The organism is Streptomyces sp. NPDC001056 (genome assembly GCF_053598955.1).
The window spans coordinates 1-48956 of the sequence record NZ_JBSFLI010000044.1 but is presented as its reverse complement, the minus strand read 5'-3'; the positions used below and the strand labels follow the sequence as shown (position 1 = coordinate 48956).

Here is a 48956-nt window from a genome sequence, read left to right as displayed (position 1 = left end):
CCTCGGTCAGCACGGCACCGGAACGCGCCGCGGCCCTGGCGGGGCGGGGCGGGGGCGGGGAGCCCGGCCTGGTCGCAGGCCGGCTGCCGGGTCAGGTCACCGGCGGGCATCCCTGAGGCCGCGGCCGGCCCTTCAGGTATCGGGTGCGTTCCTGGGGGGTGAGGTCGCGGTGGAGGGCGCGGCAGATCCCGTCGACCGCCTGGGGCGGCCGGGGGAGGTACAGGTGCCATCGCCGGATCGTGCCGTCGGTGGTGCCGGCGGCGAGTGTGGGCCGGCCGGGGCTGATGGCCAGCGCGGACACGGCCAGGCGCGGCCCCCGCAGGGTGGCGCGGACGGAGCGGGTGGCCAGGTCCCACAGCCGTACCGTGCCGTCGTCGTGGCCGGTGGCGAGGGTGCGGCCGTCGGGGCTCAGTGCCACCGACGACGCCGTGTCGCCGAGGACGGCGCGGCTCGCGCCGGTGGCCGTGTCCCACAGGCGTACCGTGCCGTCGGCGCCGGCGGAGACGACCGTGTGCGCGTCGCGGCTGAAGGCGAGGGCCGTCACGACGTCGGTGTGCCCGGTGAGGAGGATCCGTTTCCTGCCGGTGGCCGTGTCCCACAGCCGCACGGTCCCGCCGGTCCCGCCGGTGGCGAGGACACGTCCGCCGGGGCCGAGTGCCGTCGCGAGCAGGGTGTCGGGGCGGGGGCCCGGGTCCGTCACGGTGCGCGGCGCGCGGTCGTTCGCGTCGCGCAGGCGCACGGTACGGCCGTCCGCGCCGATCAGTGCGGCCCGCATCCGGCCGCCCGGCCCGGGGAGCAGTGAGGTCACCGCGCCGGTGCCGAGGGAACGGGCGCCGCGGGGCCGTGCGCCGGCCGCGTCCCACAGGCGGGCCGTTCCGTCGGCTTCACCGGTCGCCAGGGTGCGCCCGTCGGCGGTGAACGCCATGGACGACACGGTGGCGGGCCCGGCCCGGACGACGTCGGGTATCTCCTGGGCGACGTCCCACAGCCGGACGGTGCGGTCGCGGCTGCCGGTGGCCAGGGTGGTCCCGTCCGGGCTGAACGCCATCGCCGACACGCTGTCGGCGTGCCCGGTCAGGACGGCGCGGTTCTCGCCGGTGGCCGTGTCCCACAGGCGCGCCGTCCTGTCGTCGCCGCCGGTGGCCACCGTGCGCCCGTCCGGGCTGAACGTCACCGTGCGCACCGGCTCCGTGTGGCCGGTGAGCCGGGCGCGGAGCCGACCTGTGGCGGTGTCCACCAGTTCCGTCCGGCCCGAGAGGCCGCCGGCGGCCAGGAGGCGGCCGTCGGGGCTGAGGCTCATCGAGGTCAGGGGGCCGATCCCCGTGGGCCGGACGAGGCGGGTGGTGCCGCGGACGAGGTCGGCCACCCGGATCGTTCCGTCGGGTGCGGCGGCGGCGAGACGGCCGTCGGCGCCGTACGCGAGGCCGGTCACCGCTCCCCCGAAAGCCGGCAGGACGCGGCGGACCGTGCCCGTCCGCGTGTCCCGCAGCCGCAGCGCGCCGTGGGAGCCGCCCGTGAGGACGGCGTGGCCGTCGGGGCTCAGCGCGGCCGGCCCGCCTTCGGCCCGGCCGGTGGTGGTCCAGGTCCTCCCGTCCGCGGCGGCGGTCCTCAGCCGCAGGGTGGCGCCGGTCGCGCCGGCGGCCACGAGACGGCCGTCGGCGCCGTACGCGAGGCCGGTCACCGCTCCCCCGAAAGCCGGGAGCGCGCGGCGGGGCGTGCCCGTCCGGGTGTCCCACAGCCGCAGGGCGCCGTCGACGCCGCCCGCGGCCACCCGGCGGCCGTCGGGGCTGAAGGCCACGGCGCTGACGGGGGCGGTGGGTCCGCCGAGCCGGTGGCGCAGGGGCAGGGCCGCCGCGGCGTAGACGCTGGAGGCGGCCTCGGCCGTGGGGCGGGTGCGGTAGGCCTGGACGGCCAGGAGCGAGGCGAGGTCGGGGTCGTCGCCCAGGAGGGCCGCCGACTGGGCGGCCAGCTGGCGGGACAGGGCGGTCTTCTGTGCGGCGAGGGCCTGGCCGCGCCGGTGTTCGCTCGCCCGGTACTGGTGCCAGGCGATCAGGCTCGCGGTGAGGGCGCAGACGAGCAGGGCGGACAGGGTGCCGGTGAGGTGGCGCAGGCGGCGGGTCGTGCGGGCGGCCGCGCGGTGCTCACGGTCGCGGGCGGCCGCGCTGCTGGTGAGGAAGTCGCGTTCCAGGCGGTTCAGGTCGCCTGCGGTGCCGGCGAGCATCTCCTCGGCCGCGGCGAGGGGGGTGCCGCGGTACAGGGCGCCGGGGTCGCGGCCGAGGGCCTCCCAGGCGCGGGCGGCTTCGGTGACCCGGTGGCGGACCCGCAGGCGTTCCCGGGCCTCGTCGATCCACTTGCCCAGTCGCGGCCAGGCGGCGATCAGTGCTTCGTGGGCGAGGGTGACCGTGTGTCCGTCGAGCGTGACGAGGCGGGCTTTGACGAGGCGTTCGAGGACGTCGGCCGTGCCGGTCGGGGCGGCGGTGTCGAGTTCGTCGCGCGGGGCGGGGCGGCGGGTGTCCTGGGTGTCCTTTCCGGGGGTGACGAGCCGCAGCAGGATGCGCCGGGCGGCCTCGGCCTGCTGCGGGGTGAGCCGCGCGTACAGGTCCTCGGCGGTGCGGTTCAGGGCGCCGTGCACGCCGCCGGTCAGCTCGTAGGCGGCCAGCGTGAGCGTGCGGCCGCTGCGGCGGCGCCATGTCTCCAGCAGGGCGTGGGACATGAGCGGCAGTGCGCCGGGTTCGTCCCGGGTCTCCTCAAGAACGCGGGCCGTCAGGGCGCGCTCGACGACCAGGCCGGACTTCTGGGCGGGTCTGACGACGGCCTCGCGCAGTTCGTCGCGGCTCATCGGGCCGGCCAGCACGGTGGCGTCCTGCAGCGCGGCGGTCAGCCGGGGGTGTGCGGTGCAGCGGTCCAGGAAGTCGGCGCGGACCGCGAGGACGACGCGCAGCCGGCGGGCCGGTTCGGTGGCGGTCAGGAGGCGGTCGATGAACTGCTCGCGTTCGAGGGGGTCGGTGCACAGGGTGTAGAGCTCTTCGAACTGGTCCACGATCAGCCAGGTGTCGCCGTCTGCGGCGGCGGGTTCCAGGCGCTCGGCGTGGGTGCGGTGCGGGTGCTCGCCGGGGGTGAGGACCCGTATCGCGGCCGGGCGCGGTGCGGGGGTGTCCGGGCCGCGCAGGCGGGGGATCAGGCCGGCGCGCAGCAGGGAGGACTTGCCGCTGCCGGACGGGCCGAACACCGCCGTGAGGCGGTGGGACGCGGCGTGCCGCAAGAGGCGCTCGGTCAGCTCGTCGCGGCCGAAGAACATGGCGGCGTCGGCGGGTTCGAAACGGGCCAGGCCCCGGTAGGGGGGCTCGGTGTCCTCGTCGGTGCGGGGCCGGGCGGCTGTCTGCGCGGCCGCCTCGCGCCAGCGCCGCGTCCACTCCCCCGCCTCGCCGCCGCAGGCGCGGACGTAGGCGAGGACGACCGTCAGCGTGGGCAGGCGCTCCCCCGCGGCCGCCTGCGACAGGGTGCTCGCCCCCTGCCCCGTGCGCCGGGCCATCAGCCGGTAGGTGGGACTTCCCGCCCGGGCCCGCAGCGTGCGCAGCTCGGACGCGAACCGTTCGACAGGACCGGCACTCGGGTCCAGTGGGCTTTCCGGACGCCCCGCCATCGGCAGTTCTCCTGCGCGCCGCCGCTTCCCCCGTGGAGGCGGCGTGGTGGCGGCAGACGGTACGCGCGCCCGGGTGCGGGGGCAAACCATTGCGCGGGGGCCGGGCGTGTCCCGGCCACGGCCGCGGCTCCCGGCCGGGGGTGCGAAGACGCGTACGGGGGTGCCGGGTTCGCGGCTCGGGGTCGTGCCGGCGCCGCCCGCCGGGGTGTCTGCGCGGGCGCGGCGTGCGGTGCCGCTCCGCCCGCCCGCCGTACCCGGACGGTCGCGGTGCCGGGACGGGGTGCGCGGGCGAGGGTGGCGGGCCGGGGCGCCATGACCGGGAGGAGGGAGGGGGAGGGAGGGGGCGGGAGGGTGCGGGAGGGGCCGGGGAGGGTCTGTGGGCCGGTGGTGGGCGGGGTGGGCCGGCCGGCGGGTGGCGTGTGTGGTCGCTATGGCGGCTTTTGGGGTCTGACGGGTGGTCAGCGCTCTGGCGGAGGGCGTCTGACGTGCCGAGAGGTCCTCGTCACAGCACGGTGGCCGGCGTTGCCGTGTGTGTTCGTTCGTTGCTAGCTTCACTGCGCGAAGTGAGTTGGAAATACAAACTGAGATGGGACGAACATGAGCCTCCCTGACGGCCGGACCGCCGATACCCTCAGTCCCCCGCAGGCCCGACCGCGGCTCGGGGTGGTCTTTACGGTGATCGCCGCCGGTGTGGCCATGGCCAACCTGGACGTGTTCATCGTCAATGTGGCGCTGCCGGACATCGGGCACCAGTTCTCGGGGACGTCGCTGGCGTCCTTGTCGTGGGTGCTGAACGCGTACGCGGTGGTGTTCGCCGCGCTGCTGGTGCCGGCCGGCAATTTCGCGGACCGGGTCAATCCGCGGATCGCCTACCTGTCGGGCATCGTGCTGTTCACGCTCTCGTCGGTGCTGTGCGCGCTGGCGCCGGGGATCTGGTTCCTGGTCGGGGCGCGGGTGCTGCAGGCGGTCGGTGCGGCGATGCTGATCCCGTCGTCGCTGGGGCTGCTGCTGGCGACCGCGCCGCCCGAGAAGCGGCTCGCGTCGGTGCGCGGGTGGACGGCGATCAGCGGTGTGGCCAGCGCGCTCGGGCCGGTGCTGGGCGGGCTGCTGACGGACCTGAGCTGGCACTGGGTGTTCCTGGTGAACGTGCCGATCGGTGTGGCGGCGCTGCTGGGCGGTCTGCGGGTGCTGCCGCGGGTTCCCTCGCGGGACCTGCCGCGGGCGGACGTGCTGGGCGCGGGGGTGCTGACGGTCGCCATCGCCTCGGTCGCGCTGGGCCTGGTCAAGGGCGACGACTGGGGCTGGGCGTCGGCGAGGTTCATCGGCGCGCTCGTGCTCGGGGCGCTGCTGCTGGTCTGGTTCGTGGTGCGCTCGGCCCGCCACCGCTCGCCGGTGCTGCCGCTGCCGCTGTTCAAGTTCCGCGCGTTCAGCCCGGCTTCGTTCACCAACGTCCTGTTCGCCGTCGCGTTCGCGGCCATGCTGCTGTCGACCGTGCTGTGGTGCCAGGACGTGTGGCACTGGTCGGCGGTGAAGACCGGTCTGGCGATCTTCCCCGGCACGCTGCTGCCGCCCGCGCTGGCCATGAGCATCGGGCCGGTCATCCACCGCTTCGGTTCCGGCGTCGTCGCCTTCGCCGGGTGCGTCGTCTTCGGCGCGGGCATCGCCTGGTGGCTCACCCGGCTGGAGCCGGGCACCGGGTACGCGGCCGGGATGCTGCCCGGCATGCTGCTCACCGGCATCGGCGTGGGCCTGACCCTGCCCACGCTGATCAGTGCCGGTGTCTCCGGGCTGCCGCCGCAGAGCTTCTCCACCGGTTCCGGTGTCATCACCATGGCCCGGCAGGCCGGCACCGTGCTCGGCATCTCCCTGCTCGTGGCGACGATGGGCGCCTCCGGTGCGACGGCCCGTCAGGGCGCCGCCTTCGACCGGGGCTGGGAGATGACCCTGGGGGCCACCGCGGCCGCCGCGCTCGCCTGCTTCTTCCTCGGCAGCGTCGGGAAGACGCCGCGCCGGACCGAGGCGGGCGAAGAGGCGTGAGCGGCGCGCCGGTGACCGCGGGTGAGGCCGGCCGCCCGGCCGGGACCCCCGGGCGTCGCGGGCGCACGTGAGGCGGACACCGCCCGGCACGGTCCGACGGCCGGTCAGATCCAACGGATCTGACCGGCCGTCAGTTTTTTCCGGGGCCGCGTGCGGTGAATTCCGGTTTTGCGCGGCGCGTTCGGCGTGTGGACAAGTAGCGGATTCACAGCCGTCACCTCCGTTCGATACGTGGAGACATGACGCGTGCCAACCGGCTATTGCGGGGCCGGTCGCTGACAACGGTGTCTTTGCTTCCACGGAGGCGGACTGCCGTATTCCGTGCGGCCGTTCGCGTTTGGGCGGACCGGGTTCCCGCCGTCGATACACATTCCCGGCGGACACGACCTTACCGGCGCGTAACTCTTGCGTATCCGCTGATCGCAGGGATTGCCCGGGGGCGATGAAGATTGTTATTGTCGCTCGAACAATCGGGTTGGACATTCCAACTCGACCGCGTAGACCACGTACAGATGAGCCCCTTGAGTTCGGGCTCTGCACCATTGCACCGCGAACCGCGTGTCCGGCCGGGTTACGGCCCTGGACGGCGCGGATGTACCGCGCACGACCGGCAATTTCCGAACTCGCCCTGTACCGCCCGCAAGGACACACCCCCGTACCGCACGCACCGCATGCCCGGCTGCCGTCGAATACCCGGAGTGAGAGTGAGTCCCACCGAAACCCTGGCGGATCCCATCGACGTGATGGGCCGTCTGCTGTCCTTCGAGGGCAAGCAGAACCCGTACCCCCTGTATGAGCAGATGCGGGCCCACGGGCCGGTCGTCGACGTCGGCGGGGCCCACCTCTTCGTCACCGGCCACGCCGAGTGCGCGCGGGCGCTGCGCGAACCGGACCTGCTGTCGACCGACGCCTCCGTCCAGGACGTCAGGCTGCCCGGCTGGCGCGAGCACGCCTCCTGGGTCTGGCTGACCCGGAACATGCTCTTCGCCAACGACCCGGACCACGAGCGCTACCGGCGCTTCTTCGCCAGCGCGTTCTCCGCGCGCAGCGTGGAGAACTGGCGGCCCATGGTCGAACGCCGGGCCGCCGACACCGTCGAGCACGTCGCGCGGCTCGCCGCCGGGGGCGAACCGGTCGACCTGGTCGCGGAGTTCTCCTTCCGCATGGCCGTCGGTGTCATCGGGGAACTCCTCGGCATCCCCGACGAGGACCACGCCGGGTTCCGCTCCGGCGTCGGCGACATCACGCTGACCCTGGAGCCGATCCGCGACATGGGCCAGCTGACCGCGGGCGACGCCGCGATGGAGCGCTTCGCGGTCTACTTCCACGATCTGGTCGCCCGTCGCCGCGCGCACCCCGCGAGCGACCTGACCAGCGCCTTCGTCAAGGCCCGCGACGCCGCCGGCGAGCTCAGCGAGACCGAGCTGGTCGCCAACCTCATGCTGCTGCTGGTGGCCGCCACCGAGGCGCCGCAGGACCTGCTCAGCAACATGGTCCGCCTCGCCCTCGAACACCCCGGCGAGGGCGAGCGGCTGCGCGCCGACGAGAAGGCCGCGGCCGGCTTCGTCGACGAGACGCTGCGCTTCGAGCCGGCCGCGCAGATCCTGAACCGGGTCGCCGCCCGGGACCTGGAGTTCTTCGGCGTCAAGGTCGCCAAGGGCGTGCCGCTGACCCTGCTCATCGCCGCGGGCAACCGTGATCCGCGCCGGTTCACCGACCCCGGCGTCTTCGATCCCGCCCGGGCGGACAACAGCCCGCTCACCTTCAGCGGCGGCGCCCACTTCTGCCTGGGCGCGGCGCTGGCGCGGATGTCCGCCGAGACGGTCGTGCCGCTGCTGCTCAGGCGGCTGCCCGCCCTGCGGCTCGCCGGTCCGGCGACGTTCCGTGACCAGATCGTCCAGCGCGGGCACGGCCGGCTGCTCGTCACGGCCGGCTGACCCTCCGCGCCGCCCCCCGCAAGAGCCGTACGGCGGGCGGCCCCGCTGCCCGCACCACAGCAAGGGAGAGCACAGAAGATGGGCACGAACGTACCGTCGGACGAGGAACTCGCGGCATCGCTGGACGGTGATTTCACCAGCGAGTACGCCGACGTCAACGGGGTGAGGCTGCACTATGTGACCGGCGGGCAGGGCGATCCGCTGTTCCTGCTGCCGGGCTGGCCGGAGACGTGGTGGGAGTACCGCAAGGTGATGCCCCGGCTGGCGGAGCGTTTCCGGGTCGTCGCGGTCGACATCCGCGGCATGGGCGGCTCCAGCCGGCCGGATTCCGGTTACGAGAAGAAGAGCATGGCCGGCGACATCCGTGCCCTGGCCGAGCACCTCGGCTACGAGCGGATCAACATCGCCGGGCACGGCATCGGCGCGATGGTCGCCTTCGCCTACGCCGCGAACCACGAGGCGGCGACCGAGCGACTGGCGATCATCAACACCACGCACATCGACGACAGTTACCAGGAATTCCGGCTCATGCCCAAGCCCGAGGAGCCGGGCCCGCACCGCTGGTGGCTCGCCTTCAACATCGTGCCCGGCTTCCCCGAGAAGGCGCTCGCCGGCCGCTACCGCATCATGGTCGACTACATGCTCGGCCTGAGCCTGGTGAACCCCGACGCGGTCCTGCCCGAGGACCGGGAGGTGTACGCGCGGGCGTACGACTCGCCGGAGGCGATCCGGTCCAGCCAGGCCTGGTTCCAGGCCTACCAGCAGGACATCGACGACTTCCGCGGCTACGGCAAGCTGTCCGTGCCCGTACTGGGCCTGGCCTACGGCGGGTTCTTCGACTACATGCGGCGGGTGCTGCCGGCCTGCGGCAGCGACGTCCGCGTGGTCGAGGTCAAGGACACCCGCAACTACATGGTGGAAGAGCAGCCCGAGACCGTCGCGGCCGAGCTGACCAAGTTCTTCGGCTGACACCCTCCGGCCCGGGGCGGGCCCGTGTGCGCGGACCCGCCCCCGGCAGGCACCACGCGTGACACCCGGCGCGGTGGTCACGTGATGACCCTTTACCCCCACACCTGAACTGGACGCTGTCTTCGCATGCTGAACACTGACGGGGCGACACCGGGAGCCCTCCTGAGAAAACCGGTGAGCGGGTGGCTTGAGGCGGAGGATCATCTGCGCGGGTTCGGCGGGTTCCACGGCGGGCTCGCCCTCGCCCTGCTCACCTCCGCGATGCGGGCGCACGCCCCCGGGCTCGAACTGCAGAGCGTCACCGGCCGGTTCGACCGGCCCGTCGACCCGGGCTTCACCGTCGACAGCTCCCTCGTGCGCGCCGGGCGGACCCTCAGCGTGGTCCGCGCGCAGGCGCAGGGCGAGAAGGGGACGGCGATCGAGGCGTCCGCGGTGTTCGCCCGCCCCGGCGAGGGCTCCTGGCAGCCCGTCGCGCCCGAGGCGCCGAAGGCGCCGCGGCCGCAGGAGTGCGAGGTGTTCGCCATTCCGGCGGAGTTCGTGCCCATCGCCACCAGCATGGAGATCCGTCCCGTCGGCCCGGCGCGCCCGTACGCGGGCGGCCCGGTGCCCGAACTGATCGCCTGGGTACGGCTGGTGGAGGACGACGAGGCGCCGGACGTGCTGCGGTTCGTCCTGCTGATGGACGCGCTCGCCCCCTCCTACGCGGCGATCCTGTCCACGCTCGCCGTCGTGCCCACCGTCGAGCTGACCGTGCGCCCGGGCCCGGGGCTCGCCGGCGCCGCCTCCCCGTGGATCCTGCTGCGGGCCACCACGCGTGCCGCCGGGCCCGACGGCTGGGTGGACGAGCAGGTGGACGCCTGGTCCGTGGACGGGACGCACCTGGGCAGCGCCCACCAGCTGCGGGTGGTCCGCGCCGTCTGACGCACTCCGCGTTCTACCGGAGATCACGCACGTGTCCCGCACCGAGACCGACACGAAAGGCCGTATTCCCGTGAGACCGTTGCCACCGTCCGCCGGATCCTCGCTCGTGCACGTCCTCCAGCACCGCGCCGAAGAGACTCCCGACCGGCTCGCGTTCCGCTTCCTGCCGGACGGCACCAGCGACCACCTGATCGACTGGACCTACGGCGAACTCGCCGCCCGCGCCGGCGCCGTCGCCGCCCACCTGCACGAACGCGGCCTCGACGGCGGCCTGATCGTGCTGGCGCTGGACCCCGGACTCGACTACGTCGCCGGGCTGTTCGGCATCATGCAGGCCGGCTGCACCGCCGTACCGTGCTTCCCGCCGTTCGGGCGGCGCGCCACCGCGCGTTTCCTGTCCGTCCTCGACGACTGCGCGCCCCGCGCCGTGCTCACCGACCCCCGCTTCGCCGGCCAGGTCGAGCAGTTCCACGCGCAGCTCACGGCCGGCGGTGAGCGGCCGCAGTGGATCTTCCCCGAGCCGGACTTCTACCGGCTGGAGCCGGGCGGCGAGGTGCCGCTGCGCGCGGTCGAGCCGGCGCTGATCCAGTACAGCTCCGGTTCCACCGGGGACCCCAAGGGCATCGTGCTGACCCACGAGAACCTGCTGAGCAACTGCCGGGTCCTGGACGCCCACATGGGCTACGAGGAGGACCGCGTCGGCTGCTCGTGGCTGCCGCCGTACCACGACATGGGGCTGATGGGCACCATCATGCTGGCCGTGCACGGCGGCTGGCCGCTGGTCATGCTGTCGCCGATCCACTTCGTGCAGGACCCCTACCGGTGGCTGAAGGCGATCACCGACCACAAGGTGACCATCTCGGTCGGCCCGAACTTCGCGTTCGACCTGTGCGCGCAGAGCATCGGCGACGAGGAGGTGGCCACGCTCGACCTGAGCCGGCTGCGGCAGGTGTTCTGCGGCAGCGAGCCCGTCTCCAGCAACACCATGGACCGCTTCCGGGAGCGGTTCGCGCCGGTCGGGTTCGACGCGGGCAGTTTCATCCCGTGCTTCGGGCTGGCGGAGGCCACCTTGTTCGTCTCCGGCAAGCCCGAGGCCAGTGACCGCATCCGCACCGAGTGGCTGGACAAGGACGCGCTGGAGCACGGTCACGCGCGGCGCGCCGCGGACCCGGACGGCGCGGACGCGGTGGGCGTGGTCAGCTGCGGGGTGGTCGCCGAGAACCACGAGGTCCTCGTCGTCGACCCGCACACCCTCGCGACCCTGCCGGAGGGGGAGGTCGGGGAGATCTGGGTCGGCGGGGCGAACGTGGCCGCCGGCTACCTGGGGCGCCCCGAGCTGTCCGCGAGCACCTTCGGGGCCCGCCCCGCCAGCGCCGGCTCGGACGGCTCCTATCTGCGCACCGGCGATCTCGGGTTCTTCCTCGACGGGGAGCTCTTCGTCACCGGACGGCTCAAGGACCTCATCGTCATCAGCGGCCGCAACCTGCACCCCCAGGACATCGAGCACTCGGTGCTGCGCGCCGACGAGGACCTGCGCCGCATCGCCGCGTTCGCCGTGCGCAGCGAGGCGCGTGACGAGGAGGAGGTCGTCCTGGTCGCCGAGTTCCGCGGCACCGCGAAGGAGTTCGCGCTGAAGGAGAAGGAGCTTTTGGAGCGGGTGACCGCCGCGGTGACCGAGGAGCACGGGGTGCGGCCGGGCCGGGTGCACATCGGGCCGCCCGGGACGGTGCTGATGACCACGAGCGGCAAGGTGCGGCGCCGTGACACCCGCAAGGCGTACCTGGAGGGGACCCTCAAGGCGTTCGCGGGCGCCGCTGCGGCGGGCGTGTCATGAGCGGCGTCCGGACGGGAGTGGGCGAGGTGCCGGCGCGGTCCGGGGCCGCGGCGGGGGTGGACCGCGGGGCGCGCAGGCTGGCCTGGGTGACCGTGGGCGTGCCCACGCTGGGTACGGCGGCGGCGGTCGTGTTCGCGGTGCGGTACGGGTTCACGTGGGTGGACGGGCTGCTGCTGGTGGTGATGTACGCGATCACGTCGCTGGGTGTGGAGGGCGGTTTCCACCGGTTCTTCTCGCACCGCTCGTTCGCGGCCGGCCCGGTCGTCACCACGCTGTGGGGCATCGCGGGGAGCATGGCGGCGCAGGGGCCGGTGGTGTTCTGGGTGGCCATCCACCGCCAGCACCACGCCTTCACCGACCGCGACGGGGACCCGCACTCGCCGCGCGCGCTGGGGCCGGGCTGGTCCGGGCGGCTGCGCGGGTTCTGGCACGGGCATGTGGGCTGGCTGTTCACCGTGCAGCGCCAGGACTGGGCCAGGCGTGCGCCGGACATGGTCCGCGACCGGCTCGTCATGCGCCTGAACCAGTACTACTTCGTGTGGGTGCTGGCCGGTCTCGTGCTGCCGGCCCTGGCGGGGTGGCTGCTGTCGGGGGGCACGGTCCGCGGTGCGGTGGGCGGGCTGCTGTGGGGCGGGCTGGCCCGGATCTTCCTGCTGGACCACGTCACCTGGGCCGTGAACTCGATCGGCCACACGGTGGGCAGCCGGCCGTACCGCACCCGGGACACCAGCCGCAACGTCGCGCCGCTGGCGGCGATCTCGGTGGGCGGTTCCTGGCACAACAACCACCACGCGCGGCCGTCGCTGGCGCACAACCGGCACAACCTGCTGCAGATCGACCCGACGGGTGCGGTCATCCGGGTCCTGGACGCCGTCGGGCTGGTCCGCGACGCGCGTTACCCCGACCGTATGCGCCCCGAGCACGCCTCCGGGACCCGGTCCGTTTCGAACCGAGAGGAAGGGAGTTGAACGATGTCCGCCACCGCGGCCGCGAACGCTGTCGTCCGGCTTGACCCCGTCAGTCTGCGGATCAAGCGGTTCTCCGCTCTGACCACCATGACCCTGCCGCTGATCGGTACCGCGGCCGCCGGGTATCTGCTGTGGACAGGGCGGTACACCGCGACGGATCTGTGGCTGTTCGCCGCCATGTACTTCGTGCACATGTTCGGCATCACGGTGGGGTTCCACCGTTATCTCGCGCACAAGGCGTTCAAGACGTCGTCCGTCTTCGAGGCGGTCATGATGATCGCCGGGTCGATGGGTGCGCAGGGCCCGCTGATGTTCTGGGTCATCACCCACCGCCGCCATCACCGGTTCAGCGACCAGGAGGGCGACCCGCACTCCCCCAACCTGCACGGGTGGGCGTTCAAGGCGCGGATGCGCGGCCTGTGGTACGCGCACATGCCGTGGATGCTGAGCCCGGAGGCCAGCAAGGTCACCGTGTTCGGGCCGGACGTGCTGCGCAGCAGGCGGCTGATGTTCTTCAACCGGACCTATCCGCAGTGGGTGCTGCTCGGTCTGGCGATCCCGGCCGTGGTCGACTTCGCGGTCGTGCGCACTCCGATGTCCCTGCTGGGCGGTCTGGTGTTCGGCGGGCTCGCCCGGATCTTCGTCGCCAACCAGGCGGCCTGGTGCGTGGGTTCGATCTGTCACGCCTTCGGCGGGCGGCCTTTCGACAACGAGGACCGCAGTGCCAACAACTGGCCGGTCGCGGTGTTCACCTTCGGCGAGGGGCTGCAGAACAACCACCATGCCTTCCCCGGCTCGTTTAGGCACGGCGTCACCTGGTGGGAGCCCGATCTCAGCGGCTGGCTGCTGATGGGGCTCGGCCGGCTGCGCGTCGTATGGAGCCTGCGTGAGCCCGACAAGGAGACCATCGCGCGGCGCAGGCAGGAAGCGAAGACCGCGGCCTGATTCAGGGCCGTACCCGCATTGTGAGACGAGGAAGGGCACACCCATGTTCAACCGGAAGAAGATCCAGCGTCCTGAGGGGCCCCTGACCGAGCAGGGGCTGCGCCAGTGGCTCGTCGACTACCTGGTGGTCCACGTGGAGATCCCGCGCGAGGACATCGACACCGCCAAGACCTTCGAGGCCTACGGCCTGGACTCGCGGGTGGCCGTGCAGGTCTCCGGCGCCCTGGAGAAGGTCATCGAGCGCCGCCTGTCCCCCGGCCTGCTGTACGAGTACCAGTCCATCGACGCGCTCACCGAGTATCTCGCCGCGGAGCTCAAGCTCTAGCCGCCTGGAAGGAGAAGAGGACATGGGTGCTTTCGACTTCCCTTCGGCGCCGGAGGAGAGTTTCCGGGCCTTTCTGCGCCAGGCGGAGCAGCTGGAGGGGGAACGCCTGGCCGGGGCGATACCCAAGGAGTACTTCGAGCCGCGTGTGGGGCGGGGCCTGATCGGTTTCGCGGTCAGCTGGCTGCTGTACGCGGGAGCGATCGTGGGCGTGGCGTACGCGCCGAGCTGGCTGCTGTGGATCCCGCTGTGGATCGTGGCGGGGCTCGGCGGGTGGGGGCTGCACTGCATCGCGCACGACTGCGGGCACGGTTCCTTCTCGCGTTCGCGCCGGTTCAACTACGCGATCGGGCATGTGTCGCTGCTGCCGCTGGTCTATCCGTTCCACGCGTGGCGGCACGTGCACAACATGCATCACAGCAGCACCAACCACCTGGAGTTCGACACCGACTGGCGTCCGGTGCCGGCGGGCATGTTCGAGCGGATGTCCCTGTGGGACAAGACGGTCTACGTGTCCACCCGCACCTGGGCGTTCTGGGGCGGCACCATCAACTACTGGGCCGAGTCGGCGCTGCGTCCGGGGTTCTTCCCGAAGGCGAGCCAGCGGCGCGAGGTGCGGCGTTCGATGCTGTTCGTCGCCGCGGTGATCGTGCCGTACGCGGCGGTGCTGGTGTACTTCACCGGGTTCACCGGGCTGCTGATCTATTTCGTGGCGCCGTGGCTGGCGACGCACGCCTGGTTCAGCGCCACCACGCTCATGCACCACAGTGCCAGTGACATCCCGTACCTGACGGCCGAGTACTGGACCCGCAACGCGAGCCGGCTGCTGGTGACCACCGACTACGTGTACCCGCGGTGGCTGCTGTTCCTGACGCACAACATCTCGATCCACACCGCGCACCATGTGGCGCCGGTGGTGCCGTACTACAACCTGCCCAAGGCGCAGGAGACGCTGAAGGCCCGCTATCCGGGCATGGTGCGCGAACGGCGGTTCTCGTTCGGGCAGATGTGGGAGATCATCCGTCATCTCCACTTCTACGACACCGAGTCCGGGTTCTACGCGGACCTGGCGCGCAACAAGGTGGAGCCGAAGGTCGCCGTGTCCCGTGCCACCGAGGGCGCCCAGTGATCAGCAGGCGGCTGCGCAGGTACGCGCACACCGCGGTGGGCGCGGTGGCGCCCGCCGTGGCGGTGCGGTGGGCGACGGACGTGTTCAGCAGTACGCGGACCTACGGGTTGCGCCCGGACGACGTCCTGCCGCTGGGCGCGGCCCACTTCGCGGTCCGCGGCGACGAGGACGTCACCGACGGGTTCGCGTGGAACGAGGGCGGCAGCGAGGGCAGTGCGCTGCTGGTGCACGGGTGGGCGGCGAACAGCAGCAGCATGCACTCCCTCGTCCCGCCGCTGCGCGGCCTGGGGTTGCGGGTGGCGGCGTTCGACGGGCCCGCGCACGGGGTCCGCAAGGGCGATCAGGCCACGATGACCCAGTACACGCGGTCCGTCGGCGCGGTCCTGGACACGCTCGGGGACGTGCGGGTGGTGGTGGCGCACTCGCTGGGCGGGATCGCGGCGATCGGCGCGGTCGCCGCGCACACCGGCCGCAGGCCGCAGTGCGCGGTGCTGGTCGCGCCGCCGGCCTCGCTCGGAGACGTCCTGGAGCGCTGGGACGGCGGCGGGCTGCGGCTCACCCGGTCGCTGGTGGAGGGGATCTACGGGGAGCTGCACCGGCGTAACGGGGTGCCGGTCAGTCACTGGGACCTGGTCGCTCTGGGTGCCTCGCTGGATCTGCCGACGCTGGTGCTGCACGATCCGGGCGACGCCATGGTCCCCTACGGCGACGCCCAGAAGGTGGCGGCCGGGCTGAAGGACGCCCGTCTGGTCGACCAGACGGGCGGGCACATGGGCATCCTCATGTCCCGGGACGTCGCGTCCCTGGTGTCCCGGTTCGTCGCACAGCACCTGGCCGCCGGGGAGGGCCCGCACACGCACCTGCACCGTGAAGGAATCGTATGAGCGACACCCCTGGCAAGCGGGCCTGGATGTGCCTGCTGTGCGGCTGGGTCTACTACGAGGCCCTCGGCCTGCCGGAGGAGGGCATCGCGCCGGGCACCCGGTGGGAGGACATTCCCGACGACTGGGAGTGCCCGGCGTGCGGGGCGAGCAAGGAGGACTTCGTCATGGAGGAACTCTGAGGCACGCCCCGGTGGGTGGCGCCCGGGTCAGCGGGGGCGGGAGGCCAGGTCGAGGGCGATGTCGATGATCATGTCCTCCTGGCCGCCGACCAGGCGCCGCCGGCCGCATTCCATCAGGATGTCGCGGACGTCGACGTCGTGGCGCCGCGCGGCGATCTCCGCGTGGCGCAGGAAGCTGGAGTAGACGCCGGCGTAGCCCAGGGTGAGGGTCTCGCGGTCGACGCGGACGGGCCGGTCCTGCAGCGGGCGGACCAGGTCGTCCGCGGCATCCTGGAGCTTGAACAGGTCGCAGTGGTGGGTGAGGCCGGACAGGTCGGCGACCGCGATGAACGCCTCGATGGGGCAGTTGCCGGCGCCCGCGCCGTGTCCGGCGAGCGAGGCGTCGACGCGGTGGGCGCCGTGCTCGACCGCGGTCAGCGAGTTGGCGACGGACAGCGAGAGGTTCTCGTGGGCGTGGATGCCGATCTCGGTGGCCGGGTCCAGGACGTCGCGGTAGGCGCGTACGCGGGCGGCGACGTCGTTCATCGTCAGCCGGCCGCCGGAGTCGGTGACGTAGACGCAGTGGGCGCCGTAGGACTCCATCAGCTTGGCCTGGCGGGCGAGTTGTGCGGGGTCGGCCATGTGGGAGAGCATCAGGAAGCCGGAGACGTCCATGCCCAGGTCGCGGGCCGCGGCGATGTGCTGGGCGGAGATGTCGGCCTCGGTGCAGTGGGTGGCCACGCGTACCGAGCGGACGCCGAGGTCGTAGGCGTGCCGGAGTTCGTGGATGGTGCCGACGCCGGGCAGCAGGAGGGTGGTCAGGCGGGCCCGCTTCAGGACGGAGGCGGCGGCCTCGATCCATTCCCAGTCGGTGTGGGAGCCGGGGCCGTAGTTGAGGGAGCCGCCGGCGAGTCCGTCGCCGTGGGCGACTTCGATGGCGTCGACGCCGGCCTCCTCCAGGGCGACGACGATGCGGGTGACGTCGTCGGGGGTGATGCGGTGCCGGACGGCGTGCATGCCGTCGCGCAGGGTGACGTCCTGGACGAAGACCGGGGTGCTCACTTGGCGGCCTCCTTGGCGGCGGCGATCTTCTCGGCCATCCGCACCGCGGCCGAGGTCATGATGTCGAGGTTCCCTGCGTACGCCGGGAGGTACATGCCCGCGCCCTCGACCTCCAGGAACACCGACACCTGGTGGGTGGGGCGGGCGGCGGTGCCGTCGGCCAGCAGGGTGGCGACGGGCTGGTCGGCGGGGATCTCGCTGATCTGGACGTCCTGGACGAGCTGGTAGCCGGGGACGTAGGCGGCGACCTCGGCGGCCATCGCGCGGACGGACTCGGTGATCCGCGCCTTGGCGCTCTCGCCGTCCTCGCCGTCGGGCAGGGTCGCGAGCGCGAAGACGGTGTCGCGCATCATCAGCGGCGGTTCGGCGGGGTTGAGGATGATGATCGCCTTGCCGCGCTCGGCGCCGCCGACCTGCACGATCGCCGCGGAGGTGGTCTCGGTGAACTCGTCGATGTTGGCGCGGGTGCCGGGGCCGGCCGACCGGGAGGCGATCGAGGCGACGATCTCGGCGTAGGCGACGGGGACGACGCGGCTGATCGCGGCGACGACGGGGATCGTGGCCTGGCCGCCGCAGGTGACCATGTTGACGTTGGGGGCGTCGAGGTGTTCCCCGAGGTTGACCGCCGGGACGACGTAGGGGCCGATCGCGGCCGGGGTCAGGTCGATCATGCGGATGCCGAGGGGGCGCAGGGCGGCGTCGTTGCGGTGGTGGGCGCCGGCCGAGGTGGCGTCGAAGACGATGCCGATCTCGTCGATCTGCGGTGACTTCAGCAGTCCGTCGACGCCTTCGGCGGTGGTCTCGAAGCCGAGGCGGCGGGCGCGGGCGAGGCCGTCGGAGGCGGGGTCGATGCCGGCCATGGCCGCCATCTCAAGGTGCTCCGCGCCCCGCATGATCTTGATCATCAGGTCGGTGCCGATGTTGCCCGATCCGATGATGGCGACCTTGGTCCTGCTCATCGTGCTCCCTTGGCGGAGAAGGTGACCGACACCGTGCCGAGGCCGGTGACGGTGGCGTGTACGGCGGCGCCGGGCGTGACGGGGCGCATCGGGCCGAGGGCGCCGGAGAGGACGACCTGCCCGGCGCGCAGGGGGTCGCCGAGGTCGCGGGCCGTGCGGGCGAGCCAGGCGACGGCGGTGACGGGGTCGCCCAGGCAGGCGGCGCCGGTGCCGGTGGAGACGGTCTCGCCGTCCACGGTCATGGTCATCTCGGCGGTGACGGGGTCGAAGCCGGTGAGCGGCAGGCGGCGGGTGCCCAGGACGTAGGCGCCGGCCGAGGCGTTGTCGGCGACGGTGTCGGCGAAGCTGATGTCCCAGTCGGCGACGCGGCTGCCGCAGATCTCGATCGCGGCGACGGCGTGGTCGATGGCGTCGCGTACCTGGGCGTCGTCGAGCGGGCCCTCGGCGAGGTCGGCGCCGAGGACGAAGGCGATCTCGGCCTCGACGCGCGGCTGCAGGACGGTGCCGGCCGGCACGGACGCGCCGTCGGGGTAGGCCATGTCGTCGAAGAGGACGCCGAAGTCGGGCTGGTCGACGCCGAGTTGTTGCTGTACGGCGGTGGAGGTGAGGCCGATCTTGCGGCCGACGACCCGCGCACCGGCCGCGATCCGCTCGGCGGCCAGGTGCCGTTGCACGGCGTAGGCCGTTGCGACGTCGTCCCGGCCGATCAGGTCGCGCACGGGCGCGGCGGGGGTGTGGGTGGCGGCGGCTTCGCGCAGGCGGGCCGCCGCCGCAAAGACCGGATCGGTGCCGGTGGCAGGGCCGGTGCCGGGGGTGGGCTGGTTGGGGGGCATGGGCTCCAATCTGCGCCCTGATGCGGGGCGGGCTCCATGGCGGCGTTCCACTCAGCGGTACGCTCTTTCGTCATGGAGGACCGCGACACCGTCCTGGGCAAGGCGCTGATGATCCTGCGGGCGTTCGGCCCGGCCGACTCGGTGCTGCCGCTGGCCGAGCTGGTGCGGCGTACCGGTCTGGCCAAGGGCAGCGTGCACCGTGTCGCCGCGGACCTGGTGCGCCACCGGCTGCTCGACAAGGGCGAGCACGGCTACCGGCTTTCCGGCGGGCTGTTCGAGCTGGGTCTGCGGGCCTCGGCCGAGCGGACGCTGGTGGAGCTGGCGATGCCGTTTTTGCAGGACCTGTACGAGCGCACCCACGAGACGGTGCATCTGGGGGTGCGTGAGGGCCGGGAGGTCGTCTACCTGGCCAAGATCGGCGGGCACCGGCAGGCCAGGGCCCCCTCGCGTACCGGCGGGCGGATGCCGGTGCACTGCACCGCGATCGGCAAGGTGCTGCTCGCCCACGCCGCGCGGGAGGAGCGGGCCGCGGTGCTGACCGGGCCGCTGGAGCGGCGTACGCCCCGTACGGTGGTCGCGCCGGGCATGCTGCGCCGGCAGCTGTCGCGGGTGCTGGAGTCGGGTGTGGCGTTCGAGCGTGAGGAGTCGACGCCGGGTCTGCTGTGTGTGGCGGCGCCGGTGCTGGGGGGCGACGGGCAGACGGTGGTGGCCGCGGTCAGTGTGACCGGCCCGGTGGGGCGTTTCCGTCCCGAGTCGCACGCGACCGCGGTGCGTGCCGCGGCGGCGGCCCTGGGTTCCACGCTGGCGCGCCGGCGCGGCTGAGGAGCGTCGTCCCGGCGGCGGGCGGGGGCGGTGGCGGTGATCGTTCTAGGCTTCGTGTCATGGTGGATTCCTCTCGCGCCGCCGGCACCCAGACGCTGGCCCGTGGTCTGCGCGCCCTGCAACTGGTCAGCACGGCGGGTGACGGTCTGAGCATCCAGGAGGTCGCCGGTGCGCTGGACGTCCACCGGTCGATCGCCTCGCGGCTGCTGTCGACGCTCGCGGACTTCCACCTCGTCACGCGTGGCGGTGACGGCCGCTACCGCACGGGCACCGGGCTGGCCGCGCTCGCCGCGGGCATCCACGCGACGCTGCGGGCGGCCGCGGATCCGGTGCTGCACGAGCTGGCCGCCGGGCTCGGTGCGACGGTGTCGCTGCTGGTGGTCGAGGGCGGCCAGGCGGTGGCCCTGTCGGTGGTGGAGCCGCCGGGCGGGGCGTACCGGCTGAGTTTCCGTACGGGCAGCCGGCATCCGCTGGGGCGGGGGTCGGCGGGGGTGGCGCTGCTCGCGGCGCAGTCGCCCTCCCCCGGTGAGGCCGCGAACGTCACGGAGGCGCGGGAGCGCGGCTTCGCGGCGACGTTCGGCGAGGTGGAGCCGGGTGCGTACGGGGTGGCGGTGCCGGTGGCGGTGGAGGGGCTGCCGGCCGCCTGTCTGAATCTGATCACCTCGCGTGCCGAGATCGCCGGGCGGGCGGCGCCGGCGCTGGTGGCGGCGGCCGAGCGGCTGCGCGGCGACCTGGCCTGAGGCCGGCGCGGGGGCGGGCGGCTCTTGACTTTTGTTCCGTCCCGGGCGTTCCATGAGCCCGCTCGTGCACATACCGATTCCTCATGTGCATATAACGCACGGAGAGGCAGGCCATGTCCATCACCCAGGAGTCCGCGGCGCGCGAACTCACCCTCCCCTCGGGCCTGCGTATGCGGTACTACGAGGCCGGAGCGGCCGGTGCCCCGCCCGTCGTCCTGCTGCACGGCTCGGGCCCCGGCGCGACCGGCTGGTCGAACTTCTCGGGCAACATCGGCGAGCTCGCGGCCGCCGGATTCCGCGTCGTCGCGCCCGACATGCCGGGCTGGGGCGACTCGGACGCGCAGGCGGTGCGGGACATGGACCACGATGCGGCGCTGGTGGGGTTCCTCGACGCGCTCGGTCTCGCGCGGGCCGCCCTCGTCGGCAACTCGATGGGCGCGCACACCGCGATCCGCTTCGCGACGCTGCACCCCGGGCGCCTCACCCACCTGGTGACCATGGGTGCCTCGCTCGGCCGCGGCCCGGCCACCCTCTTCGGCGCGGGCGACGGCCCGAGCGAGGGGCTGAAGGTGCTCGTGCGGGCCTACCGGGACCCGAGTGTCGAGAACATGAAGGCGCTCGTCGAGATCATGACGTACGACAAGGAGCGCTTCGCGACGCCGGAGCTGGTCCGGGCCCGTTCGCAGGCCGCGCTCGCCCGCCCCGACCACCTGAGGAACTACGTCGAGGGCCTCCCCGACGGCGCGCCGATCCCCATCCGGGTCGACCGCGACAAGATCCCCGGCATCCGGGTGCCGACCCTGCTGATCCACGGCAAGGACGACCGGGTCCTGCCCTACGAGATCAGCCTGTGGCTGCTGGCGAACATCCCCGACTCGCGGCTGGTGCTGCTCAACCGCTGCGGCCACTGGGCGATGATCGAGCACGCCGCCGAGTTCAACCGCCTCGTCACCGGCTTCCTGTCGCACAACTGAACCCGATCGGACCGTACTTCCATGACCACCTACGACACCGACGTCGTTGTCGTCGGGGCCGGCCCGGTCGGCCTCACCCTCGCCAACCTCATCGGCGTGCGCGGCCACCGCGTCACCGTGCTTGAGGCCCGCCACGAGCTCATCGACTACCCGAGGGGCGTCGGACTCGACGACGAGTCCGTGCGCACCCTGTGCACGGCGGGCCTGTGGCAGCAGGTCCAGCCCTACACCGTCCCGCACCACGTGGTCCGGCTGGTCAACGGCGCGGGCCGGGTGCTGGCCACCAACGACCCGAGGACGCAGGAGTTCGGCCACCCGCGCAAGCACGGCTTCATCCAGCCGCTCGTCGACCGGGAACTGGCCGCCGGACTCGGCCGGTTCCCCGACGCCTGCCTGCGCTTCGGCCACCGGGTCGTGGACCTGCACGACCACGGCGACCACGTCACGGTCACCGCCGAGCGGCTCGACGCGGGCGGGGAGGCCGCCGGGACGGTCACCGTCACCGCCCGCTACGCCGTCGGCTGCGAGGGCGGCAGCTCCTTCACCCGCAAGTGGATGGGCGTCGGCTTCGAGGGCCGCTCGCCCTCCACCCGCTGGGTGGTCATCGACGTGGAGAACGACCCCGTCGGCACCCCCTCGGTCTACCTCGGCGCCGACCCGCGCCGCCCGTACGTGTCCATCGGCCTGCCGCAGGGCGTGCGCCGCTGGGAGTTCATGCTCCACGACGACGAGCCCACCGAACGCGTCGACGACCCCGCGTTCCTGCACGCCCTGCTCGCGCGGCACGTCCCCGACCCGGCCGCGCTCACGGTCATCAACCGGCGCACCTTCACCCACCACGGCCGCGTGGCCACCGACTTCCGCAAGGGCCGTGTCTTCCTGGCCGGCGACGCCGCCCACCTGATGCCGGTCTGGCTCGGCCAGGGCTGGAACTCCGGCATCCGCGACGCCACCAACCTCGCCTGGAAACTCACCGCCGTCCTCGGCGGCGACGCCGGCGACGCCCTCCTGGACACCTACACCCAGGAACGCCGCAAGCACGCCTGCGACATGATCGACGTGAACATGGCCGCCGGCACGGTCATGAAGATGGGCCGCTTCGCGGGCCGGCTGCGCGACGCGTGCGCCGCGGCACTCAACCTCGTGCCGAAGTGGAAGTCGTACTTCACCGAACTGCGCTTCAAGCCCATGCCCCGCTACGACACCGGCGTGGTCGCCGACCAGGCCACCCTCACCCCCGGCAGGGCGCGCCCCGGGTTCAAGCACGGCCGCCTGGCGCCGTTCACGGACTCGGCGGGCCGGCTGTCCCCCGTCGGACTGCAGTTCATCCAGCCGCGCGTCAACACCGCCGCCGCCACCGGCGTCCTGCTCGACGAGGTCACCGGACCCTGGTGGACCCTCGCCACCTGGGGCACCGACCCGACCGCGTTCCTCTCCCCCGCCGACCTCGCGCTCGTGCGCCGCCACCGCATCCGCCTGGTCTCCTTCATGCCGGAGACCCAGCGCGCCTGGGCCGAGAAGCGCTACGCCGCCTCCCCCGCGCCGGTCACCGTCGTCGGCGACCCGGACGGGGCCCTGAAGAACTGGTTCGACGCCCGCGCCTGCGGCCTGGTCATCCTGCGCCCCGACCGTTTCGTGGCCGCCGCCTGCCTCACCCAGCAGGCCCCGCGGGCCCTGGCCGCCGTCGCCCGGGCGGCATCGCTCACCGCCGAAGGAGACCGGGCATGAGCCTCGCCCTCGTCACCATGTCGCACAGCCCCCTGCTGGCCTACGCGAACCCGCCCGCCGAGGTCACCGAGGCCGTCCAGGGCGCCTTCGCCGCCGCCCGCGCCTTCGCCGAGGACTACGACCCCACCCTGGTCGTCTCCTTCGCCCCCGACCACTACAACGGCTTCTTCTACGACCTGATGCCGCCGTTCTGCATCGGCTACCAGGCCCTCGGAGTCGGCGACTACGGCACCGCGCGGGGCCCGCTGGACGTGCCCGCGGCGCGCGCCGAGGAACTGGCCCAGTGGGTCGCCGAACGCGACGTCGACGTGGCGATCTCCCGCCGCATGGAGGTCGACCACGGCGCGGTCCAGCCGCTGGAGATCCTCTTCGGCGCCCTCGACGCCGTGCCCACCGTCCCGGTCTTCGTCAACGGCGTGGCCCGGCCGTTCGTGAACATGCGCCGCATCCGCCGCCTCGGCGAGACGATCGGCTCCTACCTCGCCGCGCTCGGGGGCGAACGGGTGCTCGTCATCGGCTCCGGCGGCCTCTCCCACGACCCGCCGGTCCCGCAGTGGGCCACCGCCGACGAGGGTGCCCGCGCCCTGCTCCTGGACGGCAGGCACCCCACGGCCGCGGCCCGCGACGCCCGGCAGCAGCGGGTCATCGACACGGCGGCCGCCTTCGCCGCGGGCACGGCCGCCATCCGGGACCTCAACCCCGCCTGGGACCGGGCCCTGATGGCGACGCTCGCCTCCGGCGACCTCACCCCGCTCGACGCCATGACCCCCGAGCACATGGCCGAGGACGCCGGCAACTCCTCCCACGAGGTCCGCACCTGGATCGCCGCGTTCGCCGCCCTCGGCGCCGCGGGACCCTACGACGTCGCTTACGAGTTCTACCGGCCCATCCGGGAGTACATCGCCGGCTTCGGCGTCATGACGGCCCGCACCAGGCCCTGACCGAGAACGCCCCGGGCCGCCGCGCGGGACCGGCACCGCGTACCCGCCCGCGCGCGGTGTCCGCGAGGCCCGGGGCGGGGACGGGGACGGCCTCTTGAGCGCTGCCCGTCCCCCAGCACCAGCGCGGCAGCCCGCACCGGGCGGGACGGGAGACGGGCGCGCGCGCCCGGTCCGCACGCACGGAATGTCCCCGCACGCACCGGCCGGGACCGGCCGTGGACCGGCCGTTAGGGTCGGGGCATGACGTCACTCCTTGCCGGCAGTGCATTCGACTCGCTCCGCCTCGACGCCGTGCGCGACCCGGAGGCGCTGCGCCGGGCCTACGCACTGCCCGGCGCCGCGGCCGTGCGCAAGCAGATGAGCGAACTCACCGAGCAGACCCGGCGGTTGATCGGCTGCTCGTCGCTGGTCCTCATCGCCAGCGCGGACGCCGAGGGCCACTGCGACGTGTCCCCGCGCGGCGGTCCCGCCGGGTTCGTGTCCGTCCTGGACGCGCGGACGGTGGCGATACCGGACGCGACCGGCAACAAGCGCCTGGACACCCTGGAGAACGTCGTCGCCACCGGACGGGCCGGGCTGCTGTTCGTCGTCCCGGGACGCCCCACCACGCTCCGGGTGAACGGCCGAGCCTGCGTCTCCACCCGCCCCGAGCTGCTGTCGCGGCTGACCGCCGTGGGCAGGCCGCCGGCCAGCGCGCTGGTGCTGGGAATCGAGGAGGTCTACCCGCACTGCCCCAAGTCGCTCCTGCGCAGCGGGGCCTGGAAGCCGCAGCAGTGGCTGCCGGCCGGCGCCCAGCCGACCTCGGCCGAGGTGACACTGGCCCAGCTGCGGATGCCGGAGCTGACGATCGCCGACGTCGAGCAGGCGGAGGCGGATTCGCTGAAGTACCGGTACGAGTGACGGACAGTTCCTGCCCCGGCGGACGACGAGCGGGGCTCCGCCCGGTCCTCGCCGGGCCCTTGCCCCTCCCGACCCTCACCGCCGCGTACTCCTGCTGGACGGCCCCGCGCGTCCGCCCCTTCGGGCCGTGGACGACGACGCATGCACGGGCACCGTCCCTCGTGCGTCCTGGCCGCCGGGCGGCCGCCGCGGCGGCAAACGTGCGGGCGCTGCCCGGGCGGGGGCGGGGCCGGCTCTGCTGCTCGCGGCGGCCGACCGCGGTGCGCCGGGCGACGGGCGCGTGAGCCGGCCGCCGCACGCCCGCAGGGCCTGTCCCTCACGCTGGCGCGGTGCCGGCCGCACGGCGGTGCCCCGGCCCCGCGGAAAGCGGCCCGCCGGTCTCGACGCCCGTTCCTCAGCCGGCGACGACGCCCCGGCCGGAGGGCGAGTGGAGCTGTTCGCGGGCCGATCCGCCGCAGTGGGCGCAGACGACGGCGGCCTGGAAGCGGTGGCCGCAGGCGTGCTGCAGGCGCATCGGCGGGTCCTCGGCGTTCAGATGCCGGTCGCCCCAGGCCATGAGGGTGAGCAGGACGTCGTTGAGTTCCGCGCCCGCGTCGGTGAGGTGGTACTCGTAGCGCGGGGGATGCTCGCTGTAGGGCTCGCGGCGGACGATGCCCGTGGCCTCCAGCTTGCGCAGCCGGGCGGTGAGGATGTCGCGCGGCGCCCCGGTGTTACGGGCGATCCCCTCGAACCGCCGTACGCCGTGGCTGAGTTCGCGTACGACGAGGAGGCTCCAGCGCTCCCCCACGAGGTTCAGGGTGTCGGTGATGGAGCATTCCCGGGGCGGCATGGCGTCTTCTTCCCCACCTTGTCCCTCAGCGCGGCCGGTGTGTTCGGCTGCGAGGATATCTGGGGGGCGGTCTTCCGGCGCCGCGCGGGTGGCGCTGCCGTCGGGCCGCCCGCGGCCGCCGTGCTGCGCTGGACCGGCTGCCCGCGCGAGGCGCGCCGGTGGTGTTCCCGGACCGGCTTGCCGTGCGGGAAGTACGGGGAGACTCCTGCGGTGAGCGACGTGAACGAGCACAGCCGCGTGTTCTTGCTGCGCCGGGGCTTCGTGCTGGAGTACGTGACCTTGGGCTGGAACGTGGCCGGCATCGTCGTGCTGGCCGTGGCCGCGGTCGCGGCGAGGTCGGTGGCACTGGCCGGGTTCGGGCTGGACTCCCTGATCGAGATCGGCGCGTCGACGGTGGTGATCTGGGAGCTGTCCGGCACCGGCGGAAAGCGGCAGCGCCGTGCCCTGCGGCTGATCGGTGCCGGTTTCGCCCTGCTGGCGGTGTATCTGCTGGTGCAGTCGACGTGGGTCCTGGCCGGCGGGTGGCGTCCGCGTCACTCGCCGCTGGGGATCGGGTGGACGGCGGTGACCGCGGTGGTGATGTTCGCTCTGGCCTTCGGCAAGGCCCGTACCGGTGCCGCGCTGGACAATCCGGTGCTGAGGACGGAGGGCCGGGTCACCCTGATCGACGGGCTGCTGGCCGCCGCGGTGCTCCTCGGTCTGGTTCTCAACGCTCAAGCCGGTCTGTGGTGGGCGGACCCGGCCGCCGGCTATGTGCTGGTGTACTACGCGGTCCGCGAGGTCAAGGAGGTCTTCGGGGAAGATCCCGGGGCGCACCGCTGACGGGCACGGTCCCGTGCGGAACCCGCCACCCCGCGGACATGGGGGTCTTCCCGCGGGGCGGGGTGGCCGGAGAGAGTGAAGCATGCGCCCGGACGACTGGCACCTCACCGAAGACGCCGACGGCCTCCTCGCCCGCACCGGCACGTTCCTGCGTTCGCGGCCCGTGCGGCACATCGTGACGCTGGGCGTGTTCGAAGGGCTCCGGGCACGAAAGGCGGCCCCGGACGGCACGCGGGCCCCCACGCCCGGGGCACAGGCCCCCGTGTCCGGGGCACAGGCCCCCGTGTCCGGGGCACGGGGGCCCGGGGTGCGGGCTGCGGCTCCGGTGTTCGGGTGGCTGGAGCGGGCGGGTGAGGTCGGTGCGACGTTCTACCATCTGCCCTCCCGGGGCATCGGGCTCACTGCCCTGACCCCCGCCCAGGCCGACGGCCTGGCCGCCCGGCTGGCCGGCCTCGGGTACGCGTTCCCCTACGTCAGCGCGGACCAGGACACCGCCGCCGCGTTCGCGGCGGCGTGGCGGCGGCACGCGGGGGTGACGGCGGCACTCGGTGTGCGGCTGTGCCTGTACCGGCTCGGGGAGCTCGCGCCGCCGCGGCCGGCCCCGGCGGGGCGGGGGCGGCCCGTGGGCGAGGGCGACCGGGAACGGCTGATGAGATGGTGCCGTCGGTTCGCGGCGGATGTCGGGGAGGACGTGACCATCGACGCCACCACGTGGGCGGGGACGCGGTTCGCCGGGAAGCGGTACACGTTCTGGGAGCTGCCGGACGGCACGCCGGTCTCCATGGCGGGGAGGAAACCGCGGATCGCCGGGGTGGCCCAGGTGGATCCCGTCTACACCCCGGCCCGCTTCCGCGGGCGCGGCTTCGCGGGGGCGGTGACGGCCGAGGTGAGCCGGGCGGCGCTGGCCGCGGGCGCGGAGGAGGTGGTGCTGTTCGCGAACGCGGCCGACCCGACGAGCAACGCCCTCTACCAGCGCCTCGGATTCGTGCGGGTGACCGGCTGGGCGACGTACGACTTCGCGCGGGGCGCTTGCGGGCGCTCGCGTCCGTAGCCGGAGGGGCGGATACGGGGGGTGCCGCCGGCGTGGGCGGGGGTCCGGGTCCATGGCCGCGGGGGGCGGGCGGGGGCGGCGTGGGGTGCGGGCCGCTGCCCGGGGGTGGTCGCGGGGGTGGTGGGGCCGGTCAGGGGGTGGTGGGGTCGAGCCATTCGCCGGTGGCGGAGCCGAAGCGGCCGCTCGCGTGGTCGAAGATGATCTCGCCGCGGCGGACGGTGATCTCGGGGCGGCCGGTGAGGGTCCAGCCTTCGTAGGCCGACCAGCCGCATTTGGAGCGGATGGTGTCGGGGGTCGGGCACCAGGTGGCGTCGGTGTCGAGGACGACGAGGTCGGCGTCGTGGCCGGGGGCGATGCGGCCTTTGCGGGCGGCGAGGCCGAAGAGTTCGGCGGGGCGGGCGGCGCAGGCGGCGGCGATGAGGGTGAGGAGGTCGTCGAGGGGGTGGTCGGGCAGGCGGCGGCGCAGGCCGGTGAGGACGACGGGCAGCAGTTCCTGGACGCCGGGCAGGCCGGGGGGTGCGTCGGCGGGCGGGCGGGTCTTCTCCTCGATGGTGTGGGGGGCGTGGTCGGAGCCGATGGTGGCCAGTTCGCCGGTGGTCAGGGCGTGCCAGAGGCGGTCCTGGTCGGCCTGGGTGCGGATGGCGGGGCTGATGCGGGTGCGGGCGCCGGTGCGCCGGGTGTCGTGGTGGGTGAAGGAGAGGTGGTGGGGGGTGGTTTCGAAGGTGACGGGCAGGCCGGCGTGGCGGGCGGCGGCGAGCAGGTCGCATTCCTCGGCGGAGGAGACGTGCAGGATGTGGGCGCGGGTGCCGTGGGCGCGTACGAGGTCGAGGACGCGGGCGACGGCGATGAGGGCGCCGCTGCGGGGGCGGTGCGTTTCGTAGTCGCGGTAGGTGCGGGGGGTGCCGAGGTAGTCGTCGAGGAGGCGGAAGACGGTGTTGTCCTCGGCGTGCAGGACCACGCGCAGGTCGCGGTCGGCGGCCGTGGCGAAGATCCGGTCGAGGGTGGCGGGGTCGTGGATGACGTCGGGGGCGGTGTGGTGGCCGGCCATGAACACCTTGACGGAGGTGGCGACGCGCGGGTCGAGGTCGGCGAGTTCGCCGAGGGTGTGGGGGGCGACGCCCATGTGGAAGCGGTAGTCGACGAGGGAGGTGCCCTTGATGAGGTCGGCCTTGGCGTGGGCGGCCTGGGTGCTGTGCAGGGGCGGGCGGGTGTTGGGCATGTCGATGACGGTGGTCACGCCGCCGGCCGCGGCGGCTCTGCTGCCGTGGGCCCAGTCCTCCTTGTGGGTCAGGCCGGGGGTGCGGAAGTGGACGTGGGAGTCGATGAGTCCGGGCAGGACGTGGCGGCCGGCGGCCTGGATGCGGGTGGCGGCCCGGGTGGGGGTGTGGGGTGGGAGGAGGGCGGCGATGCGGCCGGCGTGGACGGCGAGGGTCGCGGCGCGGACGCCGTCGGGGGTGACGAGGCGGCCGCCTTCGATGACGAGGTCGTAGGGCCGCGGGTGCGCGGTGGTCAGTTCCATGGGGTGGTCACCAGCTCTCGGCACAGGTCGTTGGTGGGGCCCATCAGGGCGACGGCGCGGGCGTCGCGGCTGATCCGGTTGACGGGGTGGCCGCGCAGGAAGGCGGCGCTGCCGATGAGGCGCTGGGCTTCCAGGCAGGCTTCTTCGGCGAGGGCGGAGGCGGCGAGTTTGCTGTGCAGGGTGAGGGTTCCGGGGTCGGGGGTGTCGCGGCGGCCGGCGCTGTCGACGATGGCCCGGGCCTGGGCGACGCGGGCGGCGAGGTCGGCGAGGCGGTGGCGTACGGCCTCCCGGGTGGGTGCGCCGTGTCGTCGGGTGTGGTCGCGGGCGAGCCGGTAGGCGGATTCGGCGATGCCGGCGGCGACCGCGCCGAGGCTCGCGCCGGTCTCGCGGACGCCGCGGATGATGTCGGCGGCCTTGCCCTCGGGGCCGAGGACGGCGTCGTCGGGGACGGTGCAGGCGCGTAGTTCGACGGTGCCGGTGGCGGAGGCGCGCATGCCGACGAGGTCCATGCTCGCGTGGGCGGTGAGGCCGGGGCGGTCGGCTTCGACGAGGAAGAAGGTCTGGCCGTCGCTGCCGTAGGCGGTGTCGGTGCGGGAGGGGGGTGCGCTCTGGGCGAGGACGAGGTAGAGGTCGGCCAGTCCGGCGCCGGTGGTGAACGCCTTGGTGCCGTCCAGGCGCCAGCCGCCGGGGACGCGGACGGCCGTGGTGCGGATGGTGCGTTTGTCGGCGCCGGCGCCCTGTTCGCTCCAGGCGGAGGCGGCGAGCCAGCGGCCGTCGGCGAGGCGGGGCAGGCAGCGTTCGCGCTGTGTGGCTGTCGCCCATTCGGTGATGCGGGTGCTGACGGCCCAGTGCTGGAACAGGATGATCGCCACCGAGGGGTCGGCCTCGGCGATCAGTTCGGTCAGGCGGTTCACCAGGGGGGCGCCGCCGTCGTGGCCGCCGTGTTCGCGGGGGATCGCGGTGGCCAGGATGCCGCTGGTGCGCAGGGCGTCCAGGACGGGGGCGGGCAGGCGTGCGTGGTGGTCGGCTTCGGCGGCGTGGGTGTTCAGGGTGGTGAGCAGGTCGGCGTAGTGGTCGGCGAGGTGGGTGCGTGAGGCGAGGGGGTTCAGGTCCGTGGCGGCAGGCACAGGTCGGCCTCCTTGCGTGTCTCGTGGAGGGCGGTGGGGATGTGGAGCGGGCCGGTGAGGATGCGGGCGCGTTTGCCGTGCACGCTGGTGCGGGTGAGGGCGGGGCCGGCCGGGGTGTCGGTGGTGGTCACGGTGACGGTCCGGGGGCCTCCGGGTGAGTGCAGTTCGATACGGCGTCCGCGCCGGTCCGCAGCGGTGTGGTGGGGGGTGAGCCGGGCGGGGAGGGTGCCGGTGAGGGTGACGGCGACGGCCAGGCAGACGGCGCCGGTCAGGGCGAGGGTGGGGTGCCAGGCGGGTACCGACAGGGCCCGTACGGCGAGGGGGCCGGGCCCGTAGGCGCCGATGGCGGCGATCTTGGGGAAGGCGCCGGTGGGGGGCCGGCCGAGGAGTTCGGCCGCTGCGGCGCGCAGGGCGCGCAGTTCTTGCAGGACGGTGTCGCCGGCGGTGAAGAGGGCTTGGCGGTCGGGCAGGTCCAGGTCCCGGGCGTCGACGAAGACGTAGGGGTTGCCTGCCGTGACGAGGGAGGCGGGCAGGGTGCGGGGGCCGGCGGTGAGTTCGTCCACCGGGTTGCCGGTCGGCAGGAGGCTGCCGAGGAGCGGGGCGGGGGTGTGGACGAAGTGGAGGCTCAGTTCGGACTCGTGGTGCAGGGTCCGGTCGGTCTCGCAGACGACGTGGGCGTCGTTGTTGGTGACGTGTACCCGGACCGGTTCGCCCGGCGGGAGGGGGGTGAGGCCCTGTTTCCTGGCGACGAGGGTGGCGCAGGCGAGGGAGTGGCCGCAGTTGCCGGCGGTGTCGAAGCCGTCGCCGGGCAGGCACTGCACGAAGCGGAACTCCAGGTCGGCCAGCGGGTGGCGGGAGGGGGCCACGAAGGCGATCTTCATGACCTGGGTGCGGCCGGTGCGGGTCAGCCAGTCCCGTGCGGCCGTGAGTGCGGCGCCGAGGGCGGGCCCGTCGTCGAGGGGGGTGCCGGTGGGCAGGACGAGGGTGGGGCAGGGGGCGCCTTCGGTGTGTGCGAGGTATCCGATCACCCGGTGGTCTCCTGGTCGGCTGTCCTGCCCGCCCCCGCCCCCGCCGCCGCCACCACGCTCCCGCCCGCGCCCGTGTCCGTGCTCGTGTCCGTGCTCGTGTCCGTGCTCGGGTCAGTGCTCGGGTCCGTGCTCGGGTCCGTGCTCGGGCCCGTGCTCGGGTCGGTGCTGGGGGCGGTGCTGGGGGTGGTGCTGGGGGTGGTGAGGAAGCGGTCGAGCCACAGCTGGTGGACCAGCAGGGCCCAGATCGCCAGGGCCGTCCGGTCGCAGGGCTGTTCGGTCTGCTCGGTGAACAGCCGCTGGACGCGGGCGGGTTCGAGCCGGCCGTCCTGGCGCAGGCGGGTGGTGGACAGGATGTCGCGGGCGTGGGCGAACAGGGGTGTGCCGGGGCGGAGCATGGCGGTCACGGGCAGGGTGAAGGGCTGTTTGGGGCGGTCGAGGACCGCGCGGGGCAGCAGGCCGCCGGCGGCGGTGTGCAGGACGTGTTTGCCGCGCTGTGCGGTGACTTTCAGGGCGGCGGGCAGGGCGCGGGCGTACTGCTGGACGGCGGGCTGGCAGTAGGGCAGGCGTACTTCGACGGCGGCGGCCATGGACATGTGGTCGACGCGCCGCAGGTGGTAGGCGGGCATGCGGGTGCCTGTCTCGAATTCCGTGAGGGTGTGCAGGCGTTCGCCGCCGGCGGTGGCCAGGCGGCGGGCCAGGCGCTGGGTGGCGGGGCCGCGGTCGCGGACGAAGGCCCGGTAGTCGGCGCGGTACAGCTCCTCGCGCAGGGTCTGGGGGACGGCGGCCAGGGCGTCGGCGTATCCGGCGGCCCAGGGGTGGTGCGCGGGTGTGCGCAGGGCGTGTGTGACGCGGTCGTAGCCGGCGAGGAGTTCGTCGGCGGCGTCCCCGGTGAGGGCGACGGTGAAGCCGGCGTCGCGGATGTGGCGGAACAGGGCGAGGGAGGAGAGGGTGATCGGGTCGGCGTTGGGCTGTCCGAGGTGGTGGACGACGTCGGGCAGCAGGTCGGGGAAGGCGGCGGGGTCGATGTCGACCTCGTGGTGGTGGGCGCCGATGCGGTGGGCGACCTTGCGGGCGAAGTGGCGTTCGTCGCCGGGCCAGGGGCCGCCCTGGTAGCCGATGGTGAAGGTGTGCAGGGCGGGGTGGGCTTCGGCGGCGAGGGCGGCGATCAGGCTGGAGTCCAGGCCGCCGCTGACGACGGCGGCGACGGGGACGTCGGCGCGCAGCAGGCGGTGTACCTGGTGGCGCAGCCGGGTCAGCAGGTCGTCGGCGGCGGTGTGCAGCGGCACGTCGACGGGGTCGGGGGTGGTGGTGCGGCGGATGAGGCGGGGGCGCCTGGTGGGGGTGGCGATGAGGGTGCTCGCCGGGGGCATGACGTGGATGTCCTCGAACATGGTCTGCTCGCCGAAGGGGGTCTTGGTGGCGAGGTACTCCTCCAGGCCCGGTTCCCACACTCGTGCGGTGACCTGGTCGAAGGCGAGCAGGGCGGGCAGTTCGGAGGCGAAGGTGATCCGTCCCGTGCGGGGGTCGTGCTGGTAGTAGAGGGGTTTCATGCCCATGTCGTCGACGGCGAGGACGAGGGTGGGCTCGTGGCGGGTGTCGACGACGGCGATGGCGTACATGCCGTCGAGGTGGTCGGTGAAGGCGGTTCCGTACTCGGCGTAGAGGGCGGGCAGGACGGAGCCGTCGCAGTGGCCGGGGATGTGGTGGCCGCGGGCGCGCAGGCGGGTGCGCAGGTCGGTGTGGTTGTAGATCTCGCCGTTGAAGACGACGGTGATGTGGGGGCCGAGCCGGTAGGGCTGGGTGCCGCCGTGGGGGTCCATGACGGCGAGCCGGTTGCTGCCCAGCGCCCAGGCGGGTCCCGTCGCCGTCGTCTGGGCGTCGGGGCCGCCGTGGTGCTGGGCGGCGGAGGCGGCCGTCAGCTCGTGCGGGCGGGTGGGGGTGTTGAACTGTCCGTGGATGCGGCACATGGGCCGGTCACCGGACTTCGCCGGACACGCGGGCCCGGGCGTAGAGGACGGGGTCGAAGGGGGTGGGTCCGCCGCAGGTGACGAACCGGTCGGCGGGGTGGGTGTCGGGCAGGCGGGTGCCGTGCGGGACGCCGGGCCGGGCGAAGAGGATGTCGCCCGCGGCCGCGTCGATCCAGCGGTCGTGGAGGTAGAGCTGGCCGCTGCCTTCGAAGGCGATGAACGCCTCTTCGCTGTGGGGGTGGACGTGGACGTTGAAGTACTCGCCGGGGCGCATCATGCCGCAGTGCAGGCACAGTTGGGGGGTGCCGGTGCCGGGCCAGAACACGAAGTTCATGGTGGCGGTGCGTTCGCTGGCCGCGCTGTGGCCGGTGCCGGTGAACCCGGTCAGCTGTGTCTCGTCGTTGTCGAGGCTGCTGAATCTGCGGGGTGCGGTGCCGTGGCGGCGGCCGGGCAGCAGGCGTGAGCTCCAGAGGTAGGCGACGAGTTCCCCGTCGTCGGACGCGGTCAGCGCGCACGGATCGCCGGTGGGGGCGTAGAGGGCGCCGCCCCGGGCGAGGGGGGCGTGCCGGGTGCCGGAGCGGCCGTGGCCGTGGCCGGCGAAGACGACGGCCACGTTCTCCTCCCCTGCTGTGTGGGGTGGCTGCCAGGTGGCGCCCGCGGGGATGCGGGCGACGTCGAGGCGGACCGTTTCGGCGCCGAGGTGCGGTCCGACGGCCTCGGCGACCTGGCAGGGTCCGACGGGGCGGAAGAGCAGGTCCTGGGCTTTGAGGACGGCTCCGTGGGCGGGGTGCCCGGCGGTCGGCCGGGTGGCGGGGCTAGTCATGGTCGGCGAGACGGCCGCCGGTGGCCCAGTGGGAGCGTTCGACGTCGCGGACGATGACGGTGACGGCCTGCACGGGGCAGTTCGCGATCCGTGCGACCGTCTGCGACACCTCCTCGACCAGTTCCTCGCGGGCGTCGTCTTGCTGACCCGCCCACCAGTCGACGGTGACCACAGGCATGAGGACTCTCCTTGTCGTGAACGGTCGTGAACGGTCGTGAACGGTTACGGGTGCGGGTGGTGGTCGGTGCGGTCCGGGGTCGTGGTGCGGGGGTCAGACGACGTCGGCGGACAGGCCGGCCGAGCGGTACAGGGTGGGGTCGTAGGGCACGGGTCCGCCGACCGAGATGAAGCGGGCGTGTTCGTTTGGGCCGTCGGGGTGGCGGGTGCCGTGCAGGACTCCGGGGCGGGCGAAGACGCCGTCGCCGGGGCTCATGTCGAACCACTGGTCGCCGAGGAAGAACTGGCCCTGGCCGTGCAGGGCGAACAGGGCGTCCTCCGCGCCGGGGTGGCCGTGGATGTTGAACGTGTGGCCGGGGGCGGCGACGCCGGTGTTCACGCACAGGTAGGCGCAGCCGTTGCCGGGCCAGTGGGGGAAGTTCATGTAGGCGCGCTGTTCGCTGCCGACGGGGGTGATCTCGCCGGTCCCGGCGAAGTCCCTGATGCCGGCGGAGGTGTCGTGGACCGTGTTGAACAGGGCGGGTGCCGTGCCGCGGGGGGCGCCGTCGGGGAGGTCGCCGCGCCAGAAGTAGACGGTCAGTTCCTCGCCGTCGGCGGTGAAGGAGACGGGCTGCCCGGTGGGTGCGTAGGCGGTGGAGCCCTTCTCCACGGTGTGGGTCCGGGTGCCGATGCGGGCGGTGCCCTTTCCGGTGAAGACGACCGCGGTCACTTCCTGGCCGGTGTAGTCGGCGGGTTCCCAGCGGGTGCCGGCGGGGATGCGGACGATGTCGACGCTGACGAATTCGGCGCCGGTGTGGGGGCCGACGGGGCGGCTGACCAGGACTGCGTCGGCTGTGTCGAATTCCAGTTCGCTGCTGCGGATGAGGATGCCGTAGTCCTTGTAGGCGCTCATGTGTTTCTCCTTCACGGGGGCTGGTGGGGTGGGACGCCGGGCGGGAAAGGGGGGGGTGCCGGGGTGCGGGGGGGGGGGCGGGGGTGGGTTCAGGGGGCGACGGGTTCGGCGAGGCGGCGGGTGAGGACGTCGGCGTGGGCGTGGGGGGCGGCGGTGAGCATGCGGTCGAGGGCGGGCAGCAGCCGTTCGCCGTGGGTGGCGAGGTAGAGGGGGAAGGAGGGGCGGCCGCCCGCTTCGCGCAGCTGGGCGAGGAGGGGGCCGGGCAGGGGGGCGACGGTGTCGAGGTTCACCGCGGACATGCCGAGGAACTGCGGGAAGGGTTCCCTCTCGCCGATGCGGTCGAGGAAGGGGGCGAGGACGTCGGCCATGGCGGCTTCGTAGCCGGCCATCCGTTCGGTGCCGATGGTGGCGGTGAGTCCGAGCCGGTAGGAGTGCCACAGGTTGAGGTAGTTGGGGCAGATCAGGGTGGTGCGCACGTCGTGCGGGTCGGGGGCGGGCAGCCGGGCGGCCTCGGCGCGGTCGGCTTCGCGCAGTTCCAGGTCGTCGCCGATCACGCGGAGGGTGAGCTGGTGGTCGTACATCGCCTCCCGCCACAGCGGCAGTGATGCCGCGGTCAGGGAGTGGGCGTTCATCAGGTCGAGGGGGATCTCCACGGTGGCGTCGGGGAGGTGGAGGCCGGCCCGGCGTTCCAGGGCGAGGCGGTAGAGCATGGCGAAGTAGGCGTAGTTGGTGGCGTGTTTCGCCAGGTTCAGGGCCTCGCTGTCCGCGGCTGTCATGCCGTCTTCGCGGGGGTCGATGCGGGGGACGGGCTGGGCGAGGAGGATCTGGTGCTTGAAGCGGGGCTGTTTGCTGAAGAGGGGGACGCGGACCAGGCGGCCCCGGTCGTCGCAGCGCCACCACACGTGGGGTTTCCAGCGGTTGTCGCTGAGGTTGTTGTGGGTCAGCAGGGTGCGCAGGTGGCTGGCGCCCGCGGCGTCGGTGCCGGTTTGTCCGCGGGTCATCAGGCGCAGGCAGAACCAGGGGAAGGTGAGCATCGGCGCGAACGCGTTCATCGCGACGTGGGTGGAACTGTGCACGACCATGGGTGAGGTGACGAACCGGTGGAGGGAGGCGTCGTCCCAGCCCAGCAGCTGTCTCATCCGCTCGCGTTCGGCCAGGGGTGCGTGGTGGACGCGGTCCTCGCAGGAGCGGACGAAGTCCGCCAGGTGCTGGCGGCGCCGGCGTACCTCGCTGCCGGGTGCGCCCGCCGGGCGGAAGGCGGCCAGGGTGTCGCGGAGGGTGGGAGGCATGCGGGAACCCTTCGGGTGTGGTGGTACCGGAGGTTCACGGGCGGCCCTGGGCAAGGCGGTGTCAGCGGGGGGCGGGCCCGCGGGTGAAGGGGCGGGTGCGCTGGGCGTGGGCGGCCACGGCGGGGGCGGCGGCGCCGGTGGCGGCGAGGGCCAGTGCCAGGAGCAGCCAGCCGGCGCGGCCGTAGCCGAGGATGACGAAGGTCGTCACCGCGGGGGTGAGTGCTGTGCCCAGTTGGGAGGTGAGGCCGAACATGCCCTGGTACTGGCCGTGTGCGTGTTCGGGCGCGAGTTCGTAGGACAGGGCCCAGGAGCCGGCGCTGTAGAGGAGTTCGCCCGCGGTCTGGGCGGCGACTCCGGCGGTGAGCAGGGCGGCGGCGAGCCAGAGGTGTGGGGTGGCGGCGGCGGCGAAGGCCGTGCAGCAGGCGGCGAGCCACAGGCCGCAGCGGCGCAGGGCCCGCGCGCCGGTGGGTACGTCGCTCACGCCGCGGCTGGCGGGGATCTGGCAGCACACGACGAGGGCGGTGTTGACCAGGAGCAGCGCGGAGAAGGCGGCGGAGGGTACGTGGGTGTGCCCGGTCATCCAGATGGGCAGGGCGATGTTGAGGATGCCCGCGTTCATGATCAGTACGGCGTTGAGCAGGCCGACGCTCATGTAGCCGCGGTCGCGGAGCACGAGCCATCGCGGGGCGTCCTGGGGGGCGGGCTGGGGCGGGGGGTCGGGGATGGGGAGCAGGAGGAGGCCGGAGGCGAGGAAGAGGGCGCCGCCGGTGGGGAGGGCTGCGGTGTAGGCGGCGGGGGTGTGGGAGGCGATGACGAATCCGCCGGCCAGGGCGCCCGCGGAGAATCCGGCGTTGGTGACGGCCCGCAGGTAGGCGCGGGTGCGGATGCGCTGGTCGCGGGGGACGGCGGTGGCGACGAGGGCGCCGCGGGCGGCGGTGGAGGCGGAGTCGGTGACCGCGGCCGCGGCCGCCACCAGGAGGAACCCGGTCCAGGTGTGGACGGTGGCGTAGGCGGCGATGGCCAGGCCTTGCAGCAGCAGGGCGGCGACGGCGACGCGGCGGGTGCCCAGGGTGTCGGCGAGGCGTCCGGCGGGGACGCTGGCGGCCATCGCGGCCAGCGCGGCGAGGGTCAGGGCGAGTCCGACTCTTCCTGCGGGCAGGTTCTGGCGGCGGGTGAAGTACAGGACGACGACGGTGACGACCATGCCGTTGCCGATGCTGCGGGCGAGGGTGCTCGCGGCCAGCGCGCGCCCGGCGCCGGGGGCGGGCAGCAGGGAGCGCGGGCGGCGGGCGGTCGTGGGGGGTGCGTTCACCGGGCGGCCCTGGGTGCGGGGGCGGCCGGCGGGTGCGGTTCGCACACGGTGTGGGTGGAAAACCAGTGTGCCAGGTCTTTCACCCGGGTCTCGGTCTGGGTTTCGGTGGTGCCGCGGACGACGGCGAGGCCGGCGCGCAGGTGGGAGGCGACGGTGATGTCCGGCATGAGGTCGCCGGGGGCCACCTCGATGCCGGCGTGGACGACTCCCGGCCGGGCCAGGGTCTGCTCGTGGGAGGGGATGCGGCGGACGGTGCCGGGGGGTGCGGGCAGGTTCATCCCGGCGAACACGGCGTCGGGGGCGTGGGCGGGTTCCTCGGTGAGGGTGCTGGGGCGGCCGAGGACGGTGCGGGCCCATTCCTCGCGCAGGTCGACGCCGAAGGCGAGGCGGACGACGTCGTCGGTGCGGCCGCCGCCGACGCGGGCGGCGCACTCGCCGAAGACCAGGCGCTCGCCGTCCTGGAACATCTCCAGGTGGAAGGGCCCGTCGGAGTATGCGAGGGCTTTGAGGGCGGCCGAGGTCAGGGCGCGGGTCGCCGTGTAGAGGGCGGTGTGGCGGGCGGGGGGCAGCACGATGTGGGCGACCACTGCCCCGTCGTGGACCTCGATGAGGTTCTGCACGTAGCGGGAGACGGACAGGACGCGCAGGTGTCCGTCGCGGACGATGCCGTCGACCTGGAACTCGGTGCCGGGGATGTACTCCTCCAGCAGCCAGGGTCCCGCTCCGTCCGCGCGCAGGGCGGTGACGGCGGCGTCGAGGCTTTGCCGGCCGGTGATCAGGAAGGTGTTCCTGGCTCCGCCGCCGTCGAGGGGTTTGAGGACGGTGCGCGGTCCGGCGGGGGGTGTCCGGATGGTCTCGGGGTGTTCGGTGACGGTGCAGTCGGCGACGGGCAGGCCGGCCCGGCGTACGAGGGTCTTCTGCAGGGCCTTGTCGCGCATCGCGAGCATCTGCGGTGCGCGTGGCTGCCCGCCCGTACCAGCAGGGTCGCCGGGGTTGCGGGGGGTGGCGCGGCGCAGGTCGTCGAGGATCTGGGCCGGGACGATGCAGTATTCCAGGACGCTGCAGATGGCGGTGAAGGCTTCCAGTGGCAGGCCGTCGCGGGCCAGACCGGCCAGCACGTGCTGTGCGCTGACCGGGTCGGGCACCACGACGGTTCGTGACACGGCGTCGCTGCCGCGGGCGGCGGCGGCGTCGCGGGGGGCGACCGCGCAGGTGACGTCGGCGCCGGCGCGGGCCAGGGCGGCGACGGCTCTGGGCATCCAGCCGACGTGGAGGACCGGGGGGCGGTCGGTCATCAGTCGATACCCCGCACGATGTGCGCGTCGTCCGGGTCGTCGGGGTATCCGGCGAGGTGGAGGGGGCGGGGAGCGATCCACAGTCCGCGTGCGCACACCTCGCCGAGCCCGGAGGGCGCCGTCACCGTGGGGGTGTCCGGGTGGTGGGGGGCGGGGTGTGGCTGGTCGCCGGGCGGCTCGGTGGCGAGGGCCGGTGCGGTGCTGTCCAGGGTGGTCATCGCTCGTTCCTCCTCAGTTGAGTGCCTGTGCCTGTGCCGGGCTGTGGGTGCGGGTGGTGGGCCGGGCGGCGAGGATCACGGCGCCGGCGACGGCGACGACGGCGGCCGAGCCCCACATGACGGCGGGTGCGTGGCCCGCGCCCAGGCCGAGACCGCCCAGGACGAGGACCAGGGTGTTGGCGCTTCCGGTGAGTTGTTCCATGCGGACGGTGACCTTGCCGCGGGTGGGGCCGTCCAGGGCGGACAGGCCGTCCTGGGTGAGGGGGCGGGCGGCTCCCGCGCCGAGGCCCAGCAGGGCGATGGCGAGGATGACGGGCACCAGGTGGGATGTCGTGGCGAGCAGGACGAGGGAGGCGGCGACGCAGGCGAGGGTGGCGGCCAGCAGGAGTGCGGCCGAGGTGGTGCGCAGCAGGCGGGCCGTCCAGCGGGCGACGAGCAGGGCCGCGACGTTGAACACGGCGAGCAGGATGCCGAACAGGGCGAGGGAGACCTTGGTGCGCACGAACAGCAGGTAGGGGATGAAGCCGACGAAGGCGGCCAGGGCGACGCCGCGCAGGCACACGTAGTAGGCGATCCACAGTCCCGCGCCGCCGGTCCAGCTGCCCTTCGGCGCAGCAGCAGCGGTGGCGGTGGTGGTGGTGGGTTTGGGTGCGGTCGCGAGGCGGACGGGGCCGATGCCGGTGGCGGCGGTGGCGGCGGTGGCGCAGGCGAGCGCGGACAGGAGGAACACGGTGAGCCGGGTGTGCTGGAAGATCACGGCGCCGGCGATGCCGGAGACCATGACCACGGCGAAGATCCAGCTCTGGGTGCGGGCCTGGATCTTCGAGGCGCGTTCGCGGTCCGGTTCCAGGACGCCGACCAGGGGAGACTCGACGCTCGCGGTCAGTGCGTAGCCGAAGCCGCTGAGGATCTGTCCGGCGACGAGGCCGGGGGTGCCGCCGGCGACGGTGCCGATCAGCAGCAGGCCCGCGGCTTTGACGCTCTCTCCGGCGACGAGGAGGGTGCGGGGGCCGAAAGCGGTGGTGAGGCGGCCGGTGAACGTTCCGGAGACCATCACGGTGAACCCGTACAGCGCGAGCAGGGTCTGCGCGAGGGCGGTGCCGAGGTGGTGCAGGTAGAGGAAGGCGAACAGGACGGGCAGGTGGAAGTAGGCGCGGGAGATCAGCCGGTAGACGAACAGGGCGCGCAGGGCGCGGGGCCGGGACGTGTCGCCGGCCCCGCCCGGGGCGTGGTCGGGCCCGGGCGGGGTGGCGGGGGTGGGGGTGCTCATCACTCCATGGCCCCGGAGGAAGCGAAGTAGTTCTTGTCGGCGCCGCTTTGGGTGGTGAACACCGAGGAGGAGTCCTTCGCGCCGGGCAGCGGCAGGTGGACCGGGACGGGGGCGAGGCGGACCTGGCGGTCCTGGCCGCGGACGAGGAGGTCCTGGTAGGCGTCCCAGTCGCCGCCCGCGCACAGGTGGCGGTCGCCGGGGGCGCCGCAGCCCACCAGCGGCCAGGCGTCGGCGGCCGCGTAGTTCTGGAAGATGATGCGGCGCGCGCCGGTGGACCGGTTGGGGCCGCTGGCGTGGACGGCGCGGACGTGGTGCAGGGTGATCGACCCGGCCGGCGCGGTCAGCTGGACGGCGTTGTCGAGCATGTCCTTGATCTGGGTGTGGTCCAGGGCGCCGGCGAAACGGCCGCCCTGGTTGTGGGAGTAGACCTCGCCCAGGTGGGATCCGGGGACGACGAGGAGCGGGCCGTTCTCCTCGGTCATGTCGTCCAGGAGGACACCGACGGCGACGAGGGAGTCGTTGGTGTGCGGGTAGAAGCCCCAGTCCTGGTGCCACTGGATGGCGTCCCCGGTGCCGGAGGGCAGCTTCAGGTTGATCTTGCTGCCGTACAGGCGCAGGTCGTCGCCGAGGAGGTCGGCGACGATGTCGAGGATGCGGGGGTGGCGCACCGTGGCGTCGTAGACCGGGTGGTGGCGGTGGGGCGACTTGACGCGCCGTACGTAGGGGCTGCCGTTGTGTTCGCCGATGTCGAGGATGCGGCGGTCGGCGTCCGCGTCGCCGGCCTGGGCGGCGAAGCTGTCGGTGACCTCGCGCAGTTCCTGGAGTTCGGAGGCGCTGAGGACGTTCTCCACCACGAGGTAGCCCTTGGCGGCGTAGTGGTCGAGCTGGCTTGCGTCGAGCGTGTGCATGTCTCACCTCTGTGTCGGGAAAGGAGCCGCGGGCCGGGAGCGGGTGCTCCGGCCGTGCGAGCGGGCCGTGGGCCACGGGCTGTGGGCTGTGTGGGCCGTGGGCTGTGGGCCGTGGGCTGTGGGCTGTGGGCCGTGGGCCACGGGCCGTGGGCTGTGGGCTGTGTGGGCCGTGGGCTGTGGGCCACGGGCTGTGTGGGCCGTGGGCTGTGGGCTGTGGGCTGTGGGCTGTGGGCCGGGTCGTAGGGCGGGCCTCGGAGCGGGCTTTGGGGCGGGCTTTGGGACGGGCTTTGGGGCGGGCCCGGTCCGGGACAGGAGGGCCCGGGGTCCGGTGCGGGTCCTGCGGGTCCTGCGGGTCCTGGCCGTCGGATGGGGTCGGGATCGGGGCGGTAGTGGTGCGGGCCCGGGGGCGGGCCCGGGGTGACCCGCCACTGGGGGCGGGCCGGGACGGACCCGGGGTGACCCGCCACTGGGGGCGGGCCGGGACGGGCCCGGCACGGACCCCGCCCACCCGGGTGGACCGGGCCCGGCCGAAGGGTGGCCCGCCCACCCGGGTGGGGGCGGGCCCGGCCGAAGTGGCCCGCTGCCCCGGGGGGAGGCCGGCTCCGGGGCGGCCTGCCTGCCCGGGGTGGGCAAGGGCCGCGCGCCGGAGGCCGGTCCCCCGGCCGGGGACGGGCCGGCCGCCACCGGGGACGGTCCGCCATCAAAGACGGCCTGTCACCCGGGGGCGGTCCGTCACCCGAGGGGACGGGCCGTCCCCGGTGGAGGCCGGGCTGGTCCGGGTCGGACCCGTCCGCTGAGGGCGGGTCAGGACCGGTCCGGGGGCGTCCCGTTGCCGGGACGGGGCCGGGTCGGGACCGGCCCCCCGAGGGAGGGCCGGGCCGGGCCCGGCCCTCCACCCGGGGGGCGGACCCACCCGGGGGCAGGGCGGACCACCGGCCGGGAACCGGCCCCCCCCTTTTTGCCGGGGTGGTGGACCGGACCGGGGCCCGGCCCGCCACCCGGGGGCGGAGCGGACCGGCCGTCCCGGGCGGCGGCCCGGCCCGGCCCGCCGTCCGGGACGGGTCGTGCCGCTGCCCGGAGGTCGCTTCCCCTCCCCCGGCCCCGAGGCGGATCAGTCCGCCGGGTGGGTCGGGCCGCCGCCGGAAGGCCGGCCCGCCCGGGGTGGTCCGGGCCGCCGCGGGACCGTCCCACCGCCCCGCGGGGGTCGGCTGGTCCGGGTCGGGTCCGTCCGCCGAGGGCGGCACGGTCCGGGACCGGTCCGGCACCCGGGCCGGCCTGGACCGGCGGCGGGTGGGTCGGCCTGGGCCGCCAGCGGGTGGGTCGGACCGGTACGGGGACCGGTCCGGCATCCGGGTGGTCAGGCGCCCCTGGGGCGGCCCGTTCCCGGGCCGGTCCGTCCACCTGGCCGGTCCGCCGGGTCCGGGCCGGTCCGTCCGCCGGGCCGGCCCGCCGGGTCGGGTCCGTCGGGTCGGGTCCGTCGGGTCCGGGTCGGGTCCGTCGGGTCCGTCGGGTCCGGGTGGGGTCCGTCGGGGTCAGGCGGTCGCGGGGACGGTCAGTTGTTCGGTGAGGAAGGTCAGGGTGCGCTTCCAGGCGAGCTGGGCCTGGGTCTCGTCGTAGGTGCCGAGGAGGTTCTCGTCGTTGTGGAAGGCGTGGCCGGCCGGGTAGAACTGCAGCTCGACGGGGGCGCCGGACTGGCCGCGGATCTGCCGGGCGAGGTCCTGGGCGCGCTCCGGCGGGGCGTAGGCGTCCTTCTCCCCGAAGTGGCCGAGGACAGCGGCCTTCATGCCGGAGAAGTCGGGGTCCTCGCCGGCGAAGACGCCGTAGAAGGGGACCGCCGCGGCGATCTTCTCCCCGGCGGCCGCGGCGAGCGCGAGGACGAAGCCGCCGCCCATGCAGAACCCGACGGTGCCCAGGGCGTCGCCCTTGACGGCCTCGTGTTCGAGGAGCCAGTCCACGGCGCCGACGAGGTCCTCGACGCCCTGTTCGAGGGGGAGGTCGCTCATCATCTTCCCGGCCTCGTCGGAGTCGTGGGTGGTACGGCCGCCGAACAGGTCGGGCGCCAGGGCGACGAAGCCCGCCTCGGCCAGCCGGTCGGCCACATCGGCGATGTGGTCGGTCAGCCCCCACCACTCCTGGATGAGGATCACGCCAGGTCCACGGCCGGACTCGGGGAGCGCGAGGTAGGCGTGGATCTCTTTGCCGTTGCGGACGAAGTGGGTGTTCTGCCGTGCCTGGGGGGCGCTCATCTTCTGTGGTTCTCCTTGGGACGGTTCCGGTGGCCTGGGCGGCTTTCGGGGGTGTGAGAAGGCGGGGCGGGTCCCCGCCGGGGCGGGGGCGGGTCAGCGGCTGGGCTCAAGGGCGCGCTGCACGAGCAGCGCGGTCAGCCGTCGTACGGAGTCGAGGGCGGGCAGGTCGCGGACCATCTCGTGGATGAGGCCGGCCTGTTCGCCGTCCAGGGCGTCGGAGGTGATGCGGGAGAACTTGTCCCAGACCTCGTCACCGGTCATGGGGTTCTGGGGGGTTCCGGTGGCGTAGCGCACGCGGCGCTGCCAGGTGTGGCCGGTGGTGGTGGTGAGGGTGACGGTGCCGCCCCAGTTCTCCGGGTACTCGGCCTCCGCGACGGGGTCGGTCACGACCTTGACGCGGTCGGCGAAGGCGTGGAAACGGGGGTCGGCGAGCTGTTCGTCGCTGTAGCTGTCCAGGCCGGGCAGTTCGCCGTAGGCGGCCATGCCGAGGGTGAACTGGACGCTGAACTGGCCGCCGAGGGGGTCGACCGGGTGCACGATCGTGCCGACGTGGACGGCGCCGTGCGCGGACAGCCCCACGGTGACCTCGGCGATGTCCTCGGGGGCGAGGCCCTTTTGCCGCATGAGGAACTGGAAGGCCTCAAGCGGGGCGTGGATGAAGTAGCAGCAGTTGTAGGCCTTCAGGCCCACCTTCTCGATGATGTAGCGCGTGCCGAGGTCGTCGGTCAGGCGTTCGACGCTGCCCTTGTCGGCGAAGACGTTCACGAATCCCTTGGCGCCGTCCAGGACGGTCAGGGGTCCGGTCATGCCGCGCCGGGCCAGGGCGACCGCGCGGATCCCGGCGGTGGTGGGGATCGCGGTGTGGATGCGTTTGACCGATCCGCCGGACTGTGTGTACTCGATCAGTCCGCCGGAGAAACTGCCCGCGATCGCCAGCGACTGCGCCAGTTCCGCGGGGGACTGGCCGTGCAGCAGGCCCGCGGCGATCGCGGCGCCGAACGGGCCCGCGGCCGGCGGCGTGTGATGGCCCCGGCGCAGGCAGTCCGGTGAGACGGCGTGCGCGGCACGCAGCATGACCTCCAGGCCGGCCGCGGTGGCCCGCAGCAGCTGCTCGCCGGTGGCGTTGACCTCCTCCGCCACCGCCAGAGCGACCGGGATGATGACAGCACCCGCGTGGGTCTGCACCATCTGGCACGTGTCGTCGAAATCCTGTCCGTGCCCGAACGTCGCGTTGGCGAACGCCGCGTGCTCGGGATGCGTGCGCAGGCCGTGGAACAGGACCGTCGACGATCCCGTGGCACGGAACTCGCGCACGTAATCGTAGGAGGCCCGGCTCCACGGAAGACGCGCGCACGCCAGCTGGAGACCCAGCTGATCGATGATCAGCTTCGTCACGTATTCCTGGACGGATGCCGGGATACCGTCACGGTAGATGCGGTGCGCGAACTCTGCGAGCGTTTCCGCCGCAGCGGCGCTGGATACCTTCTCCGAAGGCTCTTTCCGCTGCTCCGGAATGAACACTGTCACCCTTTTTCCCTCCCCCTGGGGGATCGACTACACCCTGATCCCGTAAAGCCCGCAAGCTTGTGAGATCTCGAAGGCGCTCGACTGCGATGTTCGCCGCAGAGAAAGAATCAGGTCAAGGTTGATCACCGAATCACTGTCGGAAAAAGTTGATGCATACACGGATGCATGTGTGTGCCGTACCGGAACGAGGGCTGCGGTGGAAAACATCACGGAACACCATGGAAAAAGACATGAAACAAGGCCGGGGAACGGGAGGAGGGACACGGGTACGGGGGTAGGGGCGGGAAACACGGGCGGAAACAGGGACGGGAGCAGAGCGGAATATCGTGAACCGGAACGGAACGGGCCGGGACGACACGGCAACCGGAACGGAACGGGCCGGAACAACAACGGCGCGGGCCGGGAACAGCGCGGGCCGCGCGACACGGGAACGAAGCGAAGCGGAGAAGAAGCGGTACCGCACGGGCCGGCGGAAGCGGTACCGCACGGGCCGGCCCGAACCGGGACGGACCAGGACCCGAGGCAGAGCAGGGCAGGGCAGGACGGGGCGGGACCGGGTGGGGCGGGACCGGGAGGGGCGGGGTGGCGGGAGCAGCAGGCCGGGCCGGGGACGCAGTCCCCTGGGCGGCGCGGAACTGACAGACAGAACGGACCGGGACGGACCGGAACGGATATCGGACCGGGACAGGGCGGGGCGGGGCGGGGCGAAGAGGGGCGGGGCGGGGCGGGGCGGCGGGGACAGCACGAGTGACGGCTCGCTCGGTGACTCGGGTGAATCGGTGGCTCGGGTGGCTTGGTGGCTCGGGTGGCTCGGGGCCGGCCGTGTCGGGCCGGGGCCGCGGCGGGAGACCGGCGCGGCACGAAGCGGCATGGAACGGACCGGACGCGAGGCGGTACCGCACCGGCCGGGCGAGACGGTCCCGGTACCGCCGCCCGCACACCAGGACCGGTGAAGCCGGACGGCCCGACGCGGGACAGGCCGACGCGGGACAGGCCCGCGAGGCGGGGTGGTACGGGCCCGGCCTGGACGGCGCGGGTGGCACAGGTGGCACGGTCTTGCGGTACCGGCCAGGCGAGACGGCCCCGGTACCGCCGCCCGCACACCAGGACCGGTGAAGCCGGACGGCCCGACGCCGGACGGCCCGACGCGGGACAGGCCCGCGAGGCGGGGTGGTACGGGCCCGGCTCGGACGGCGCGGGTGGCACAGGTGGCACGGTCTTGCGGTACCGGCCGGGCGAGACGGCCCCGGTACCGCCGCCCGCACACCAGGACCGGTGAAGCCGGACGGCCCGACGCGGGACAGGCCGACGCGGGACAGGCCCGCGAGGCGGGGTGGTACGGGCCCGGCTCGGACGGCGCGGGTGGCACGGGTGGCACGGTCTTGCGGTACCGGCCGGGCGAGACGGCCCCGGTACCACCGCCCGCACACCAGGACCGGTGAAGCCGGACGGCCCGACGCGGGACAGGCCGACGCGGGACAGGCCCGCGGGGCGGGGTGGTACGGGCCCGGCCTGGACGGCGCGGGTAGCACGGGTGGCGCGGTCTTGCGGTACCGGCCAGGCGAGACGGTCCCGGTACCGCCGCCCGCACACCAGGACCGGTGAAGCCGGACGGCCCGACGCGGGACAGGCCGACGCGGGACAGGCCCGCGAGGCGGGGTGGTACGGGCCCGGCCTGGACGGCGCGGGTGGCACGGATGGTCTTGCGGCACCGGCCGGGACAGGACGGTCCCGGTACCGCCGCCCGCACCGGGACCGGTGAAGCGGGACGGGCCGGCGCGGGGCGGGCCCGGTGGGGCGGGGTGGTGCGGGCCCGGCCTGGGCGGGGTGGCTGCCCGTGCCGGGGCCGGTGGGAGAGCGGGGCTGCGCGCGCTTCTGTGAGGGAGAGGCACGCGCAGCCGTACAGGGGCCCCTGCCCGGCCGGGGCGAAGGGGGCGGGGTGGGGTCAGAACTGCAGGTCGCGGGTCACGGGCCCGGTGTACAGCTGGGCGGGCCGGCCGATGCGGCGTTCGGGAGCGGTGACCGCTTCCGTCCAGTGCGCGATCCAGCCGGGGACACGGCCGACGGCGAACAGCGCGGTGAACATCTCGACGGGGAAGCCCATGGCCCGGTAGATGAGGCCGGAGTAGAAGTCGACGTTCGGGTAGAGCTTGCGTTCGAGGAAGAACTCGTCGGCCCGGGCGATCTCCTCAAGTTCCAGGGCCATGTCGAGCAGCGGGTCGTGGGCGGCCTTCCCGCACACCTCGCGGGCCACCTCGCGGATCACACGGGCGCGGGCGTCGAAGGTGCGGTACACGCGGTGGCCGAAACCCATGAGACGGAAGGGATCGTTGCGGTCCTTGGCCCGGGCGACGTACTTGCCCAGATCACCGCCGTCGTCCCGGATGGCCTGGAGCATCTCGATCACGGCCTGGTTCGCGCCGCCGTGCAGGGGCCCCCACAGCGCGGACAGGGCCGCGCTGACGGAGGAGAAGAACCCGGCGTTGCTGGAGGAGACCAGGCGCAGGGTGGCGGTGGAGCAGTTCTGCTCGTGGTCGGCGTGCAGGACCAGCAGCGCTTCGAGAGCGCGGACCATGGCGGGATCGGTGGCCACGGGGCTGTCACCGAAGCACATGTGGAGGAAGTTCTCGACATAGCCGGCCGACGGGTCGTAGGGACGGCGGGGCCGGTCCTCGAACCGGGCGAACGCATGGGCGGCCAGGACCGGCATCGTCGCCAGCACGTCGAAACCGGCCTGCCGCGCCGAGGACGCGCCGTCCGCACCCAGAGCGGTCATCACCGAGGTCGCCGCGGCGAGCATCGCCATCGGATGCGTACCCGCGGGCATCGCGTCGAACAGGGGACCCCAGGCAGGACTGCCGGGCAGCCGGCTGGCGGCGATCTCGCCGGCCCACCGCTCCTCCTCGGCGCCGGTGGGCAGTTCACCGGTGACCAGGAGATGAGCCGTCTGCAGGAACGTGCACTTCTCCGCGACCTGCTGGGCGGGATAGCCGCGGTAGAGGAGGATACCCGCGTCACCGTCGATGTAGGTGATCGCGGAACGGCATATCGCGGTATTGGCCAGGCCCGGGTCGTAGACCAGCCGGCCCTCGCGTGCCAGGTCCGCCGCCGCGACGGCCGGCCGGCCCATCACCGGCGTCGTCACCGGCAGTTCCGCTTGTACGACACCCGGCCCGGCCGCGGTCCGCTGCTCGGGCACCCCGGGCGTCTCGTGCACTGTCCTGCTCATCCAGGTCGTCCCCTAGTTCGTGTGTCCGTCGGCTGTACGGCTCACAGAGCCACGCTCAAACGTTTCGCCAGCGCAGCCTTGTAGGCATCGGTGTCGAGCACCAGGTCCGGGATGACAGGCAGCAGCAGCGACGGCGGGTAGGCGCCGTCCCGCACCAGGTAGGGCCGCTCGAAAGTGAAATCCACGATCGTGTTCGAGGGATTGACCCCCTCGGCCTCGACATCGACACACTCATCGTCACGGTCGTTCACCAGGACCGCGTCGACCGCGCCCCCCACGTCATCGATCGCCTTCTGGCGGGTGACGACGAAGTTACCCTGCCCCGACAGGTTCGCCGAGGTCAGAGCGACCGGCCGGCCGAACACCTCCAGAAGCCGGTTCAGCGCACACGAACGCTGGTACATCACCGCGACCGTGTTCGCACCCATCGTCATCCGCGGCGAGAACGGATACGTCAGATCGAAGATGAACGAGACCTCCGCCGGCCAGATCCGCCGCAACTCGGCCATCGCGAATCCCCCCGGGAAACGCACATACCTCTCCGTGTCCTCGATCCTCGGGACCGCGAGAGTCAACGGACCGAATTTCGTGCGTTTCTTCGCCTCGAAAACACGCGAGACAGCCCCCTCGTTCTCCGCGTCACAGATCAGCACATAATTCGTCCGGCTCGGGACAACGACGACACCACCGTCACCCAGAACACCCGCCACCTCGGCCAGAG

The 48956-nt window shown here is 73.4% G+C and carries 41 protein-coding genes; 19 read left to right on the top strand and 22 right to left on the bottom strand.

From position 1 onward, the window contains the following. Positions 1-91 precede the first annotated feature (91 nt). Positions 92-3643 (bottom strand): nSTAND1 domain-containing NTPase, encoded by a 3552-nt coding sequence (locus ACWDD7_RS33760; protein WP_450460190.1) that lies wholly within the window; start codon positions 3641-3643, stop codon positions 92-94. Positions 3644-4240: 597 nt separating this feature from the next. On the opposite strand from ACWDD7_RS33760, the gene ACWDD7_RS33755 reads away from it, so the two are divergent. The 11 genes from ACWDD7_RS33755 (at position 4241) to ACWDD7_RS33705 (ending at position 15768) form a co-directional block, all read left to right on the top strand. Continuing rightward, positions 4241-5680: a DHA2 family efflux MFS transporter permease subunit gene (locus tag ACWDD7_RS33755; RefSeq protein ID WP_450460189.1), complete on the top strand. Its 1440-nt coding sequence runs from the start codon at positions 4241-4243 to the stop codon at positions 5678-5680. Positions 5681-6384: 704 nt separating this feature from the next. Beyond that, complete coding sequence (locus ACWDD7_RS33750; protein WP_450460188.1) at positions 6385-7617, top strand: cytochrome P450; 1233 nt, start codon at positions 6385-6387, stop codon at positions 7615-7617. 78 nt (positions 7618-7695) lie between these two features. Continuing rightward, on the top strand, positions 7696-8586 hold the full coding sequence (locus tag ACWDD7_RS33745) for an alpha/beta fold hydrolase (RefSeq protein WP_450460187.1): 891 nt from the start codon (positions 7696-7698) through the stop codon (positions 8584-8586). Positions 8587-8760: 174 nt separating this feature from the next. Continuing rightward, a complete protein-coding gene (locus ACWDD7_RS33740; RefSeq protein ID WP_450460186.1) occupies positions 8761-9507 on the top strand; it encodes a thioesterase family protein in 747 nt (248 codons plus the stop codon). Between the two features lie 106 nt (positions 9508-9613). Continuing rightward, on the top strand, positions 9614-11341 hold the full coding sequence (locus ACWDD7_RS33735) for a fatty acyl-AMP ligase (protein ID WP_450460185.1): 1728 nt from the start codon (positions 9614-9616) through the stop codon (positions 11339-11341). Next, complete coding sequence (locus tag ACWDD7_RS33730; RefSeq protein ID WP_351870856.1) at positions 11338-12309, top strand: acyl-CoA desaturase; 972 nt, start codon at positions 11338-11340, stop codon at positions 12307-12309. Before ACWDD7_RS33735 ends, ACWDD7_RS33730 begins: the two co-directional genes overlap by 4 nt. Positions 12310-12312: 3 nt before the next feature. Then, on the top strand, positions 12313-13254 hold the full coding sequence (locus ACWDD7_RS33725) for an acyl-CoA desaturase (protein ID WP_450460184.1): 942 nt from the start codon (positions 12313-12315) through the stop codon (positions 13252-13254). A 43-nt stretch (positions 13255-13297) separates the two neighbouring features. After that, a complete protein-coding gene (locus ACWDD7_RS33720; protein ID WP_351870850.1) occupies positions 13298-13579 on the top strand; it encodes an acyl carrier protein in 282 nt (93 codons plus the stop codon). 22 nt (positions 13580-13601) lie between these two features. Then, positions 13602-14705 carry a fatty acid desaturase gene (locus ACWDD7_RS33715; protein ID WP_351870847.1) on the top strand — a complete coding sequence of 368 codons (1104 nt, stop codon included), beginning with the start codon at positions 13602-13604 and terminating at the stop codon, positions 14703-14705. Beyond that, positions 14702-15589 carry an alpha/beta fold hydrolase gene (locus ACWDD7_RS33710; RefSeq protein ID WP_450460183.1) on the top strand — a complete coding sequence of 296 codons (888 nt, stop codon included), beginning with the start codon at positions 14702-14704 and terminating at the stop codon, positions 15587-15589. Before ACWDD7_RS33715 ends, ACWDD7_RS33710 begins: the two co-directional genes overlap by 4 nt. Continuing rightward, positions 15586-15768 carry a rubredoxin gene (locus tag ACWDD7_RS33705; protein ID WP_285556240.1) on the top strand — a complete coding sequence of 61 codons (183 nt, stop codon included), beginning with the start codon at positions 15586-15588 and terminating at the stop codon, positions 15766-15768. The genes ACWDD7_RS33710 and ACWDD7_RS33705 overlap by 4 nt, the downstream gene beginning before the upstream one ends. A 27-nt stretch (positions 15769-15795) precedes the next feature. Here ACWDD7_RS33705 and dmpG read toward each other — a convergent pair whose 3' ends face one another. Genes dmpG through ACWDD7_RS33690 form a run of 3 tightly spaced genes read right to left on the bottom strand, consistent with a single transcriptional unit; the run spans position 15796 to position 18601 of the window. After that, entirely contained in the window at positions 15796-16809 is a 1014-nt protein-coding gene (dmpG, locus tag ACWDD7_RS33700) for a 4-hydroxy-2-oxovalerate aldolase (RefSeq protein WP_351870841.1), read from the bottom strand. Beyond that, on the bottom strand, positions 16806-17768 hold the full coding sequence (locus ACWDD7_RS33695; protein ID WP_351870838.1) for an acetaldehyde dehydrogenase (acetylating): 963 nt from the start codon (positions 17766-17768) through the stop codon (positions 16806-16808). Before ACWDD7_RS33695 ends, dmpG begins: the two co-directional genes overlap by 4 nt. Beyond that, complete coding sequence (locus ACWDD7_RS33690) at positions 17765-18601, bottom strand: 2-keto-4-pentenoate hydratase (RefSeq protein WP_450460182.1); 837 nt, start codon at positions 18599-18601, stop codon at positions 17765-17767. Before ACWDD7_RS33690 ends, ACWDD7_RS33695 begins: the two co-directional genes overlap by 4 nt. Before the next feature lie 72 nt (positions 18602-18673). Between ACWDD7_RS33690 and ACWDD7_RS33685 the strand changes: the two genes are divergently transcribed. The 6 genes from ACWDD7_RS33685 to ACWDD7_RS33660 all read left to right on the top strand — a co-directional run bounded on the left by ACWDD7_RS33685 (position 18674) and on the right by ACWDD7_RS33660 (position 24706). Further along, on the top strand, positions 18674-19423 hold the full coding sequence (locus ACWDD7_RS33685) for an IclR family transcriptional regulator (protein WP_351870833.1): 750 nt from the start codon (positions 18674-18676) through the stop codon (positions 19421-19423). A gap of 59 nt (positions 19424-19482) precedes the next feature. After that, on the top strand, positions 19483-20163 hold the full coding sequence (locus tag ACWDD7_RS33680; protein ID WP_450460181.1) for an IclR family transcriptional regulator: 681 nt from the start codon (positions 19483-19485) through the stop codon (positions 20161-20163). Between the two features lie 113 nt (positions 20164-20276). Then, on the top strand, positions 20277-21137 hold the full coding sequence (locus ACWDD7_RS33675; protein WP_351870828.1) for an alpha/beta fold hydrolase: 861 nt from the start codon (positions 20277-20279) through the stop codon (positions 21135-21137). 21 nt (positions 21138-21158) lie between these two features. Further along, a complete protein-coding gene (mhpA, locus tag ACWDD7_RS33670) occupies positions 21159-22865 on the top strand; it encodes a bifunctional 3-(3-hydroxy-phenyl)propionate/3-hydroxycinnamic acid hydroxylase MhpA (protein WP_450460180.1) in 1707 nt (568 codons plus the stop codon). Continuing rightward, positions 22862-23806, top strand: coding sequence for a 3-carboxyethylcatechol 2,3-dioxygenase (locus ACWDD7_RS33665; protein ID WP_450460179.1), 945 nt, complete (start codon positions 22862-22864; stop codon positions 23804-23806). Before mhpA ends, ACWDD7_RS33665 begins: the two co-directional genes overlap by 4 nt. A 240-nt stretch (positions 23807-24046) precedes the next feature. Beyond that, on the top strand, positions 24047-24706 hold the full coding sequence (locus ACWDD7_RS33660) for an MSMEG_1061 family FMN-dependent PPOX-type flavoprotein (protein ID WP_351870820.1): 660 nt from the start codon (positions 24047-24049) through the stop codon (positions 24704-24706). Positions 24707-25100: 394 nt separating this feature from the next. On the opposite strand, the gene ACWDD7_RS33655 is transcribed toward ACWDD7_RS33660, so the two are convergent. Beyond that, positions 25101-25535: a winged helix-turn-helix transcriptional regulator gene (locus ACWDD7_RS33655; protein ID WP_351870817.1), complete on the bottom strand. Its 435-nt coding sequence runs from the start codon at positions 25533-25535 to the stop codon at positions 25101-25103. Between the two features lie 210 nt (positions 25536-25745). Between ACWDD7_RS33655 and ACWDD7_RS33650 the strand changes: the two genes are divergently transcribed. Together ACWDD7_RS33650 and ACWDD7_RS33645 are read left to right on the top strand one after the other, a co-directional pair. Continuing rightward, the gene (locus tag ACWDD7_RS33650; RefSeq protein ID WP_450460178.1) at positions 25746-26357 is read left to right on the top strand and encodes a cation transporter; all 612 of its coding nucleotides are present in this window, start codon (positions 25746-25748) and stop codon (positions 26355-26357) included. 82 nt (positions 26358-26439) lie between these two features. After that, positions 26440-27408 (top strand): GNAT family N-acetyltransferase, encoded by a 969-nt coding sequence (locus ACWDD7_RS33645; protein WP_450460177.1) that lies wholly within the window; start codon positions 26440-26442, stop codon positions 27406-27408. Between the two features lie 130 nt (positions 27409-27538). Here ACWDD7_RS33645 and ACWDD7_RS33640 read toward each other — a convergent pair whose 3' ends face one another. The 17 genes from ACWDD7_RS33640 to ACWDD7_RS33560 all read right to left on the bottom strand — a co-directional run. Then, complete coding sequence (locus ACWDD7_RS33640) at positions 27539-28927, bottom strand: dihydroorotase (protein WP_450460176.1); 1389 nt, start codon at positions 28925-28927, stop codon at positions 27539-27541. Beyond that, positions 28918-30054 carry an acyl-CoA dehydrogenase family protein gene (locus tag ACWDD7_RS33635; RefSeq protein ID WP_450460175.1) on the bottom strand — a complete coding sequence of 379 codons (1137 nt, stop codon included), beginning with the start codon at positions 30052-30054 and terminating at the stop codon, positions 28918-28920. The genes ACWDD7_RS33640 and ACWDD7_RS33635 overlap by 10 nt, the downstream gene beginning before the upstream one ends. Next, positions 30033-31082 carry a PrpF domain-containing protein gene (locus tag ACWDD7_RS33630; protein ID WP_450460174.1) on the bottom strand — a complete coding sequence of 350 codons (1050 nt, stop codon included), beginning with the start codon at positions 31080-31082 and terminating at the stop codon, positions 30033-30035. The genes ACWDD7_RS33635 and ACWDD7_RS33630 overlap by 22 nt, the downstream gene beginning before the upstream one ends. Then, positions 31079-33049 carry an asparagine synthase (glutamine-hydrolyzing) gene (gene asnB, locus ACWDD7_RS33625; RefSeq protein ID WP_450460173.1) on the bottom strand — a complete coding sequence of 657 codons (1971 nt, stop codon included), beginning with the start codon at positions 33047-33049 and terminating at the stop codon, positions 31079-31081. Before asnB ends, ACWDD7_RS33630 begins: the two co-directional genes overlap by 4 nt. Before the next feature lie 7 nt (positions 33050-33056). Further along, positions 33057-33872, bottom strand: coding sequence for a cupin domain-containing protein (locus ACWDD7_RS33620; RefSeq protein WP_351870799.1), 816 nt, complete (start codon positions 33870-33872; stop codon positions 33057-33059). Further along, positions 33865-34050, bottom strand: a complete 186-nt coding sequence (locus ACWDD7_RS33615; protein WP_351870796.1) for a tautomerase family protein — start codon at positions 34048-34050, stop codon at positions 33865-33867. The genes ACWDD7_RS33620 and ACWDD7_RS33615 overlap by 8 nt, the downstream gene beginning before the upstream one ends. A gap of 93 nt (positions 34051-34143) precedes the next feature. Beyond that, positions 34144-34941: a cupin domain-containing protein gene (locus ACWDD7_RS33610; protein ID WP_450460172.1), complete on the bottom strand. Its 798-nt coding sequence runs from the start codon at positions 34939-34941 to the stop codon at positions 34144-34146. A gap of 89 nt (positions 34942-35030) precedes the next feature. After that, the gene (locus tag ACWDD7_RS33605) at positions 35031-36230 is read right to left on the bottom strand and encodes a hypothetical protein (protein ID WP_450460171.1); all 1200 of its coding nucleotides are present in this window, start codon (positions 36228-36230) and stop codon (positions 35031-35033) included. 61 nt (positions 36231-36291) lie between these two features. After that, a complete protein-coding gene (locus ACWDD7_RS33600) occupies positions 36292-37542 on the bottom strand; it encodes an MFS transporter (RefSeq protein ID WP_450460170.1) in 1251 nt (416 codons plus the stop codon). Further along, positions 37539-38837 (bottom strand): ATP-grasp domain-containing protein, encoded by a 1299-nt coding sequence (locus ACWDD7_RS33595; RefSeq protein WP_450460169.1) that lies wholly within the window; start codon positions 38835-38837, stop codon positions 37539-37541. Before ACWDD7_RS33595 ends, ACWDD7_RS33600 begins: the two co-directional genes overlap by 4 nt. After that, complete coding sequence (locus ACWDD7_RS33590) at positions 38837-39055, bottom strand: hypothetical protein (RefSeq protein WP_450460168.1); 219 nt, start codon at positions 39053-39055, stop codon at positions 38837-38839. Before ACWDD7_RS33590 ends, ACWDD7_RS33595 begins: the two co-directional genes overlap by 1 nt. Positions 39056-39068: 13 nt before the next feature. After that, positions 39069-40325, bottom strand: a complete 1257-nt coding sequence (locus tag ACWDD7_RS33585; RefSeq protein ID WP_450460167.1) for an MFS transporter — start codon at positions 40323-40325, stop codon at positions 39069-39071. Then, on the bottom strand, positions 40325-41233 hold the full coding sequence (locus ACWDD7_RS33580) for a phytanoyl-CoA dioxygenase family protein (protein WP_351870778.1): 909 nt from the start codon (positions 41231-41233) through the stop codon (positions 40325-40327). The genes ACWDD7_RS33585 and ACWDD7_RS33580 overlap by 1 nt, the downstream gene beginning before the upstream one ends. Before the next feature lie 1532 nt (positions 41234-42765). After that, positions 42766-43479 carry a dienelactone hydrolase family protein gene (locus ACWDD7_RS33575; RefSeq protein WP_351870775.1) on the bottom strand — a complete coding sequence of 238 codons (714 nt, stop codon included), beginning with the start codon at positions 43477-43479 and terminating at the stop codon, positions 42766-42768. Positions 43480-43572: 93 nt separating this feature from the next. After that, on the bottom strand, positions 43573-45000 hold the full coding sequence (locus tag ACWDD7_RS33570) for an MmgE/PrpD family protein (protein WP_450460192.1): 1428 nt from the start codon (positions 44998-45000) through the stop codon (positions 43573-43575). 1951 nt (positions 45001-46951) lie between these two features. After that, entirely contained in the window at positions 46952-48235 is a 1284-nt protein-coding gene (locus tag ACWDD7_RS33565; protein WP_450460166.1) for a citrate/2-methylcitrate synthase, read from the bottom strand. 41 nt (positions 48236-48276) lie between these two features. Continuing rightward, positions 48277-48956, bottom strand: a 680-nt coding sequence (locus ACWDD7_RS33560) for an L-threonylcarbamoyladenylate synthase (protein WP_450460165.1), incomplete at its 5' end; no start/stop codon positions are given.

Excerpts from the sequence above, each read along its gene's own strand:
- ACWDD7_RS33720 (WP_351870850.1), top strand. The coding sequence starts at position 13,298 with ATGTTCAACCGGAAGAAGATCCAGCGTCCTGAGGGGCCCCTGACCGAG.
- ACWDD7_RS33585 (WP_450460167.1), bottom strand. The coding sequence starts at position 40,325 with ATGAGCACCCCCACCCCCGCCACCCCGCCCGGGCCCGACCACGCCCCG.
- ACWDD7_RS33705 (WP_285556240.1), top strand. The coding sequence starts at position 15,586 with ATGAGCGACACCCCTGGCAAGCGGGCCTGGATGTGCCTGCTGTGCGGC.
- ACWDD7_RS33655 (WP_351870817.1), bottom strand. The coding sequence starts at position 25,535 with ATGCCGCCCCGGGAATGCTCCATCACCGACACCCTGAACCTCGTGGGG.
- ACWDD7_RS33660 (WP_351870820.1), top strand. The coding sequence starts at position 24,047 with ATGACGTCACTCCTTGCCGGCAGTGCATTCGACTCGCTCCGCCTCGAC.
- mhpA (WP_450460180.1), top strand. The coding sequence starts at position 21,159 with ATGACCACCTACGACACCGACGTCGTTGTCGTCGGGGCCGGCCCGGTC.
- ACWDD7_RS33680 (WP_450460181.1), top strand. The coding sequence starts at position 19,483 with ATGGTGGATTCCTCTCGCGCCGCCGGCACCCAGACGCTGGCCCGTGGT.
- ACWDD7_RS33620 (WP_351870799.1), bottom strand. The coding sequence starts at position 33,872 with ATGACTAGCCCCGCCACCCGGCCGACCGCCGGGCACCCCGCCCACGGA.
- ACWDD7_RS33745 (WP_450460187.1), top strand. The coding sequence starts at position 7,696 with ATGGGCACGAACGTACCGTCGGACGAGGAACTCGCGGCATCGCTGGAC.
- ACWDD7_RS33595 (WP_450460169.1), bottom strand. The coding sequence starts at position 38,837 with ATGACCGACCGCCCCCCGGTCCTCCACGTCGGCTGGATGCCCAGAGCC.
- ACWDD7_RS33690 (WP_450460182.1), bottom strand. The coding sequence starts at position 18,601 with ATGCCCCCCAACCAGCCCACCCCCGGCACCGGCCCTGCCACCGGCACC.
- ACWDD7_RS33665 (WP_450460179.1), top strand. The coding sequence starts at position 22,862 with ATGAGCCTCGCCCTCGTCACCATGTCGCACAGCCCCCTGCTGGCCTAC.
- ACWDD7_RS33615 (WP_351870796.1), bottom strand. The coding sequence starts at position 34,050 with ATGCCTGTGGTCACCGTCGACTGGTGGGCGGGTCAGCAAGACGACGCC.
- ACWDD7_RS33715 (WP_351870847.1), top strand. The coding sequence starts at position 13,602 with ATGGGTGCTTTCGACTTCCCTTCGGCGCCGGAGGAGAGTTTCCGGGCC.
- ACWDD7_RS33565 (WP_450460166.1), bottom strand. The coding sequence starts at position 48,235 with ATGAGCAGGACAGTGCACGAGACGCCCGGGGTGCCCGAGCAGCGGACC.
- ACWDD7_RS33645 (WP_450460177.1), top strand. The coding sequence starts at position 26,440 with ATGCGCCCGGACGACTGGCACCTCACCGAAGACGCCGACGGCCTCCTC.
- ACWDD7_RS33685 (WP_351870833.1), top strand. The coding sequence starts at position 18,674 with ATGGAGGACCGCGACACCGTCCTGGGCAAGGCGCTGATGATCCTGCGG.
- ACWDD7_RS33675 (WP_351870828.1), top strand. The coding sequence starts at position 20,277 with ATGTCCATCACCCAGGAGTCCGCGGCGCGCGAACTCACCCTCCCCTCG.
- asnB (WP_450460173.1), bottom strand. The coding sequence starts at position 33,049 with ATGTGCCGCATCCACGGACAGTTCAACACCCCCACCCGCCCGCACGAG.
- ACWDD7_RS33580 (WP_351870778.1), bottom strand. The coding sequence starts at position 41,233 with ATGCACACGCTCGACGCAAGCCAGCTCGACCACTACGCCGCCAAGGGC.
- ACWDD7_RS33725 (WP_450460184.1), top strand. The coding sequence starts at position 12,313 with ATGTCCGCCACCGCGGCCGCGAACGCTGTCGTCCGGCTTGACCCCGTC.
- ACWDD7_RS33730 (WP_351870856.1), top strand. The coding sequence starts at position 11,338 with ATGAGCGGCGTCCGGACGGGAGTGGGCGAGGTGCCGGCGCGGTCCGGG.
- ACWDD7_RS33755 (WP_450460189.1), top strand. The coding sequence starts at position 4,241 with ATGAGCCTCCCTGACGGCCGGACCGCCGATACCCTCAGTCCCCCGCAG.
- ACWDD7_RS33640 (WP_450460176.1), bottom strand. The coding sequence starts at position 28,927 with ATGGAACTGACCACCGCGCACCCGCGGCCCTACGACCTCGTCATCGAA.
- ACWDD7_RS33695 (WP_351870838.1), bottom strand. The coding sequence starts at position 17,768 with ATGAGCAGGACCAAGGTCGCCATCATCGGATCGGGCAACATCGGCACC.
- ACWDD7_RS33760 (WP_450460190.1), bottom strand. The coding sequence starts at position 3,643 with ATGGCGGGGCGTCCGGAAAGCCCACTGGACCCGAGTGCCGGTCCTGTC.
- ACWDD7_RS33590 (WP_450460168.1), bottom strand. The coding sequence starts at position 39,055 with ATGACCACCCTGGACAGCACCGCACCGGCCCTCGCCACCGAGCCGCCC.
- ACWDD7_RS33610 (WP_450460172.1), bottom strand. The coding sequence starts at position 34,941 with ATGAGCGCCTACAAGGACTACGGCATCCTCATCCGCAGCAGCGAACTG.
- ACWDD7_RS33575 (WP_351870775.1), bottom strand. The coding sequence starts at position 43,479 with ATGAGCGCCCCCCAGGCACGGCAGAACACCCACTTCGTCCGCAACGGC.
- ACWDD7_RS33605 (WP_450460171.1), bottom strand. The coding sequence starts at position 36,230 with ATGCCTCCCACCCTCCGCGACACCCTGGCCGCCTTCCGCCCGGCGGGC.